The sequence below is a fragment of the Pseudoalteromonas sp. MMG013 genome (assembly GCF_018100885.1).
GTDB lineage: Bacteria > Pseudomonadota > Gammaproteobacteria > Enterobacterales > Alteromonadaceae > Pseudoalteromonas > Pseudoalteromonas aurantia.
Map to the genome: position 1 here is coordinate 230686 of NZ_JAGJEE010000003.1, position 57671 is coordinate 288356.

Annotated in this window: 46 protein-coding genes (2 of these 46 only partly in view); 25 read left to right on the plus strand and 21 right to left on the minus strand. The window is 41.0% G+C overall.

Annotation, left to right across the window (positions count from 1 at the left end; translation table 11 throughout):
* Positions 1-1154, plus strand: the 3' portion of a protein-coding gene (gene tyrR / locus J8L98_RS04530; protein ID WP_192508310.1) for a transcriptional regulator TyrR. The gene continues 403 nt to the left of window position 1, outside the view; the window shows 1154 of its 1557 coding nt (coding positions 404-1557); its start codon lies beyond the left edge, outside the window; its stop codon occupies positions 1152-1154.
* A gap of 30 nt (positions 1155-1184) precedes the next feature.
* On the opposite strand, the gene J8L98_RS04535 is transcribed toward tyrR, so the two are convergent.
* A complete protein-coding gene (locus tag J8L98_RS04535) occupies positions 1185-1673 on the minus strand; it encodes a hypothetical protein (RefSeq protein ID WP_210995487.1) in 489 nt (162 codons plus the stop codon).
* A gap of 133 nt (positions 1674-1806) precedes the next feature.
* On the opposite strand from J8L98_RS04535, the gene J8L98_RS04540 reads away from it, so the two are divergent.
* Positions 1807-2343: a thioesterase family protein gene (locus J8L98_RS04540; protein ID WP_210995488.1), complete on the plus strand. Its 537-nt coding sequence runs from the start codon at positions 1807-1809 to the stop codon at positions 2341-2343.
* Between the two features lie 53 nt (positions 2344-2396).
* On the opposite strand, the gene J8L98_RS04545 is transcribed toward J8L98_RS04540, so the two are convergent.
* Positions 2397-3047 (minus strand): OmpW family outer membrane protein, encoded by a 651-nt coding sequence (locus J8L98_RS04545; RefSeq protein WP_210995489.1) that lies wholly within the window; start codon positions 3045-3047, stop codon positions 2397-2399.
* 283 nt (positions 3048-3330) lie between these two features.
* Between J8L98_RS04545 and dapE the strand changes: the two genes are divergently transcribed.
* From dapE to J8L98_RS04575, 6 genes are all read left to right on the plus strand, one after another.
* Complete coding sequence (dapE, locus tag J8L98_RS04550) at positions 3331-4518, plus strand: succinyl-diaminopimelate desuccinylase (protein WP_210995490.1); 1188 nt, start codon at positions 3331-3333, stop codon at positions 4516-4518.
* Positions 4519-4687: 169 nt separating this feature from the next.
* Complete coding sequence (locus J8L98_RS04555; protein WP_192508305.1) at positions 4688-5134, plus strand: Hsp20 family protein; 447 nt, start codon at positions 4688-4690, stop codon at positions 5132-5134.
* A 249-nt stretch (positions 5135-5383) separates the two neighbouring features.
* Positions 5384-7918, plus strand: coding sequence for a YdbH domain-containing protein (locus J8L98_RS04560; RefSeq protein ID WP_210995491.1), 2535 nt, complete (start codon positions 5384-5386; stop codon positions 7916-7918).
* A gap of 11 nt (positions 7919-7929) precedes the next feature.
* Positions 7930-8109: a YnbE family lipoprotein gene (locus tag J8L98_RS04565; protein WP_210995492.1), complete on the plus strand. Its 180-nt coding sequence runs from the start codon at positions 7930-7932 to the stop codon at positions 8107-8109.
* Positions 8110-8120: 11 nt separating this feature from the next.
* Positions 8121-8441, plus strand: a complete 321-nt coding sequence (locus J8L98_RS04570) for a YdbL family protein (protein WP_210995493.1) — start codon at positions 8121-8123, stop codon at positions 8439-8441.
* Positions 8442-8587: 146 nt separating this feature from the next.
* A complete protein-coding gene (locus J8L98_RS04575) occupies positions 8588-10189 on the plus strand; it encodes a winged helix-turn-helix domain-containing protein (RefSeq protein ID WP_210995494.1) in 1602 nt (533 codons plus the stop codon).
* Positions 10190-10206: 17 nt separating this feature from the next.
* Here the strand turns inward: J8L98_RS04575 and J8L98_RS04580 are convergent, their stop codons facing one another.
* From J8L98_RS04580 to J8L98_RS04590, 3 genes are all read right to left on the minus strand, one after another.
* Positions 10207-11121 (minus strand): glycoside hydrolase family 16 protein, encoded by a 915-nt coding sequence (locus tag J8L98_RS04580; protein ID WP_247682431.1) that lies wholly within the window; start codon positions 11119-11121, stop codon positions 10207-10209.
* Positions 11122-11703: 582 nt separating this feature from the next.
* Positions 11704-12798 carry an efflux RND transporter periplasmic adaptor subunit gene (locus tag J8L98_RS04585; RefSeq protein ID WP_210995495.1) on the minus strand — a complete coding sequence of 365 codons (1095 nt, stop codon included), beginning with the start codon at positions 12796-12798 and terminating at the stop codon, positions 11704-11706.
* Between the two features lie 11 nt (positions 12799-12809).
* A complete protein-coding gene (locus J8L98_RS04590) occupies positions 12810-15932 on the minus strand; it encodes an efflux RND transporter permease subunit (protein WP_210995496.1) in 3123 nt (1040 codons plus the stop codon).
* Positions 15933-16295: 363 nt separating this feature from the next.
* Between J8L98_RS04590 and J8L98_RS04595 the strand changes: the two genes are divergently transcribed.
* Positions 16296-16760 (plus strand): hypothetical protein, encoded by a 465-nt coding sequence (locus tag J8L98_RS04595; RefSeq protein WP_210995497.1) that lies wholly within the window; start codon positions 16296-16298, stop codon positions 16758-16760.
* Positions 16761-16763: 3 nt separating this feature from the next.
* Here J8L98_RS04595 and J8L98_RS04600 read toward each other — a convergent pair whose 3' ends face one another.
* The 6 genes from J8L98_RS04600 to dinG all read right to left on the minus strand — a co-directional run bounded on the left by J8L98_RS04600 (position 16764) and on the right by dinG (position 21642).
* Positions 16764-17501 carry an NPP1 family protein gene (locus J8L98_RS04600; protein WP_211056973.1) on the minus strand — a complete coding sequence of 246 codons (738 nt, stop codon included), beginning with the start codon at positions 17499-17501 and terminating at the stop codon, positions 16764-16766.
* 140 nt (positions 17502-17641) lie between these two features.
* Positions 17642-17803: a DUF2496 domain-containing protein gene (locus J8L98_RS04605; RefSeq protein ID WP_210995499.1), complete on the minus strand. Its 162-nt coding sequence runs from the start codon at positions 17801-17803 to the stop codon at positions 17642-17644.
* Positions 17800-18072 carry a late competence development ComFB family protein gene (locus J8L98_RS04610; protein ID WP_210995500.1) on the minus strand — a complete coding sequence of 91 codons (273 nt, stop codon included), beginning with the start codon at positions 18070-18072 and terminating at the stop codon, positions 17800-17802. The genes J8L98_RS04605 and J8L98_RS04610 overlap by 4 nt, the downstream gene beginning before the upstream one ends.
* A 122-nt stretch (positions 18073-18194) precedes the next feature.
* Positions 18195-18797, minus strand: a complete 603-nt coding sequence (locus J8L98_RS04615) for a primosomal replication protein (RefSeq protein WP_210995587.1) — start codon at positions 18795-18797, stop codon at positions 18195-18197.
* Positions 18791-19570 carry a TSUP family transporter gene (locus J8L98_RS04620; RefSeq protein WP_192508294.1) on the minus strand — a complete coding sequence of 260 codons (780 nt, stop codon included), beginning with the start codon at positions 19568-19570 and terminating at the stop codon, positions 18791-18793. Before J8L98_RS04620 ends, J8L98_RS04615 begins: the two co-directional genes overlap by 7 nt.
* Before the next feature lie 2 nt (positions 19571-19572).
* Positions 19573-21642, minus strand: a complete 2070-nt coding sequence (dinG, locus tag J8L98_RS04625) for an ATP-dependent DNA helicase DinG (RefSeq protein WP_210995501.1) — start codon at positions 21640-21642, stop codon at positions 19573-19575.
* Between the two features lie 70 nt (positions 21643-21712).
* Here dinG and J8L98_RS04630 point away from each other — a divergent pair, with 70 nt between their 5' ends.
* The 3 genes from J8L98_RS04630 to J8L98_RS04640 all read left to right on the plus strand — a co-directional run bounded on the left by J8L98_RS04630 (position 21713) and on the right by J8L98_RS04640 (position 30464).
* Positions 21713-24040: a DNA polymerase II gene (locus J8L98_RS04630; RefSeq protein WP_210995502.1), complete on the plus strand. Its 2328-nt coding sequence runs from the start codon at positions 21713-21715 to the stop codon at positions 24038-24040.
* Between the two features lie 199 nt (positions 24041-24239).
* Positions 24240-27104 (plus strand): TonB-dependent receptor, encoded by a 2865-nt coding sequence (locus tag J8L98_RS04635; protein ID WP_210995503.1) that lies wholly within the window; start codon positions 24240-24242, stop codon positions 27102-27104.
* 495 nt (positions 27105-27599) lie between these two features.
* Positions 27600-30464 carry a TonB-dependent receptor gene (locus J8L98_RS04640; protein ID WP_210995504.1) on the plus strand — a complete coding sequence of 955 codons (2865 nt, stop codon included), beginning with the start codon at positions 27600-27602 and terminating at the stop codon, positions 30462-30464.
* Between the two features lie 117 nt (positions 30465-30581).
* Here J8L98_RS04640 and J8L98_RS04645 read toward each other — a convergent pair whose 3' ends face one another.
* The gene (locus J8L98_RS04645; protein ID WP_210995505.1) at positions 30582-32912 is read right to left on the minus strand and encodes a DEAD/DEAH box helicase; all 2331 of its coding nucleotides are present in this window, start codon (positions 32910-32912) and stop codon (positions 30582-30584) included.
* 114 nt (positions 32913-33026) lie between these two features.
* Here J8L98_RS04645 and J8L98_RS04650 point away from each other — a divergent pair, with 114 nt between their 5' ends.
* Together J8L98_RS04650 and J8L98_RS04655 are read left to right on the plus strand one after the other, a co-directional pair.
* Complete coding sequence (locus tag J8L98_RS04650) at positions 33027-33851, plus strand: M90 family metallopeptidase (RefSeq protein WP_210995588.1); 825 nt, start codon at positions 33027-33029, stop codon at positions 33849-33851.
* A gap of 95 nt (positions 33852-33946) precedes the next feature.
* Positions 33947-37117 (plus strand): amidohydrolase family protein, encoded by a 3171-nt coding sequence (locus J8L98_RS04655; RefSeq protein ID WP_210995506.1) that lies wholly within the window; start codon positions 33947-33949, stop codon positions 37115-37117.
* Positions 37118-37191: 74 nt separating this feature from the next.
* On the opposite strand, the gene J8L98_RS04660 is transcribed toward J8L98_RS04655, so the two are convergent.
* The 6 genes from J8L98_RS04660 to pspF are packed head-to-tail and all read right to left on the minus strand — an operon-like array spanning position 37192 to position 43552.
* The gene (locus tag J8L98_RS04660; protein WP_210995507.1) at positions 37192-37953 is read right to left on the minus strand and encodes an ATP-binding cassette domain-containing protein; all 762 of its coding nucleotides are present in this window, start codon (positions 37951-37953) and stop codon (positions 37192-37194) included.
* Complete coding sequence (locus tag J8L98_RS04665; RefSeq protein ID WP_210995508.1) at positions 37938-38945, minus strand: oligopeptide/dipeptide ABC transporter ATP-binding protein; 1008 nt, start codon at positions 38943-38945, stop codon at positions 37938-37940. Before J8L98_RS04665 ends, J8L98_RS04660 begins: the two co-directional genes overlap by 16 nt.
* Positions 38945-39838 (minus strand): ABC transporter permease subunit, encoded by an 894-nt coding sequence (locus tag J8L98_RS04670; protein ID WP_192508284.1) that lies wholly within the window; start codon positions 39836-39838, stop codon positions 38945-38947. The genes J8L98_RS04665 and J8L98_RS04670 overlap by 1 nt, the downstream gene beginning before the upstream one ends.
* On the minus strand, positions 39825-40859 hold the full coding sequence (locus tag J8L98_RS04675) for an ABC transporter permease (RefSeq protein ID WP_210995509.1): 1035 nt from the start codon (positions 40857-40859) through the stop codon (positions 39825-39827). Before J8L98_RS04675 ends, J8L98_RS04670 begins: the two co-directional genes overlap by 14 nt.
* Entirely contained in the window at positions 40859-42436 is a 1578-nt protein-coding gene (locus tag J8L98_RS04680; RefSeq protein WP_348771890.1) for an ABC transporter substrate-binding protein, read from the minus strand. The genes J8L98_RS04675 and J8L98_RS04680 overlap by 1 nt, the downstream gene beginning before the upstream one ends.
* A gap of 33 nt (positions 42437-42469) precedes the next feature.
* Positions 42470-43552: a phage shock protein operon transcriptional activator gene (gene pspF / locus J8L98_RS04685; protein ID WP_210995511.1), complete on the minus strand. Its 1083-nt coding sequence runs from the start codon at positions 43550-43552 to the stop codon at positions 42470-42472.
* Between the two features lie 185 nt (positions 43553-43737).
* Here pspF and pspA point away from each other — a divergent pair, with 185 nt between their 5' ends.
* The 8 genes from pspA (at position 43738) to J8L98_RS04725 (ending at position 50312) form a co-directional block, all read left to right on the plus strand.
* Entirely contained in the window at positions 43738-44397 is a 660-nt protein-coding gene (gene pspA, locus J8L98_RS04690) for a phage shock protein PspA (RefSeq protein WP_210995512.1), read from the plus strand.
* A 77-nt stretch (positions 44398-44474) separates the two neighbouring features.
* Positions 44475-44705 carry an envelope stress response membrane protein PspB gene (gene pspB, locus J8L98_RS04695; protein WP_192508279.1) on the plus strand — a complete coding sequence of 77 codons (231 nt, stop codon included), beginning with the start codon at positions 44475-44477 and terminating at the stop codon, positions 44703-44705.
* Positions 44702-45103, plus strand: coding sequence for an envelope stress response membrane protein PspC (gene pspC / locus J8L98_RS04700; RefSeq protein ID WP_210995513.1), 402 nt, complete (start codon positions 44702-44704; stop codon positions 45101-45103). The genes pspB and pspC overlap by 4 nt, the downstream gene beginning before the upstream one ends.
* 83 nt (positions 45104-45186) lie before the next feature.
* Positions 45187-46593 carry a YcjX family protein gene (locus tag J8L98_RS04705; RefSeq protein ID WP_210995514.1) on the plus strand — a complete coding sequence of 469 codons (1407 nt, stop codon included), beginning with the start codon at positions 45187-45189 and terminating at the stop codon, positions 46591-46593.
* Complete coding sequence (locus J8L98_RS04710; protein ID WP_210995515.1) at positions 46590-47624, plus strand: TIGR01620 family protein; 1035 nt, start codon at positions 46590-46592, stop codon at positions 47622-47624. The genes J8L98_RS04705 and J8L98_RS04710 overlap by 4 nt, the downstream gene beginning before the upstream one ends.
* 137 nt (positions 47625-47761) lie before the next feature.
* Positions 47762-48940 (plus strand): aminotransferase class V-fold PLP-dependent enzyme, encoded by a 1179-nt coding sequence (locus J8L98_RS04715; RefSeq protein WP_210995516.1) that lies wholly within the window; start codon positions 47762-47764, stop codon positions 48938-48940.
* A 220-nt stretch (positions 48941-49160) separates the two neighbouring features.
* Positions 49161-49958 (plus strand): phenylalanine 4-monooxygenase, encoded by a 798-nt coding sequence (gene phhA, locus J8L98_RS04720; RefSeq protein ID WP_192508274.1) that lies wholly within the window; start codon positions 49161-49163, stop codon positions 49956-49958.
* Positions 49959-49967: 9 nt separating this feature from the next.
* Positions 49968-50312: a 4a-hydroxytetrahydrobiopterin dehydratase gene (locus J8L98_RS04725; protein WP_010361619.1), complete on the plus strand. Its 345-nt coding sequence runs from the start codon at positions 49968-49970 to the stop codon at positions 50310-50312.
* 112 nt (positions 50313-50424) lie between these two features.
* Here J8L98_RS04725 and dapD read toward each other — a convergent pair whose 3' ends face one another.
* From dapD to map, 3 genes are all read right to left on the minus strand, one after another.
* The gene (gene dapD / locus J8L98_RS04730) at positions 50425-51252 is read right to left on the minus strand and encodes a 2,3,4,5-tetrahydropyridine-2,6-dicarboxylate N-succinyltransferase (RefSeq protein ID WP_210995517.1); all 828 of its coding nucleotides are present in this window, start codon (positions 51250-51252) and stop codon (positions 50425-50427) included.
* A gap of 10 nt (positions 51253-51262) precedes the next feature.
* Positions 51263-53881, minus strand: coding sequence for a [protein-PII] uridylyltransferase (glnD, locus tag J8L98_RS04735; RefSeq protein ID WP_210995518.1), 2619 nt, complete (start codon positions 53879-53881; stop codon positions 51263-51265).
* A gap of 217 nt (positions 53882-54098) precedes the next feature.
* A complete protein-coding gene (map, locus tag J8L98_RS04740; RefSeq protein ID WP_210995519.1) occupies positions 54099-54893 on the minus strand; it encodes a type I methionyl aminopeptidase in 795 nt (264 codons plus the stop codon).
* 268 nt (positions 54894-55161) lie between these two features.
* On the opposite strand from map, the gene rpsB reads away from it, so the two are divergent.
* The 3 genes from rpsB to pyrH form a co-directional block, all read left to right on the plus strand.
* Entirely contained in the window at positions 55162-55890 is a 729-nt protein-coding gene (gene rpsB / locus J8L98_RS04745) for a 30S ribosomal protein S2 (protein ID WP_010361623.1), read from the plus strand.
* Positions 55891-55992: 102 nt separating this feature from the next.
* A complete protein-coding gene (gene tsf / locus J8L98_RS04750) occupies positions 55993-56844 on the plus strand; it encodes a translation elongation factor Ts (RefSeq protein ID WP_010361624.1) in 852 nt (283 codons plus the stop codon).
* 150 nt (positions 56845-56994) lie between these two features.
* Positions 56995-57671: the 5' portion of a UMP kinase gene (pyrH, locus tag J8L98_RS04755; protein WP_119862042.1), read on the plus strand. The gene runs 61 nt beyond the window's last position; the window shows 677 of its 738 coding nt (coding positions 1-677); the start codon lies at positions 56995-56997; its stop codon lies off the right edge, out of view.

Sequence of the window (57671 nt, forward strand, 5' to 3'; positions counted from 1 at the left end):
TTACTCGATGGCTAGAAGGGAAAGAAGTATTAGGCCAAACAACGCGAGTCGAGGTTGGTGGTGAAGATTATATTGCTGACATATTACCGATCGCAGTGCCTCAAGGTCCAGAAGGGGATGTGTTAGCTGGTGCGGTAATTAATATTAAGTCACAAAGCCGATTAGGGCAGCAAGTGAGTGCGTTTAGGCGATACGGACAAGAAAGTTTTGCGACTATCCATAATCATAGTACCGCGATGCGACGGGTTGTACGCGAAGCGCGAAAAATGGCGCAGCTGGAAGCGCCAATATTAATTACGGGTGAAACAGGGACAGGTAAAGAGCTACTAGCAAGAGCATGTCACTATGCGTCAAATCGATCGCTCAAGCCGTTTATAGCACTTTCTTGTGCTTCGTTGCCTGATGATGTTGCTGAGTCTGAGCTATTCGGTTATGCCGGATATGAAGATAATGCTGCTCCGAAACGAGGTGTACTTGAACAAGCTGATGGCGGCACTGTATTTTTGGATGAGGTGGGGGAAATGTCTCGCCAATTACAGACCAAGTTACTACGCTTTTTGCAAGACGGTACATTTAGAAAAGTCGGGGATGAAAACGAAGTTAAAGTCAATGTTAGGATTGTAGCGGCTACACAAAAAGATTTGCCAGCGATGGTACAAGAGGGGAGTTTTCGAGAAGACCTGTACTATCGAATCAATGTACTGACTTTGGAGATCGCGCCGTTACGAGACAGAAAGGCAGATGTTGGCCCGCTAGCGGAGCACTTTATTCAAAAGTACGCACAGCAGAATGGCCAAGTTGCTCCTTTGCTAGACAGTGATTGCCTCGAGTTTCTAGAACAGTACCCTTGGCCTGGAAATATACGCCAACTAGAAAACTCTATCTATCGAGCTGTGTCGTTACTCGATGATAAGCAATTGCGTGTCGAGCATATGCAACTACCGACCTTCACTCATGATTTAGGGTATCTTGAATCAGACTTTGAAGGGTCGTTAGAGCAGGCAGTAAAACGCTTTGAAGCAACGTTACTACGTAAGCTTTATCCCGCATATCCGAGTTCTCGACAACTAGCGAAAAGGTTAGGCCTGAGCCATACGGCGGTTGCGAATAAACTAAGAGAATATGGCATTAACAGAAAAACAGTGAAGGTGTAGGTAACAGCCTACACACTTTCAAATCAGGTGTTATTTAGTCCCCATATTCTTAATAACACCTTCTAGCTTGATATACTTGATGCCATTATCTTCAAAAATTACATCGATACTAATGTTATTCCGCACAAAAAAGTAGTCAATACCATTGAGTGTAAGTACATAACTGCCTTTAACATCACTGCTAAAGTCTCCTTTACGCAGCGACAATTTGTTTTTACCTAATGTCCAGCTGAATTCATCGATAAAGCCTTTGTAAAATTCTTGGATCCACACATTACTTTCATCTTTACTGAGTGTAATTGCGATGGAATATGACTCTGGGATTTCAGACATATTGTAACGTTTTGGGCCAATACGAAATTTTTTAATATCGCTTTCCCAACCAAAGCCAAAATAAAATCCCTTTGATGCACCGCCAGAAAAGCGCAGTTCACCAGGTCCTTTAAAATCAAAATCTGCATAGCTGAAAGGTGAAAAAGCAAATAACGCAGCCGACAGTAAGATCTTAAATTTACGCATGTTTTCCCCTATGATCAAATCGTTATAACACTGTATTAAGCCTAGTTTAGTGTTTCATTCGGATCAAGTAATACTTGTGAGTGTAAGCGGCTATGATAGAATGAAGTGCCATGAAAACTGGTAAGACCATCTTATGAATCTGTATTTTCGACTATTATTACTTCTCTTAAAAATCAAGAATAATAAATTAACTCAGCCTTTATTAGATCCCGTTGATATTGATTTTAAAGTGATGCCAAGTGATTGTGATATCAACTTACACCTCACCAATTCACGATATCTTGCTTTTATGGATTTAGCCCGAACTTGGATGACAGAGAAAATGGGGCTATTCAGTGAAGTAATGAAACGTCGCTGGTTTCCTATTGTTAATGCTACAGCGATAACTTATATACGAGATATTAAGCCATTTCAAAAATTTACCGTCACCACAAAACTAGTAAGCTGGGACCATAAATACTTTTATATAGAACAAAAATTTCATTCGGAGCGCGGGCTACATGCAATTGCATTTGTGCGAGGCGTTTTTCGTCATAAGCATGGTATTGTTCCGATAGAAGAAATGTTAGAGGTAGCGGGCTACAAAGGAGATACACCAGAAATGCCTGTAGAAATTATGCATTGGAAAGCGATGCTAGAGGCGAAGAAAAGCAGCAATTTAGCAAAATAAAAGGCCATTAAACATGGCCTTGATGATTGAGAAAAGTACTGGTTGAAACGATTCTAGAACTTATACTTAATGCCAAGCATGGCGACAACGGGGTCAATCTCAACATCTGACGTGAGCGCTTTTTTACCATCAGCGTACACGGTAGCGTCAGTGTCGATATCCATTTTTGATAGCATTGCGTGGATGCCCCACTTATCATTGAGTAGGTAATTGAAGCCCGCTTGTACGGCAAAACCGAGAGAGTTATCTAAATCGACTTTTACATCATTTGTTCCCAATGTTGCTTTTAATGCGGCTGTTGGCTCTTCATCAAAAAAGACTGTGTAGTTAACGCCAACCCCAATGAATGGTCTAAACTTCGCACCGGCATCCAAAAAGTGGTACTGGGCTAACAAAGTCGGAGGAAGTTGCTTTACTTTCGCGATTTCGGCACCTTGTAATCCACCCGCGCCATTTACCGTATGTGAAAAGGGGGTGGCTGCAATGAGTTCAAATACGATATTGTCTGAATATTGATAGTCAAACGTAATACCCAGTTGTGTATCTGAGTCTGCAACTAAACCAAGCGCTTTGTTTTGGTCAATTGCAGAAGCTGTACTGGTAGGGTTTACATTAATAGCACCTACATTCACGCTTAGTTTAGCTTGAGCAAATGGGGTTGCAACCAAGCATGTTGATAGTAGTACTGCGCTAAATTTTTTCATTTTCATCTCCTGAACCTCTGCAAGGTAATTTGCTTTGTTGGTCCCATGTTATAGCGTTATTTTTTTATAAAATTGTTCTAGATCAAATTTTAAATTGTGTTCTTTCAGAAATTTCTGAAAGTTTGATTTGGATTAAGTTTTGCAAATAATTAAGCGTCGATGGCCTACATTGATTTTTTGCATTACCTCTGTAAGTGACCTAAAAGCGACATAATTACGCCATTAAAGTGCAATAATTAGGCGCTGTAATAGGTAGGGTCTTTTCGCTATTTTGAGTATTGTCATGGCTCAGCAAACCGTTTTAAAAAGCTCGGCACTGGATATGCTTGTTACAAGGTTGCAAACACTGATACAGGCTCCGTCAATTACACCTAACGATGCAGGCACTATTGACTGGCTTGCCAATGAGTTGCAATTGCTTGGGTTTGAAATTGATGCTTTAACATCGCAGCATGGCGTTAAAAACTTGATAGCAAAGCGATGTTTTGGGGCTGGGCCTGTTATGGCTTTTTCAGGGCATGTTGATGTGGTGCCTGCGAAGAGCGTAGGGTGGATTGTCGATCCGTTTCAAGGTGAAGTTGTGAATGACAGTGTATATGGACGCGGTGCGGCAGATATGAAAGGTGGAATTGCCGCTATGCTCTGTGCGACAGAGAGGTTATGTCAGCATCATGAACATGCTATTGGTACCTTTTATTGGCTCATAACGTCTGATGAGGAAGGGGAAGCTGAGCATGGTTCAAAATATATTGCGGCGCATTTACAACAACAGAATGTTCAATTAAATGGATGTTTGGTGGGGGAGCCGACTTCGGATAAGCACGTTGGTGATACGATTAAGAATGGGCGCAGAGGTGCATTATCAGCACGAGTGCTGGTGTCGGGGATCGCAGGCCATGTGGCTTACCCTGAAAATACGGTGAATGCAGCACATATTGCAGGTGATATTGTATCTGCATTGGCGAACTTAACATGGTGGAAAGATGCTGCCGGTTCAAAAACCCATTTGCAAGTAACAGGCATATCAGTACCAAATATTATTGATAACCTCGTGCCGAGTGAATGTGAGGTTACATTTAATATTAGATATAGCCATGCTTATGATAGTAAACAGATACAATCGCTCGTGCTATCAGCTCTTAGTAAGTGGAATGCGAATATTTCTGTGACGTGGGAACGACCATGCGAGCCTTATTACACGGGTAATAAAGGGCAAGGGTGTTTTTTATCAATGGTAGAAAGCGCGGTAGCGAGTGTGACTGCACAGTACCCGGCATTAAGCACTGCTGGTGGAACATCGGATGGGCGGTTTTTTTCCAGCGACTTTACCCAAGTCGTTGAGTGTGGGGTTCGAAATCATACAATTCATCAAACTAATGAGCATGTGCCAATTGCTGATTTGAAACAGGTAGAAAAAATTTACAGAGGAGTGCTCGCACGATTCTTCATTGGCTCAAATAGCGCAATATAAAAAATTGAAGTGGGGCCTTGAAAAAGCATTTGCCGACCATAGATAGGATTATGAAGGTGGCTCATGTAGGACCTTCATATTAATTTAATGTTTTTTATATTTTTATTACGTTATTTTTGGTTCTTTAAGAAGAAAAGTAACGTTTATCGCTTATTTAGAGGATAGCATTATGCGTACCGTAGATTTATCTCCACTATACCGTTCATTCATTGGTTTTGATCATTTAGCATCTTTAATGGATGCCGCTGCACGTACCGATAAGCAGCCGAGCTTTCCGCCTTATAATATTGAGGCGCTTGATCAAGATAAATATCAAATTACGATGGCAGTAGCAGGCTTCTCAGAGCAGGAGCTTAATATTGAGTCTGAAAACAATACCTTAAAAGTAGCTGGTGTTAAGGCTGATAAAGTGAGCCAAGCCGAGCGTAAATTTATTCATCAAGGCATTGCCGAGCGTAATTTTGAGCGGAAGTTCCAATTAGGAGATCATGTTAAAGTGATCGCAGCTCAATTAGATAACGGTTTGCTTGTAATTGATTTAGAAAGAGAGGTTCCTGAAGCGTTAAAACCTCAGAAGATAGCAATCAGAAAAAGCAAATTGATTGAAAGTAATTAGTTACTCGTCAAACGATAACTTGGTCAGGTTGGCCAAGTTTCAACTCACAATATTAAGTAATGTTATGCCAGCTTTTATACTTTGAGCTGGCATTTTTTTGTGTGGACATTGGCTTACTGATGCATTGCACAGTTCAAAACCCAATAGCTCAACAGTCTACAACTTCTTACACAATGGCGGATACTTCAGCGCTAAATTAACGTAAGATAGCCAAGGAATAGTGGTAAAACACAGGAATTTTTGGGTTATATGCAATTAAAACGCTGGCACGTATGGACTGTACCAAGTTTAATTATGCTTTTCAGTTTATTTTGGTATAAAAACTTTTTAGTACGTTATGCTGTAAACGCTTATGGGTTACCTGCATCTTTTTCGGTTACGTGTTTGTCTTGGTCAATGAATAGTTTGAGCGAGTTAAAAGTTGAAAAGTTATGTATAAAAAATGATGAGTATATAGTAACTATATTTAATGCCATCGTCTCTCGAGAGATAGCTCTGATTGGAAAGCTAGATGTTCAATACAAAAAAAGTCAGGGTGCAACATCACAAAATGTTACTGCAACCCCACTGCAGATACCACTCATTGCACAGCGGCCAAGAATAAGTATCAACGAGCTCACAATTGCGACTGAATATTTGTCAAAGCCAATATCTATGGGTCTCTATGAACATCAATTGAATGTGTTTAGGTTAGAGAGCGACCTAAAAGGGGAGGTGGCAATAAATGCAGACGCTGTAACTGTCAGATTGCACCTCGATAGCCCATTGATTTATCGAAATACACCAAAACAAATCAAACACCTAAAAGGACAGACCTCTGTTATCTATACCGGGTTATCTGTACAGGCAACAGCGGATATAAATGTAGAAAGCGCTTTTACACAGGCACAGTGCGAGGTAGGGGCTACTGTATTCGGCCAGCTTTTTCTTGATTTTGATATTGCCACAGCATCAGCCGATCTTGATTTAAGTAAATTACAGACTGAAGCGGTTGGTACAACGTGTATAGATAGTTTACCAGAAACATATGTGAACTATGTTAAGCCTCTATTAGCGCATCCATGGGACATCTCAATTCCAAAAATAGCAAGAGGAACAACAGATACGATAGTCATTTCAAAAATAACGGCCAATAATAATCTAACGGATGAGGTCGCAATGACTGATATGGAGTTTGATATTAATAAAGCGCAGCTTACTTTTGACTGGCATTGGGCACATAGTTCGAACACGTTAGGTACATTTATACATCGCGCACAAGTCGGAGTAGATGAGCATCAGTTTACTTCACAGAATAACTTGGCGTTTCAAACGCCGGAATTGGATGTTAATGGAGTAAATTTTCATGCTGGAGCAAGCGATATCGAGTTTTCAGTCAATGGAAATATTACAGCTAGTGCCAACTTTGACGTGTCGGGCAAAGGGGTTGTACAGACCCAGATGCTCAGATATGAAAGTGCACAATTCAATGACGTAAGAGCGGCTATTGAATTTGACGTGCATAGGGGAAATGTTACAGAAATAGATGCCAATATTGAACTAAACACTGACTCGGTTAATTTTGAACAGTTGGTGTTATTTGATATATCTGCCAAGGCTAATGTGGCACTTGATAAGTTGCAAAATGTGGTATTGCGTTCAGAGTCGTCCGTAGGAAAAATACAGCACGCTGATCTACAAATAAAAGGGGTCGAACAGCAGCTTTTTGTTAATGCCAAGCTTGATACTAGCGAAAGCCACGCAAAATTTCGTTTACAGACAGCCATCGATGCGATAAAAACGCCCTCGATGAAAACTGGGGGCATTGATATTGCGAGCCAAGGAGATTTTAATCGAAGCTTATCTCTAGAGCATATTATAAGCTATGCAGAGCAAGAGTTACTACTAGAGCATCAGTTAACCCCTCAAGGTCATCCTTTCACCCTGACAATAGCACCGCAGCCGGTTGTAAACTTACAGCCTCTGCTGACACAAGTTATGCCTCAATTACAGGTAACCCAAGGTACTTTGAATGGTAAAATAGACGGCGATTTAGCATTGCAAGAGGCTGATTTTCGGGGACAACTAAAAGATGTTTCGGTGCTATATGATAGTCACTTTATTGATGGTGTTGATACCACTTTTTCGGGAAGCCTGAGTTCAGGAGATATTAAGATTGAAAATTCTAAACTGAACATTGAGCAAATACGAACAGGCGCAGTGTTATCAAATATTACGGCTGATTATTGGGTTGATGGACAGCAAGCAACGATTGCAAAGCTACGCGCTAACGTCTTTAACGGACAGGTGTATTTACCCCAGTTACACGTTTTTGCTGAACAGCAAGTATTAGCGCTGTCGTTGCTTGATCTTGACTTGGGTATGCTTGCTGAAGCAGGACGTGATGCGGGAATAGCGCTATCTGGTAGAGTATCGGGCAAGCTACCGATCTTTATTAATGGTAATGCCATTAGCATTGAAAATGGCACACTCTATAATGTAGACACGGGACAATTGGTCGTTGAAGACAATGCATCGGTGAACGCCCTGAAAGCTCAACAACCAAGTTTAACCACCGTCATAGGGTTACTTGATAACTTAACGGTCAATACATTGACCAGCGACGTAAATCTCACCGCAGACGGGTGGTTGACATTAGGAGTAAAGATTGTGGGTGAAAATGAAGAGCAAGCTCAACCTGTTAATTTTAATTATACCCATACAGAGAATATTTTTACCCTGTTTAAAGCGCTACGGTTAAGTGATGAAATAACTCAACGTGTTGAACAGGCCCTCACTAAATAGGAGTAAGTTAAATGAAATGGATGATACCCATATTGAGTATTTTACTGTTGTCGGCATGCACTCATAAAGTGCAAGTTGAAACGAAAGAGCCGATAACGATCAATTTGAATGTCAAAGTTGACCATGAGATACGCGTAAAAGTAGATAAAGAGTTGGACGATTTGTTTAGTGATGACAGCGAATTATTCTAAAGGAGAATGAAATGAAAATAATTAAATTAGCATTGGTAGCTATTGCATTTAGCATGACTTTTTCTGCATTTGCACTCACGCTGACTAACGCCAAGTCGCAAGGCTTAGTCGGAGAAACGGAAAGTGGATATTTGGCGTTGGTAACAAGCAACCCACAAGCACAGGCTTTAATTAAGTCAGTTAATGCAAAAAGAAAAAGTAAATATGCACAACTGGCAAAGAAAAACAATTTAAGTTTATCGCAAGTAGAGACTTTAGCTGGCCAGAAAGCAGTTGCAAAAACAGCCTCAGGTCACTTTATTAAAGTAAATGGTCAGTGGATAAAGAAGTAACTTTGTGTGGCGACACAACCAAAAAATATTCCCATACTTTTTTGGTTGTGTGCGTTCGTAACCGCCCGTTTAAGTACGATATCAGTTCCTGTTTAAGCTCTTTTTTGTAATACTCTGCTTATGCTTTTCAATTGAAATATGGTGTCATGCAGTACAACATTAATGGCTTATACGTAGATTTAGTGAAGGGAGTTGTGATTGATGGTGTTGAGTACTCAACGATTCGTAGTAAGACATTACAAGTATTAGTGAAGTTAATTGCAAACCGAGAACGCATTGTTACCAAGCAGGAGTTGCTAGAGGATATTTGGCATGATGTCATTGTGCAAGAGCAAGTACTGGCGCAATCTATCAAAGAACTTCGAGATTTATTTGGAAGCGACACCATAAAAACCTTCCCTCGCAATGGCTATCAATGGATTGCTGATTTAGAAGTATCCTCGGTAAAGAATAAAAACAATCAAGATAAAAAAAAGATGATATGGGTAAGCGCGATATGTGTCGTTAGTTTGCTGGTATTGACGTTGGTAAATACTCTCTCTTCAAAGAGGTTGAGTATTGCATTTTTGCCTGTTGATAATGCGATGCAAGATACAGAGCATAATTGGGTGTCAGTGCAAGGTCTGGAATACTTAAGCCAGCGGTTATCTCAGTCGAGTGAACTCGATGTTATTGACAGCGGCCATATTTTATATGCTTTAGAGCGGTTAGATGTTAATCAACGGCAGCGATTCGATGGTGCGAATGTTTATCCTTTGCGTGCTAAATTAGAAGCTGACTTATTGGTGAAAACACGTTTAACAGGGTTTCCTGAAGATTATCAATTACATTACTTTATCTATTCTGAGTATAATGCTGAACGAGGTGTGGTTAACGCTAGAACGGTTAACCGAGGATTTGAACTATTAGTTGAGTTAATCGCAAAGCGCTTTGATTCCTATCAGCCGAGCAACTTTCAACTTAATAAAAATGTGTTTAGTAATGAAGCCTTCGCGAGGGGCGTAGAGTTATATTTACAAAATCAGTTTGAGCAAGCAAGTGCACTATTTGCAAGTGCATTACAAAGCAATCATGAGTTGTTAGCCGCAAGGCGATATCTTGCTGCTAGTTATGCAAATACCGCACGTCAAAGCGAAGCAATCACACTATTGGAAGAAAATATTGTACTGGCAAGTAAACAGCAAAATAGAGAATTGATCAGGGCTCACTTACTGATCGGTTATTTGAAAATTAACTGGCCGACATCAGACAGTCGAACAAATGAATTAAGAGAGGCCTCAGAGCACATTGCTCAAGCAAAGAAATTGGCAGAACAACAGCAAGATAAACTATTTATTGCCTATTCGTATGAAGAACTTGGGAAAATAAAACGCTTACAAGGCCGATATACACAGGCGATTAGACTGCTGACCTTAGCATTGGCTTATCATCGTGAATTTAATAGTAGCTATGGACAAACCGCTGCACTCATTGAGTTAGCTAAGGTAGCTTCTGAACAATTAGAAGTTGAGGAAAGTGAGCACTATTTAGAGGAAGCGCTACTTATTGCGCAGAAAAGTCATGCTCAAGCGAACTTGGTTTGGGTTTATTTAGCCAAAGCAGATATTGCGCGTAGCCAGTTAAATAAAGTAAAGGCATTGCGGTATGCAAATAAGGCCAAAGAGGTCGCGCAGCAAAGTGATAGCCCGCTGCTGATCAGCCGTGTTGAAGCATGGTTCAACCATGCTTCAGTATATAGTGTTAACTAATCAGGTGATTATACGCACTATAGGCTACAGTAGTCTTTTTGCTTAGGAGACCACTCAGGCACACTGTCATATTGTTCAATACGATTGTTTCTAAATGAAGATATTTGCTGTGTTATTTGATGTGTTGTTAGTAGGGTGTCTTTTGCAAAGTAGACCCAATCCACGTCTTGGTAGTATTGACGCATAACTGGATTTTGTACCAGTTGCTCTTGAATAAACCACAAATTGAAATTAATAGACATAGGTACCTCAGGAAATACTTCAGGTCCGTGAGTGGCGAATAACCGACCATTTATGTAGTAGCGTAATGTATTATCTGCCACATGTAGCACGAGTGTGTTCCAACCTTGCAGACTGCGTATACTTGCGTCATGCTGGTTTACTTTTGTCCATGGTGTCAGTTGAAATGTTTCCCATGACGTTGCAAATAAAGCATGGTTCCCTTCTCCCCAGCCCCCATTAGCTAAATATTCAAAGTCCATTTCACTGTAGTTTTTATCCATAGGCGCTACGAGTGGACTAATTGCATAAAAGGTCTCTACTATGCCATCTCCATCTGGCCCATATTGTGGTATGTCGTTAAAGTATACTCGGGCAGCATAGGTACCTTCTCGATATTTTCGCTTGTGACAAACCTGAGTTTGACGGGTATTTACGGATGTACCGTCTGTTTTTGAGGTTAGCCTCATTATAAAGTTAGTATGATCCAATGGGTGTGGATGGAAGGTGACACCTTCTTCCCACCATGTCGCACCTTTAACACCAGGGTGGCCTTTTTCGGTTCTAACCATCCAACCATTTTCTTTCGCTTGGGTAAAATTGGCGTAATTAAAGTCGTCGAACATTACGTGTGAATATGATTGCTCAACACCCAGTACGTGAGAGAGAGGCGCTAAGCATAGAGAGCTAATAAACATCATTTTTCTGCGCATGACTAAATACCTTGTGGTCAATATTGTTTTCGGGTTTTCAGTTGTAGTTATGTTTGTTATGGGTTGCGAATTAAATTACATTAAATTTACATTTTTTAGAGATTAAAATTTTTTAAATATATGTATATTAATGTTTTTATTTTAGATCTTTTTGATTTAGGTGTTATTTAACCTCAGGTTTGGATAAGGGTTTTGGAGTAGGAAATATTTTGAAAACAAACTTACGTCCAATCCAATGATGATATTTTGTTCAATATCAAGGCGCTTTTATGCAGTAATAGCGGGCTATTACAAATGAAAGCAACGCCGAGAGTGAGAAAAAGAGCTTTATTGGGCAAATTCGCTTATCCAGAGCTGAGGTTATTTATACATAAGGAAAGCGCACACTCAAAAGGAAAGCATTTTGATTAGGTAGGTGCATTACAAGAAAAATGACTATTGAAGTGAGTGTGGGGAAGCGCGAGAAGTTGCTCTTATAATGTTGATGGTTGATATGATGGAACTTAGAAAAAAAATGAGTAAGGTATACCTAAGTAAACCTTACTCATTGGGCTAGTAACTTTAATTGTGGAATAGTGAGTGCTATGCGCTTGGCACCATTTGTACTTCAACTTCTTGACCCGTTTTTAATCGCTCAGCACCTCGAACGGCTACATTATCACCGATGGATAATGAACCTTGGCTGATAGGCGTGATGGCTACAAGCGTGCCTTGCCCTTTACCAACAGTCACTGGAATTTTATGCGCGGTGTTTTTATCATCAATTTTAACTATGTGTACGCCTTCTTTGCGTAAAATAAGGGCATCTCTATTGATTAACCAAGTTGTACTGTTAGTTTTGAGAGGGACTGAAACGTCGACTAGCTGGCCGACAGCCCACAGTTGTGCTGTGTTTCGTGTGAGCGTTGCGCGCACTTCAAATGACTGTGAACGAGGATCGGTTGTTGGAATTATACTGGTAATGATAGCCGTACTGGCCTGTGGGTTATCTAAGTTACCTGCTGTAAAAGGCAGTGATTCGCCTTTCTTTATATAGCTAAGGTACTTAACAGGGATGTACATTCTAATTTCTAAATTGGTAATATCTGTTAGTTGAAGTAACTCATCGGCACGATTAATATCTTTTCCAGAACGCATATAGCGGGCGCTGATCACGCCAGAAAATGGCGCAACCAATGTCGCTCGATGTAATTTATCTGCAATGACTTTTAATGCAATGTTCGCAAGTGCAATATCTGACTGAGCTAAATCATGTTTATTTTGAACTAAATCAACTTGGCTTGCAGCTGCACTACTAGACTGAGCGAGCTTTTTGAGGCGGCTGAGTTCTTGTTTATGGAATCGCAAGTTGATTTTCGCTCGGGTCAACATTTCTTGCTGTCTAGCTTGTTCAAACTCCAATGGGAGCGTATCCATTCTGACGAGCACTTCGCCTTTTTGAACAGTTGCTCCTGGTTCAATTACATGTGTAAGTAGACCATCAATACCGGCCGTTAATTTAACATCTTGTTTGCCATGCAAAGTGCCATGAAGTGCAAGTTGACTGGTTAATGGCGCCTGTTTAATACTTTCGACTGCGACAGGAACGGCAGCATAAACGCCATTGCACATCATTCCTGCGGCTAAGAGGACGAACTTACTAAAACATGTCAGTTTTAACACTACTTTTTGGTACATAACGCGTCCCTTTATTGATTCGCAACGAGATTAACAATTGAAGCTTTGTCTTTAATAATGTGTGTTTCTTTTGGTTTCTTTTGCTGGCCAAGTAATAATAAACTGGGCATTAATATCAAGGTGAATAAGGCACTAATAGCCATTCCTCCGACAATAACAGTGGCGAGACCTCGATAAATTTCAGATCCGACACCAGGCACCAGCATCAAAGGCAGCATGCCAAATAAGCTGGTCAATGTACTTAAATAGACCGGTCTGGCTCTGAGTAATATAGCTTGTCGAACTGCGTCTTTACGTACTATGCCTTGCTGTTCTGCAGTACGGGTTTGGTCTACAAGCAAAATGGCGTTGTTGACGACTAACCCGAGCAAGATAATAAAGCCTATCATCGTGAGTAGGTCTAGGGACTGGAAAGTAAATAAGTTCAGTATATATAACGCAAGCACACCACCTGCAATCGCAAGAGGCATCACCAAAAGTACCAATAAGCTGTCTTTTGCAGATTTAAACAATGCAGTCATTAGTAAAAAGAGGATGAATAGTGCCAACATAAAGTTGAGAGTCATCTCTTCGATAGCTGAGTTCATCTTCTGTGCATTGCCAGCCAATATGACACTGGTATTTTTTGGAATATTTGCTCTGACTGTAGGCATAACCTTCTCAGCTAAAATACTTTGGGCTTCTTGCAAACTCATATTTTCTGGAGGAGTAACAACAACTGACACGGTACGCTTACCGTTAACTCTTCGCAGTTGACTCGGGCCGACAGTACGCTCTATAACTGCTAACTCACCTAAAGTTTGTATTCCTGAGGAAGGAGTTACGATTGGGAGTGCTTTCAGTTCCTCGGGGGTTGACCATGGATGAGCTCTCAAAATAACGTTCATACGCTCATTCCCGTTGAAGTATTCATTAATGAATAGTCCCCCCGTAAATGCCTGCACAGCTTGAGCGACATCATTTCGAGTAAGTCCAGCTTGCGTTATTCTACGATCATTGGGGTGTAGCCTAAGCTCAGGCTCTGCCATATCAAGGCTTGGTTGAGGTTGCGCTGTTGCATTTGGAAATGCCTCTTTTACGGTTTCCAAAGTGACTCTTGCACCCGCTATGAGTTCATCCATATTAGGGCCAGTCAAATCTATATTGATAGCTCGGCCATCACCGCCATTGGAGACACTGATCATTGAACCTCGAAATAGAAATACTTGGGTATCAGGCAGATCATGAAATATCTCTTTTTTGGCAACTTCCATTAACTCTTCAACACGTTTGGGGTCATCGGAATAGATGAATCCACCGGCATTGGCTCCAAAAATGTAAAAGTTGTAATCCTTTATTTTTGGGCGTTTTTCGCCATCATGGTAAGGCTTAATACGTTGCTTGACCCGTTTTGCTAACTCTTCTTCCATAAAGCCGATATTGCCACCAGGCGGTGTATTCAAAGAATAAAAGAAGCCATCGGTTGGTGCGCGTGGCATGAAATCTGTTTGTGGCAGTAAAGTGAAAGTAATGAACATTGAACCACCTAGTAATCCAGCCACCCAAGCAATTTGCTTTGTTTTAGTATTAGTTATTGTTGTAATAAAGGCGGTTAAATTGTGCCAATATTTCTTATATGGATCGGCGGTTGGCGTTTTATCTGGCCAAAAGTGATTCGCAATTGGGATCAGAGTCAATGCACAGACCAATGATGTAATGACCGCAATTGACAGTGTTAGGGCAAGATCTGAGAAAAGCTGGCCTTCGATACCAGCCATAAACATGATGGGTAAAAAAATAGCTACGCTTGTCGCTGTTGAGGCAAATAAAGCACCAGCGACTTGTGTAGCACCAATCAGAGCAGATTTCTTTTGGTGTTTACTGTCACTCGATAGACGAGAGATGTTTTCTTGGACAATAATTGCAGCGTCAAGCACTAACCCCACAGCGAAAGCTAAGCCTGCAAGTGAGATCACATTGAGGCTACGTTCGAAAAGGTGAAGGGTGAAGAAGGCAACCATTAATGACACTGGGATAGTTGCAGCGATTATAAGCGTGGTTTTTATACCCCTAAAAAAGAGCCACAATATCCCGCAAGCAAGCAAAACCCCTAACCCTAGATTGCTTTTGACCAGTGCTAAGGCGTTACGTATATGTACTGAAGAATCAAAACTAAGCTCAATAGCTAGGCCTGCTTCTTTTAATACTCCGCTGTTCAATTCACTTATTGCTTGGTTGATTTCATCAAGTACAGCCACTGTGTTTGCGTCATTATTTCTTGAAACAGTAATGTAATAAGCTGGTTTTCCATTTCTTAATGTCATTGAACGTCTGTCTGTAACGGTATCTTCAACAGTCGCAATGTCTTTTAGGTAAATTGCTCGGTCATCTGAATAGCCAACGCGCATCTGGCTAAGCGTATCGACATTGTATTTACCTGTAAACCGTACTGTATATTGCCGTCTCCCAACATCGGCGATGCCGCCTGAGGTATCTGTGGATGTTGAAATAGTGCGTCGAATAGAGGCTAAATCAATCCCTAGAGAAGCGGCTTTATATGGATCAAATGTCACTCGTAGCTCACGAGCGCGTTCACTGGCCATGTTTACATGTGATATGCCTGGAATTCGCGCTAATCTTGGCTCAATAAAATCTTCAATTTGCTTTTGGTATTGCGCCATATCGAGTGTTTCAGAGTCATAATTTAGGGGGACCACGAGTAAACTTGCTGCTGTTGGCCCTCCAGAGCCTGGTCCACCACCGCCACCAGCTGTTACAACTGGGTCAATCGCATCTAATGGGAGTGGAGGTACCTGATTGAGACTCGTTAGTACGTCTAGCATTGCTTGTTGCATATTGGCATCGACAGCAAAGGTCAGAGTAATTGTGCCATTACCTTGATTGATTTGTGTATTAACTTCTAATGCTCCCGGGGTGTTCTTCACTGCGTTTTCAATTGGCTCTATGATCATGGACTCAATCTCTTCGGGTGCTGCTTGTCGCCAGCCAGAAAAGATAGAGATTTGAGGTTGCACAATCTCAGGAGTGAGTTGTAGAGGGAGTTTAAAAATACTGATAGTACCGAATAGTATAATTAGTACCAGTATCACTAATACACTCGCTGGGTTTTTTAGCGAACTGCGTGTTAAGTTCATAGCCATTTCCATTTCTCGACGACAGGGGAAGTATTAAACAAAACAAGGCGGCTTGCTAGTGTGAAAATAAGCAAGTAGCAGAGAATACGTTATCCATCGTAATTTATAGTTGCTCTAGCCCACATACGTTACGCTTTGTAACAATTTAATCGTCTTATATGCTGTGCTTTTATTGTAATTAAAGCATTTAAAGTAACGCAGGTAATCAAATGTAATCTGATGACTATAAAATGTTTGGTAACTCGAAATCTAGTGGTCCTCTTTTTAAAACATAAAGAGGAGTAAGAGAAGGTATTTTCTAGTTCGACATTACCTTGTACCCTTAGGCTTAACTGACGTTAAAGTACTAATAAAGGAATAGTTATGTTTATTGCATTAAAGTGGGATCATCAAATAGGCGCACATTTTGTTTCATGGTTAGTTGTTGAGTGTTCATCTGTCACTGAAAAGTTTGGGTTACCTCAAGCTATGCCGCCTAGGAGAGACGTGGCTTATTTTGTTGATGACAAAACTGCTGAGCAAGATGCAAAAGCGTTTGCTACTTATAAGAACAGTGCAAAAGAGGAAGGGAAGCAGGATCATCACTATTCTGCTTATTTATCGGCGCACCATGGTTACAGTCATTATGAGTGGGATCATTCGTATTTCTCAGGGTTCATTAAGCATGCAGTACTGTATTGGGAGGATGGTACCCATATAAAACCTAGTCCCGTCAGAGATGATGTTGCTTATTTTATATGCCCAGGTAACTCAGAATTAGACAGCCGATTTTTTGCTCAATATAAAGTGAGGCAGTACTCGATAGAGGAGATGGAGCCCCCTCTTTGAAGTTTAATTTAAGTCTGATTGCGCAAAATCGGGATAGTGTGCGGGTTTAAACTTATTTAAGTTAGTTAGAAAGCGACTATCTTTAATGGGCAGCGTTGCTGAGCCATAGTCAAAACGATTTAATCTTTCCCTAAAGGCTGTATTATCGAGGCCATCGCTTTGTATTTCATACCAGCTTACAATAGGGGGTGTAACAAATCGGTTATATTCATTTTCTGCATACTCGGTGTTTTTCGCAAAACGCAATGCATGGGTGAGTATTCCGTCTTTATGATAGACGATTTTTAGGTGGCCGTTTTCAAAAGGTAATTCATTTGCTATTTTTGTAACGAGTTTGCCATGTGCACTATAGCTACCATGCGTTACAACAGAGTCATGTGTCCATATAGCCGCATATTCCCAATCATGGCGATGGCCACCACCGAAAAACGGAAAAATTTGGTCTTTTTTGAAGTACAGGGCGTAAAAGTGGCCGCAAAACTTCCCGTTGACAGTTTCATGACAAGCGTATCGATGAAAGGTATTTGACGTGTTAAGAAATGATAGCGCTCGGCAGTTTGTGCCGAGTCCTTGAGAGGTTTTTAGGCCAGTATTTTTAATCCCTTCCTGACTTATTCCAGAGCTAGGTAAGCAACCGTCAGTGTCAAAATCAAAAACGGGCTCGGTATTATTGATAACATAGTCTTCAGGAAGAGCCTCTGCTAGAGCTACGAAGTCGTTTGCAATTGAGATTGGGCTCATAAGAAAGGCTAACGGAAATAAAAAAAACGTATTCGTTAAGGTATGTGGTTTTAGTAATGTTGTCATTTTATATACTCGTAAAATGACGACTATAATCGCGCTTTATTACAACAAGATAAAATCTAAATTATTGCCAACCACTACTTTGTTGAAGTATTTTTTAGTTTGTTCTGGTAATCAGCTTTTACCAGTTCAAGTGCAGCAAGTACTTCAGTTTCAGGTAAATCATGTTGCTCTAACAACATAATTAAATCGATGGCAAGTTTTATATGTGAGGGGGCTGATTCTAGTGGGCTGCTCATTCTGGCGTTGCTCTTTTTTTGGCGACTTGGCTCATAGCAACATCGATAGCGATATTGACACGCTTTTCCATTTGAATTCGTTCATGCTGAGGTAAATAAAATGCCATGTCAACATCGTAGCGTATATAACGCGCAGGGAGTTGATTTAGAATTGTACAACAAAAGTCAGCCATCACTTCATCGCTATACTGTGTACTCAGACCTCGTTCAATCAGCAGGTCTAGCATAATTTTTTCATAATAATTATGCACGTCGTCATGTAGTTTCATTATGTTTTCCTACTGTAATTGATATAGATAAGTTTATACTAAAATAAGGTGCTTATCGACCTAGACAATAAAAACCTAGGTAACAAAGTGTAGAGCAGAGATGGGGAACTGATTTGATGAATTTAGCGGTTTTGTTGTTTTTCTGCAAACTGGATTTTTTCTTCGGTCGCTGAAATTGCTTTTCGACATCGCCCAAGCCTGCCGTGCAATGTCAAAATCTCTTGGTTCAGTGCGCTTGATTGCGCGCTTGTTGCATTATTTAACTGGACTTTACGCAATTCAATCATTTCCATAAGTCTGCGTTCGAATTCATGGTTTTGAGAGAGCTCTTGATACAAATCATGAGAGCTTTGTACTATTTTTTTTACTGCACTACGGTAAACTTTCTTTTTCTTTGGATAGGAGATTTTATTTTCTTTAGCCCATACCGATGTGGACTTTAATACCTTTAATATCGCTTCAATTTGTGTGGCTACTTTACGCAGTGCAAAAGCATAAACGTGCCTTTTTTCTGCGGGGGGAAGGTGTTCAACCACCGATTTTATTTCATTGACATAGTCGATTAGTTGTAGGCTTTTTGTGGTAAATACAGTGCGGTCAAATAAGCTTGGCTGTGATTGAATATAGCGATTCTTTGCAAACCATTTGGCATTATCGAATTGCTGAGCTTGTATCGCTAAATGCTCAATTTGGTTATGTAATTTCTGTAATGCTGTGTTCATGATAAATAGGCTTCAACAATGAGCTTAGCTGCAAGGATTATCACAATGGTATTGAAAAGTGGCTTTATCAGTTTGCTGCCAAACTTAATCGCTGAGTGCGCGCCTATCCATGCGCCAAGCATAAGAAACATTCCCATAGTGACACCGAGTATAAAGTTGACGTGTCCAAGTGCAACAAATGTAATGAGCGAAATAAAATTAGATACGAAGTTCATTGAACGGGCTAAGCCACAATTTAGCAATAAACTCATTTTATAAAGAAGGCTATTAGAAGCCGTCCAAAAAGTACCGGCTCCGGGCCCTGCCAAGCCATCGAAAAAGCCTAAAGATAAACCTTGAAGCCATTGCTTGATTTTTAACACATTACTTTTTACTGGTAGCGTGTGTGCTTCGGTTGGGCTCAATTTACCAAATAAACTATAGCAGGCAACTATGATGATGATAATGGGTAATAACTTATTTAAAAAGTCAGTACTTAATTTATCAACTAGCAGGGTACCAAGTATTGACCCAATGGCAGTTGCAAGCACAGAGGCAGCCCAAAATCGAGGGTTAAATAATTGTTTTTTATAATAGGTTACGCTTGCAGTAATGGAGCCAAAACTGGCAGCTAGTTTATTAGTTCCTAGCGTTAAGTGAGGCGGCAGCCCAGCAGTAAGTAATGCCGGAACGGTCAGCATTCCACCGCCACCAGCAACAGCATCAATAAACCCAGCGGCAAGGGCAACCAGGCATAATAACCCCCATGTCATTGGGTCAAGGGCAAGTTCAAACATGATTAATCAATTTGTCTCTTAAATGGTGGGAGAGTATCTAACATGGCTTTACCATATCGCTTAGAGACTAAACGCCTATCGAGCACTGTGATACGGCCAAAGTCCGATTCTTTTCGAAGCAGTCTACCACAGCTTTGCACTAATTTCTTGGCTGCATCGGGAACCGTAATTGTTAGGAATGGATTCCCGCCATTGCTTTGGACAAATTCGGCTTGAGCCTCCTCAATTGGGGAGGTCGGTACTGCGAATGGGATCTTAGTTATAACTAAATTTTCTAAATACTTACCAGGAAGGTCGAGTCCTTCGGATAAACTTTGGGTGCCAAATAAAATGCTGCCTTTGCCCGTATCAATTCTTTGTCGGTGCGTTTTCAACAAACTGTCTCTTGACTGCTCCCCTTGAACAAGGACTTGCCAATTATTAGCCCGCATAAGTTTCACGACATGCTCCATCTGCCAGTAAGACGCAAACAATACAAGGTTGGCTTTTGTGTTATCTAGGTAAGTAGGGAGTATATCAGCCAAGTAGTCACTAAATGCCTTGTCAGTAGGTTCTTTGGTTGTTGCCGGTAAATGAAGGGTTGCCTGTTTGGGATAATCAAACGGAGATGTAGCACGAATATATTTTACGCCAGGCTCGTTACGCAACCCACTTTCTTTTGCGAAGTGATCAAATGTACCAAGTGCACTGAGTGTTGCGGAGCAAAGTATGGCACCGGCACATTCTTGCCAAAGTTTATCTTTTAAGTAGTATCCAACTTCAATAGGGCAATCACACAGTAAATGGTCATGGTGATGTTTGTATTCTAGCCGTTTAATCCAGCGTGCATGCGGGACACTCTCTCCTTTACTTGCATAACTAAACCAAAGTTTATTTAACTGCTCTAAACGATTTATATAAAGACCGCTCTCAGCGAGTAAAGGGTCAGCTAAGTAAGGTTTAACATCTCCATCACTGACATCTACAGTCAATGCATCGTGCATTTTAGATAGCGAACGAAGCGCATCTAACGTGGCATCACTAATATCTTTGGCTTTACTGGTTAACGACTCGGGGACGACGCCATGCTCAAATCGAAAAGTATCATCGTCATTATAGGTAAAGTCTGCATTATCTAAGATATCTCGGACTGAACGTAAATCTTTATTGGCATCATTTGCGGCATCATTGAGTTTAAAATTTTGTCCTATTGCTTTTTGGGACACGATAACATTGGCCATTTTACCACTGAATTTAAGCAGTTTATCTAGCCAGTCAATTGTGCCTTTAATTGTTGCAGCAGCGGAAGAGAAGTCTCGGGTAATGTGTGGTAAGTGGTGGGCTTCATCAATAACGTAAAATGACTCAGCAGGTTCAGGTAAGATCTTTCCACCTCCGAGTTCCAAATCGGCAAGTAATAATGCATGATTAACTATTAACACATTCATTTGCGCCATTTTTTGCCGAGCAAGATGAAATGGACACAGATGGTGAGATTTCATCTGTCGCTGGCAGGCGTGTTTATCGCACGCAATCAAGTTCCACACTTTATCCGGTATGGTGTCAGCCCAACTATCTCTATCTCCTTGCCACTGTTTATTTTGATATGCCTTTTGAAGATCATGCAAACATCGCTGTTCCATGTCTGAAAGTGGGGAAGAGAGCGTCGGCATTATAGACATTTGCACTGTATCTTCACTGAGTGCTGCATTGAGTTTTTGAACACATACATATCGTTGTCGACCTTTTACAAGATCAAACTTAAACTCGAGGCCCGAGTGTTCTTTGAAAAAAGGCAACTCTTTGTCGATTAATTGTTCTTGCAACGCGACTGTAGCCGTAGAAATGATCAAAGTCTTTTTCTTGGCAAGCGCAAGTGGCAATGCACCTAAGCAATAAGCGAGTGATTTTCCCGTCCCTGTACCAGCTTCAATGACGCAGATTCTTTGCGTTTTATGATATTCACCAGCGAGTGTTTTAGCAACTTCAGCAACTAGGTAGTTTTGACTCGAACGAGGTCGATAACCGTCTAAGTTGTCGGCTATGTGTTTGTGGGTTTGCCGAATCGTTTTTTTCAAAGCGTCTGAAAGCATGTTAATCGCCTAAATTCATATATATGTATATAATTACAGTATCGAGAGCTATTTTAGATGGGGAACTGGTTTGACACAAGCGGTCTACCCGGGATTTATATTATCACGCCAACAGGTTAATCATAAAGGTCAACTTAATCTGTGCTTTTGGCTGAAAACTGAACAAGGAGTGTTTAGAGCCATAGTTGAAGCACAAACTCCGGTGTTTTTTATTCGCCAAAGTGAAGTTGAAAAAGTCACACACATTTTACAAGCTCGAAAAATACATACAGATATCCGAGATGTGAAGTTAAAGCATTTTGATGGCGAAGTGGTCTGTGCGTGTTATTTCACGACGGCCAAGAGGCTGTTTGATGCGAAACGCGTGTTAAAAGGCCAGTGTGCATTATATGAGGATGATATCCGGCATCACGACCGCTATTTAATGGAACGATTTATTAAAGGTGGTGTGTGGGTTACTGGCAATTATGTTCAAAAGCTAGGATATGTGCAAATAAATGACGCTCGGTTAAAAGCGTACCCAGACTACACACCTCAATTGTCAGTGCTGTCGTTGGATATTGAATGTAGCGGTGAAGGAATATTGTTTTCTGTAGGGCTAGCAAGCAGTGAAACTCAGTGCGTTATTATGGTCGGAGCGCCTCAAGAGGGTGATGAATACATCATTTGGGTCGCTGATGAGATTGAGCTGCTATACACCTTAATGTCAAAAATAAAAGAGCTAGACCCAGATGTATTGATTGGCTGGAATGTCATTGAGTTTGATTTCGTGGTGCTTGCAGAAAGAGCACTAGCGCTGGGTATTGATTTGATATTAGGAAGGGATGATGAAGCTATTTATGTGTATCGAGGTAATTATGTTCGAATACTCATCAGCGGAAGAGTGGTCATTGATGGTATTGATACTTTAAAAAATGCAACGTATCACTTTGAAAGCTTCAGCCTCGCTAATGTCTCTAAGCATGTACTCGGAAAAAGTAAGCTATTAGAGCAAGATAATCGACTAGAAGAGATTATTCGTCAATTCAATGAAGATAAGCTGAGCTTAGCTGCCTATAACCTGCAAGATTGCCAATTAGTACTGGCCATTTTTAGTAAATTGAAGTTGTTAGATTTTGCAATTGCTCGTACGAGATTAACCGGGTTGGAATTAGAACGTATGGGGGGATCTGTTGCGGCATTTACCAATTTGTACTTACCGCTGCTACATCGCAGTGGTTATATCGCGCCAAATTTAGGGGAGCACGGACTGAGTTTTGACAGCCCTGGTGGGTATGTTATGGAATCTAGCCCTGGCTTATATCGTAATGTTATTGTACTTGATTATAAGAGCTTATACCCATCTATCATTCGCACATTTTTCATTGACCCTTTAGCACTTATTACTGGGCTAAGAGCGCCTGCTGATGCTATTACAGGTTTTAATGGCGGTGTCTTTTCACGAGTTCATCATCATCTCCCCGAGCTCGTCGCTCGGCTTCTACATGCTCGCCAGGAAGCTAAGTTAACCTCAGACCCCATGTTGTCGCAAGCGATAAAAATAATTATGAATAGTTTATATGGCGTATTGGGCTCGACAGGCTGTCGGTTTTATGACCCGAGGCTTTCAAGCTCAATTACTTTGCGAGGACATGAAATTATGATGCAAACAAAGGCTTGGATAGAAGCTGAGGGTTATGAAGTTATTTATGGAGATACAGATTCTACATTTGTCTGTCTTCCAGAAAGTTGGGATGTCAAAAAGTGCAATGATACTGGCTTAATACTGATGAATTTAATTAATGAGCGCTGGAGAGAATATTGTGATGTGACGTTGCAGCTTAGGAGTTATTTAGAAATTGAATTTGAGACGCATTATAGTCCGTTTTTCTTACCCACAATACGTGGAGATAAAAAGGGGTCAAAAAAGCGCTACGTGGGACAAGTATTGGATAAAGGACATCATAAATTGGTGTTTAAGGGCATGGAGTCAGTGAGAAGCGATTGGACTAAAATTGCGAGAAACTATCAGGAAGAATTATTTGAGGCGTTATTTAGAGAACAAGATTTGTTTGGAATAACGGAACAATACATAAATAACATCCGTCAGGGTAAAGTAGACCATTTGTTGTTATATTCGAAACGATTGGGGCGGGAGGTTGAAATGTACACAAAAAATGTTCCTCCACACGTAAAGGCTGCCCGAAATCATATGATGAAAAACCCTTCAATAAAGTATCGAAAAGGCCAAGTAGTGACCTATATCATTACATTTGATGGGCCTCGTGTAGATGCGGTTCGAAGTGAGATTGATTACGAACATTATATAGAAAAGCAGATTTTTCCAATTTTGACGATGTTACCTAACTATGAAAATGTTTTTTTTAAGTTAACTGGTCAGAAGGGTTTTTCTTTTTAATATCATTGGTTTGTTACGTGAAAGTTTATTTATTGTTTGTTTTTATTTTGGGTAATTGATATTAATTCAATAATTAGTGTTGACGCTTACGTCACTGCTTGTTTAATATTCATGGTGAATGTTGCTTTTGTGCAATTAAATATAGAGGCTTAAGCCCGAAAAATTACAAGCTACTAACAAGTGGTCCTGGGAGATACAAATGTTAAATCAAAAAGTTTCAAAAGCGGTGCGTTTAGCTATCGCATTTGGCGCTGCGTCAACAGCAGCTTTTTCAGCAAATACGTTTGCTGCGGAAGGTGATGAACAAGTTGAACGTATTGAAGTTACCGGTTCAGCAATCAAACGTACAGATTTAGAAGGTGCGTTACCAATTGATGTTATCAGCGCAGCTGATATTGCAAAAACAGGTGTTACAAGTGTACCTGACCTTATCGCAACGTTACCTTCAATGCAGGGTTTCACTACCGCTGGTGAATCTGTAGGTGGTGGTGGTGGTGGTATTCAAACTGCTTCACTAAGAAACATTGGTGCAGAGTATACGCTAGTACTTTTAAATGGCCGTCGTATGCCTTCTGCTGACTCAGGTGGTACTATCAACCTGAATAACATCCCTTTAGCAGCAGTAAAGCGTGTTGAAATTCTTAAAGATGGTGCATCAGCACTATATGGTTCAGATGCAATCGCGGGTGTTGTTAACTTTATTCTTAAAGATGACGTACAAGACACGACTGTAAGTGCACGTTTTGATAAGCCAAAAGACACGTCAAGCTCAAGCATTTCTTTAACAACGGGCTTTGGTGATCTAAGCTCAGATGGTTTCAATATCTTGGCGTCAGTCAGCTATGAAGAGCAAGATAACCTTCAATCAATTGACCGTGATTTCGCTAAAACAGGTTTCATCAACTTTGAACATGGTGGCCAGAATTATCTAGCAGCCGCAGGTTCTGTAAATGCAATCCCTGGTAATGCTTATGTAACTTATAACACGCGTGATGCGGATGGTAACTTTGTTTATCAAAAGGATGCTGATACGGGTGAGTTCCTTCTTGATGCAGACGGCAACAAGAAAAACGTAACAGCGACGCATTCTTTCAACCCGTATGCAACTAAAAATGGTGGCACATGTCATGAAACAAGTGCGCCATCTGGTACTGCTTGTCAGTTTGACTACACAAGTACGCTACAAATTCAGCCAGAGACTGAGCGTACTAGCTTCTTCTTAAGTGGTGTTGCAGAAATTAACGACACAACGGAAGCTTACTCTTCATTGTCATACACTGATTTCTCATTGACATCGCGTATTGCACCTTACCCTACAGGTACATTTACACTACCGACAGATTCAAGTGTTGTACAAGCTAATGTAATTCCTCACCTTCCAGCTAATGTATTAGCTGATATGACACGTGTTGCAGCGCGCTGGCGTACACTGCCAGGTGGCAACCGTACAGATGAAAGAAATACGAAAACAAGTCATTTTGTTGCAGGTTTACGTGGTGAGATCAACGAATGGTCATACGATGTCGCTGTAACTGCAGGTGATTCTAAGCAAGAAAACACACGTATTACAGGTTACCCGTTAACTGAACCTTTCATGGCGCTTGTGACTTCAGGTGCAGTTGATATCTTTGATGCGCCAGAGAACCTATCTGATGAACAGCGTAAAATGGTAGCAGATACAATGTTCAGTGGCCTTTGGGAGACAACTGATACATCAATGCTAGCGGTTGAAGGTAAACTATCAGGTGCAATTGCAGACCTAGATGCAGGTACTGTTTATTTGGGTGTTGGTTTTGATTACCGTCAATCAGAGTACTCTCTAACGAATGGTAAAGGACAAAACGACGAGATCGTATTGTTTGAGTCAGCGGGTACTGAATTTGATTTAGACCGTGATGGTTACGGTGCATTTGCTGAGATTATTGTTCCTGTACTTGAGAACTTAGAAGTAACAGGTTCACTCCGTTACGACAACATTGGTGGTGTAACTGACTCACTACGTACTGGTAACACCAACGTAAGTGATGACGTAAATGATACGACGTATAAGATCAGTGCATCTTACCGCCCTACAGATGAGTTACTACTTCGAGCATCATACGGTACAGGCTTCAAAGCGCCAACAATGCGTCAAATTGGTGCACCTCGTCTAGAGTTTGGTGTAACAGCAACAGCGTATGACTGTAATGCACTTCTAGGTGCTACAAATCACCCACTTAAGCAGTTCTGTAACCCTGAGAAAATTCAGTATGACGTATACCGTGAAGGTAATGCGAACCTTTCTCCGGAAGAGTCAGAGCAATACTCAGTAGGTTTTGTATGGGCTGGTGATTCAGGCACAAGTTTCGGTGTTGATTACTGGAATATTGAAATGACAAACCAAGTTCGTCGTTTAGAACCAAACCAAATCTGGTTTGATTCTGCAACGTACGCAGATAAGTTTGTAACTAAGATTGATAATGGTACCGGTGATACTGTACTTGCCATCATTCGTTCAGCACAAAACGTTGGTAAATCAAACACATCAGGTATTGACTGGCATTTCGATCTAACAAATGAGTTATCATTTGGTACATTGAAAACGTCTATCCAAGGTACTTACCTAATTGAAGATGAGAGCCTAAAAGTTGGTACAACTGATGAATGGGATACTAGCCTTGGCCAAGTAGGTCCTGATGAGCAAGTTGCTTTCCGTAATATCATCAGTGTTAACAATACATTGACGCATGGCGATTTTACACACAGCTTGAACATTCGTTCACGCAGTGGTTATAGAGATGCGGCTGTAGGTGTTGCATTCCGAGTTTCAGAAGCAGATGACGTAACAAAAACTGTTGATGGCAACCTTATCCAGAAGCAAGTACCAGTATATACATTGTTTGACTACCGTTTAGGCTATGCTTATGGTGACAATGCAAACTTTACATTTGGTATTAAGAACTTATTTGATAAAGAGCCACCTTTAACATTCAATGGTTCAGCTGGTCACCAAGTAGGTTACGATCCACGTTATGCTGATGCATACGGACGTACTTTCTATGTTCAAGCTGATTACACGTTCTAATCATTCGTTAATTATTTAATTAGCTATTTGTATAAAAGCCTCACGAAAGTGAGGCTTTTTTTATGCCTGTTTACTGAAATTCAATTTTACAACTTATTTTTTTACATGTTTTTTGTCGATAATTTAAATTATTGAAATTTATTTCAAATCCTGAATTTTGCATTTTTAAATTTTTAATTAACTACTTGTTATCTTTTATTTATCTATGTGATTTTGTTTAAGTTCCTGTTTTTAGTACCCACGTCCCTTTTTTAATCTGTTTACTGTTGTTTTTTAATTTACGTTATTATCCTGAAATTTGGGATTGTTGGCTTGTGCGTGGAGTAACTCAAAGCTAATTAAGTGTTGACCTACGCTTTTTTCAAGGATTAGTATGTCACGCAGTTGTGAAATCGGTACTTTTGAATTGAAATTGAATCGAAATTTTCAACATACAAATAAAAATTATATAGATCAGTAGCTTACATATTTGCTGATCCCAGGGAGAAATCACACATGTTAAACAACAAAGTTTCAAAAGCCGTTCGCTTAGCGTTCGCATTTGGTGCAGCTTCAACTGCTGCTTTTTCAGCAAATACCTTTGCTGCAGAAGGTGATGAGCAAGTTGAGCGTATCGAAGTTACTGGTTCATCAATCAAGCGTACCGACCTAGAAGGCGCATTACCAATTGATGTTATTAGTGCAGCTGATATTGCAAAAACAGGTGTTACAAGTGTACCAGATCTTATTGCAACTTTACCTTCAATGCAGGGTTTCACGACTGCAGGTGAATCTGTAGGCGGTGGCGGTGGCGGTATTCAATCAGCTTCTTTAAGAAACTTAGGTGCTGAATATACACTTGTTCTTCTTAATGGCCGTCGTATGCCTTCTTCTGATTCAGGTGGTACTATAAACCTGAATAACATCCCTTTAGCTGCAATTAAGCGTGTTGAAATCTTAAAAGATGGCGCGTCAGCACTATATGGCTCTGACGCAATCGCGGGTGTTATAAACTTCATTCTTAAAGATGATGTACAAGAGACAACTATCAGTGCGCGTTACGACAAACCTCAAGATACGTCAAGCTCAAGCTTTTCAATCACAACGGGTTTTGGTGATTTAAGCTCAGACGGTTTTAATGTTTTAGCATCACTAAGTTACGAAGAGCAAGATAGCCTTCGTTCTGTTGATCGTGACTACGCTAAGACGGGTTTCATTAATTTCGAGCATGGCGGAGAGCAATACTTAGCAGCCGCTGGTTCTGTAAATGCGATACCTGCTAATGCGTATGCTGTTTATAATACACGTGATGATGCTGGTAACTTTATTTATCAAAAAGATGAAGATACTAATGAGTATATTCTTGATGCTGATGGTAATAAAAAGCATGTTACGGCTACGCATTCTTTCAACCCATATGCAAAAAATAATAATGGCACGTGTCATGAAACAAGTGCACCATCAGGTACAGCGTGTCAGTTTGACTACACGAGTACACTACAAATTCAGCCAGAGTCAGAGCGTACCGCCTTTTTCCTAAGTGGTATTGCAGAAATCAATGATACAACTGAAGCGTATTCTTCATTTTCATACACTGACTTTGCAATGATCTCTCGTGTTGCACCATACCCAACTGGTCCATTTACGCTACCAACAGAGTCAGATGTTGTACAAAAAAATGTTATTCCACACCTTCCAGAGAATGTACTAACGGATTTGACTCGTGTTGATGCACGCTGGCGTACACTGCCAGGCGGCAACCGTACCACTGAATATAATACCGTATCAAATCACTTTGTTGCTGGATTACGTGGTGAAATCAACGAATGGGCGTACGATGTTGCAGTCACGGCTGGCGATACGAAAAACGAAGAAACACGTATTACTGGTTTCCCATTAGAAAAAGAATTCCTAGCGTTAGCAAGTTCAGGTAAGGTTGATATCTTTGATGCACCAGAAAACTTGTCTGACGAACAGCGTCAAATGGTTGCTGACACTATGTTCAGTGGTCTTTGGCAAACAACAGATACATCAATGCTAGCATTTGAAAGTAAGTTATCAGGTGCACTTGCAGATATTGACGCAGGTACAGTCTATCTTGGTGTTGGTTTTGATTACCGTCAATCTGAATACTCTCTTACAAATGGCGCAGGACAAAACGCAGAAATAGTCTTGTTTGAAGCTGCTGGTACTGAGTTTGATTTGGAGCGTGATGGCTACGGTGCATTTGCTGAAATCATTGTTCCAGTACTTGAAAACTTAGAAGTAACAGGTTCACTACGTTACGATAACATCGGCGGTATTACTGATTCACAACGTACTGGTAACCAAAATGTGAGTGATGATGTAGATGATACAACGTATAAAATTAGCGCATCTTACCGTCCAACAGATGAGCTATTAGTTCGTGCATCATATGGTACTGGCTTTAAAGCACCAACAATGCGTCAAATTGGTGCGCCTCGTTTAGAGTTTGGTGTATCATCAGCGGCATATGATTGTAATGCACTTCTTGGTGCAACGAATCACCCACTTAAGCAATACTGTAACCCTGAAAAAATTCAGTACGATATGTACCGTGAAGGTAACGTAGAGCTTTCTCCTGAAGAATCAGAGCAGTACTCAGTTGGTTTTGTATGGGCTGGCGACTCAGGTACAAGCTTCGGTATCGATTACTGGAACATTGAGATGACAAATGAAGTACGTCGTTTAGAGCCAAACCAAATTTGGTTTGATTCAGCAACGTATGCAGATAAGTTTGTATCTAAGATCGATAGAGGAACGGGTGATACAACAGTTGCAATCGTTCGTTCAGCTCAAAACGTTGGTAAATCAAATACATCAGGTATTGATTGGCACTTCGATTTAACAAACGAGTTATCTTTCGGTACATTAAAAACGTCTTTCCAAGGTACTTATTTAATTGAGAACCGTAGTTTGAAAGTAGGTACAACTGATGAGTGGGATACTAGCCTTGGTCAAGTAGGTCCAGATGAGCAAGTTGCTTTCCGTAACATTATCACAGTGACTAACACTCTGACACATGGCGATTTTACGCATAGCTTAAACATCCGTGCACGCAGTGGTTATAGAGATGCAGCTGCTGGTGTTGCTTTCCGAGTGTCTAAAGCTGATGATGTATCAGAGGTTGTTGATGGTAATTTAATCCAAAGACAAGTACCTGTTTACACACTGTTTGACTACCGTTTAGGTTATGCGTATGGCGACAATGCAAATCTAACATTCGGTGTTAAGAACTTACTTGATAGAAACCCTCCTGTTTCATTCAACGGCGATGCTGGTCACCAAGTCGGTTATGACCCGCGTTATTCTGATGCATACGGACGTACTTTCTATGTTCAAGCTGATTATACATTCTAATAATTAGTAACTAAGTTAATTCTAATTTAGAATAAAAAAACCTCACTTATGTGAGGTTTTTTATTTTATTACAAAGCTATTTTTTATTTTAAATGACGTAATTAAATAGCTAAAAAATTAAATAACATTAACAGTTTTACTGGCCTTCTTATATTTAATGCTAAACCCAGACCATGCCGGTAGCTCCCACCGTTTAGGTAAATCTTTTCTTTTACCATTAAGATAATGCAGCGTTATCCGCTTGGCGTTGAAATGATATTCAACACTCATTGCTAAATCATTCAATTGAATTTCAAGTGGATGCTTCTCTACGAAAGATGACATTTCCCAAGTCTCGATACCTTGATAAGTTATATCGGTAGGATCAATTAATTCTAAATCTTGTTGTTCATCGACTCCAAGACTCTTTAATTTATTATAAATGTACGAATCTGAATGAGGTGTGTCGTCGATTATATTATTGGCCTGATTATATAGTGAGTGGTATTTTATTGCTTTACTAATTTGTTTTCCAATAGGTGAGAATAAAGTGTCATTTAATATAAGTTGACAACATGCATCAAGCAGAGTGGGTCCTTGCGGTATTAACTTCTTCTCGCTAATTTTCACACCAGAATAAGAGTATATTGAATTAACCATGATAATATCGTCGATTAACTCAGCATGACTTACAGTATGTTCCCCTAAATTTAATTTATTGATTAATGAAGTTGAAAAGGGCGCATTGAGTGTGGCGAGAGTCATAGCTTGCTTAGTACCTTTTCCTGCTAATGCGTAAGTATTGAGCACGAGCATTGCGTGACATTGCGCACTGATACGAGAATCTTTTGCTGGTATAACTTCAATTGTACCATTGCCAAATGCACCCCGTCGGTTTTGGCGCTTTATGTAAACTGAGGTCGGTTTAGCATAAGCGATAGCTTCAACTAAATCACTGTGATTGAAACTTGCTGCATATTTTAGTTCAGGTAAGTCAAATGCACTACGAAGCAACTCACTAAATTGGATGGCTTCACGCAGTGCATCACACTCAATAATAAGGTCGGTTACTTGGCCTCTTACTACCCCAATCGCCAGTTCTAAGTCACACGCATTTGGGAGCTGCAGATTCAATGATTCAATTAACGTTTGTTGCTTTGGAAGTTGGTAAACTTTAGCTGGAACAGTGAGCAGTGCTGCAATATCAATCATGGCTTGTTTAAGTGAGTTATTTGGCATTGAATTGATAAGGTATGCCAGCTCTATATCGATAGGTAGAGGGTATAACCTCTTACCTAAGTCAGTTGCCTTGCCTTGCATATCAATGGCACCTATCGAGGTTAATATTGCTACCGATGCCTGTTTTGATTTAAGTGGCAGTGCTTCGATAAACTCTAATGAATCAATACCATGACTAGAACAAGATGCCGCTAATACGAGTTCAGTTAGGTTTTCTCGCAGTATTTCAGGCGGAGTGGATGAAATCAAAGGTGCGTACTTCCCGTATAATCGTATACACAGGCCTTGCTGCGTGCGTCCCGCACGCCCTAAACGTTGTTTGGCAGAGTCTTTGCTAATTGTATCTAAGGCCAGTACTGTTTTTTCTGCTCGAAGATGAGTACGTCGTTCTAGGCCAGAATCAATAACACAGCTTATATTGGGTATGGTCAACGATGTTTCAGCAACATTTGTGGAAAAAATAATCCGTTGCTCGGTTTGCGCTTTTAACGCAAGTTCTTGTTGTTGCTTAGCGCACCCCCCATACAAGCTGACGACGAGCTTATTCAATTTTTTTGCAGCGGCAGCGGCAGCCTGTATTTCGGCTTTACCAGGTAGAAACACTAGGATATCGCCTTGCGTTTGCTTTAATGCATAGCTACATGCATCAACTGTACGTTCGCTAAGTTGGTCTTTTGAGGGCATTTCGTTGCTATTTGAAGTAAAGAAAACTTCTTCTACCGGATACATGATACCGTCACTGTGTAGCAGTTTTGCATCAAGATAGTCTGTTAATTTTTTGGTGTTGAGTGTAGCTGAAGTGATTATCAGGCGATGTTTTTTATGTTGCTTGAGTAAAGCAAGCATCAAATCTATATCCCAACGACGTTCATGGAATTCGTCTAACATAACGACACTAAATTGACTCAGTTTGTCCTCAAAAAACCACCTGAGAGCAACCCCTGGCGTAACAAATACCACGTCTGATTGTTCATTGAAATGTGTTTCAAATCGAATAGCATAGCCTATTTTAGAGCCAAGTGGTTGGCCACTTTTTAGAGCTAAGTACTCAGCTAGCGAGGTGCAAGCAATTCTCCTCGGTTCAATGACAAGGACCTTACCGATGTTGCTTGCCCAAATCGGTAGACAAGTTGATTTACCAGATCCAGTTGCGGCACTGACAATCACATCACTGTGTGTAATTGTAGAAAGAAAATCGGTTTTTATCTTATCAATTGGGAGAGTGTGCATCGAGTTCCTGGAGACGTGTCGTCATTTAGAGTGACGCAATTTTATCAAATTCATATTGAAAACACTGCATGTCGTACCAATTTAGTTTTAAAAGGTGAATAAGTAATCAATATGATAATCAATAGTGTGTTATTACTGGCATTGGTGGCGTTTGTTCTGGTTTATTGGCGCTGGGGTGAAGTACAAGGCTATGTTTGGAAAAGAAAATATCAACAGCAAAGTTTGTCTGAACAAGATAAAGCAACCTTACTAAAGTATATGTCAATTTATCGCAATATGACCGATAAGGAGCGACATGCTTTGGAGTGTCATATTGTGTGGTTTTTAGGTGAAAAGCGTATCCTTGGTCGCGATGGGCTTAAAATTAATCGCGCAATGGAAGTAATTGTGGCAGCAGATGCATGCTTGTTAGTGCTTAATAAACCATGGCCATTATATCCCAACGTGAAAGAGGTACTTTTATATCCAAGCAGTTATTATGTGCCACAAACCAGTAAAGATGGCGCAGGGCTAGTAAATTATCATACATCTGTGAGGCAAGGCGAATCTTGGCCTGGCGGTACACTTGTTTTAAGTTGGCATGATGTACTTGAAGGCAATAGATTACCGGGAGATGGACATAATTTGGTTTTCCATGAGTTTGCACATCAGCTCGATCAGCAAACGGGACATACCAATGGCACACCTGAGTTGTCCAAGGGTCAAGATTACAAAGAGTGGGGAAAGGTGTTTCAACGTGCTTATAGTAATTTAAAAAGCCATGTGGCGTATCAGATGCCTCATGTCATACATAGCTATGGTGCCACTAATGAAGCAGAGTTCTTTGCGGTGCTAACCGAAACATTTATCGAAAAGCCCCATGAATTGAGAAATTATGATCCAGAGCTTTATGGGTTACTGCATCAGTATTATCAATTTAACCCAAGCAACTGGGTTTAGTGAGCGTTAATTTCAGTCATTGATGGCATTTTTCTGGAAATTTGCAGGTTATTTTGTTGGTATAGTCACAACAACATAACCAGAGTAAAAAAGTAATGAAGAAGTACTTACTAAGTGCCCTCGCATTGGGTGTATCTATAGCAACAACAGCACAAGAACAAGAAAAACCTGAAAAGTGGCAAGTCGATACACCGCCAGGGCAGTTTATTGATGCCAACATATCGGTTGATCAAGGTACTTGGATGAATATCGATGTGAGCCCGGATGGCAAATCCTTGGTATTTGATTTACTTGGTGATATTTATATTATGCCGATGTCTGGGGGCCAAGCTAAACAATTAACCAGTGATATTGGGTGGCAGATGCAACCACGCTTTAGCCCAGATGGACAGTCTATTGCCTTTACCTCAGACCAAGGAGGGGGAGACAATATTTGGGTGATGAATATCGATGGCTCAGAACAAACTGCGGTAACAAATGAAACTTTTCGGTTGTTAAATAGCCCTACTTGGAGTCCTGATGGGGATTTTATTGCAGCTCGTAAACACTTTACAGGGACTCGCTCCTTAGGTGCAGGAGAAGTGTGGCTGTATCACAAAGCTGGTGGCCAAGGTGTGCCGTTAACGACACGTGAAAATGACCAAAAGGATTTGGGGGAGCCTGCGTTTTCACCTGACGGAAGATATGTGTATTTTTCACAAGATGCGACTCCAGGTAAAACGTTTCATTACTCAAAAGATTCAGTTGCTGGTATATATAAAATCAAACGCTTAGATCGAGAAAGTGGAGAGATAGAAGTTATTTTATCCGGTATGGGCGGCGCGATTAGGCCTACGCCATCACCAGATGGAAAACATTTGGCGTATGTTAAACGAGATGACTTTCAATCTAGCTTATATCTCTATAATTTAGAATCTGGGAAAGAAACTAAGCTCTATGGCAATTTAGAGCGAGATATGCAAGAAACTTGGGCTATTCATGGTGTTTACCCAACCATAGCGTGGACTCCTGATAATGAGAGGTTAGTTTTTTGGGCTGGTGGCAAACTTCATGAATTGGATGTTGAGAGTAAAAAGTCTCATGAAATTGCTTTCTCTGTAACCACAACCAAAAAAATTCAAAAAGCATTACGCTTTGCACAGAACATCGATCAAACCGAGTTTGACATTAAAATGCTCCGTAACGTGCAGGTTTCACCAAATGGAGAAACGGCTATTTTCGAAGCGCTAGGACATATTTATAAGCGTGATTTATCTTCAGGGAAAGTGAAACGACTTACTCGTCAAAATGATCATTTTGAATTGTTTCCACAATTCTCTAGAGATGGTAAAAAAATTGTTTATGTGACTTGGGATGACCAAAAGCAAGGTAGTATTCGAGTCGTATCTGCAAGAAATGGCAAAGGGAAAGCTATCACGTCACAAAAAGGGAAATACGTCGAGCCAACGTTTAGCCCTGATGGTAGAACAATCGTCTACCGAAAAGTTTCTGGAAGCAGCTTATTGGCCCGTGAGTGGTCATTAAAAGCGGGTATTTATCGGGTGTCGAGTAAAGGTGGAGATGCTGAGCTTATTTCAGAAGAAGGTTTTCAACCACAGTTTGGAGCGAATAATAATCGTATTTTCTTAATGAATGAAGCGCCCAAACCACAGTTACTGGCAGTAGACCTTGATTCGAAAAAAACCAAAGTACTGTATAATTCCAATCATGCGACTGAGTTTAGAGTATCGCCAAATGGGAAGTATTTGGCATTTGCAGAACGGTTCAAAGTGTTTGTTACACCATTTGTAGAAAGTGGTAAGCCAATTACTATTTCACCATCAGATAAACAGTTTCCAGTTGAGCAGCTGTCACAACGTGCCGGTGAAAACATCAGTTGGAGCACCGCGAGTGACACATTATATTGGAGTTTAGGGCCTGAGCTGTACCACGCAAGCTTGGATGGCATGTTTGACATTAATAAAGCTAAAGATGCCGATTTCAAAGTTAAAAGTGGTGAGTCGATAGGATTTAAGCATGACATGGCTGAACCGAGTGGGTTCACTGCATTAGTCGGGGCTACGATTGTTACCATGGAAGGTGATAAAGTGATCCATAATGGCGTAATACTGACAGACGGTAAGCATATCAAAGCCGTGGGGAGCACTGAACAGGTCAAGATCCCTAGAGAAGCAAACATTGTAGATGTATCAGGTCAAACTATTATACCGGGGATTGTTGATGCGCACGCCCATACATCACAAGGCAGTAGTGAAATTATCCCAGAGCAAAACTGGCGCAATTTAGCGGGGTTGTCTTTGGGTGTTACAACAATTCATGATCCTTCGAATGATACAACGGAAGTTTTTGCCGCCAGTGAATTACAAAAAGCGGGTAAAATAATTGGGCCTCGGATTTTTTCAACCGGGACGATATTATATGGCGCGAATGTGGCGGGCTATACTTCACATATTGATTCATATGAAGATGCGAAGTTTCATCTAGAACGCTTGCAAAAGGTCGGCGCGTTTTCTGTGAAATCATACAATCAACCGCGTCGCGAGCAACGTCAACAAGTTGTCGAAGCGGGTCGAGAATTAGGTATGATGGTGGTGCCTGAAGGCGGCTCGTTACTGCAACATAACTTAACCATGGTTGTAGATGGCCATACTGGTGTTGAGCATTCAATTCCTGTGGCGAATATTTATGATGATATTGAGCAGTTATGGGCACAAAGTGATGTGGGTTATACGCCGACGTTAGGTGTCGCATATGGGGGTATTTGGGGGGAAAACTACTGGTATGATAAAACGGACGTATGGAATCACCCTAGATTAAGTAAATTCGTACCTAAGAATCAACTGTTGCCACGCTCTATGCGCCGTATGAAGTCACCAGATCATCATTATAATCACTTTAATAATGCGCGTGTCGCGAAAGAACTGCAAGATCTTGGCATTTTAGTTAATCTTGGCGCACATGGTCAACGAGAAGGGTTAGCTGCTCATTGGGAGATTTGGATGTTTGCACAAGGTGGAATGTCGTCTTTAGAAGCACTACGAGCAGCCACGCTTGACCCAGCTAAATATGTGGGGTTAGATAAACATATCGGCTCGATAGAAGTCGGAAAACTGGCTGATTTAGTGGTGATCAATGGTGATCCTTTAAACAACATACGAGATACAGACAAAGTGTCTTATACTATGATCAATGGCCGTTTATTCGATGCTGCAACAATGCAAGAAGTTGGAAAAAAGCCCAGAGCGAAGCTATATTTTGAGGAATAATTAAGCCGTTTATTTTGGGCCCTGCATTAATGCGGGGCTTTTTGATACAACGGTTTTAAGACTATTTGTTGAATTTATACATTCAGTAAACGTTGTGTAACCTTAGATTTAGGTTGGGCAAATATACTGGCTGTGTTTCCATACTCTACAACCTTACCGCGGCTTAGTACCAGTAATTGGTCGCTCATATGTTTCACTAGACTCAAGTGATGTGTAATTAAGATGAAGCTGAGCCCGGACTCTTTTTGTAACTGTAATAACAAATTGACCGTTTGTGCTCTTACTGATGGATCTAATGATGACAAGGCTTCATCTAGTACAACGACTTTTGGGTCTAAAATTAATGCACGGGCAAGTGCGACACGCTGTAATTGTCCGCCACTGAACATGTGAGGGTAGTATTCACAATGTTCGCTCAGTAGACCGACGCGACTTAAAGTAATTTTGATCTTTTTGTTGCGTTGTAAAGATGTTAAGCCAGTGTTGTATTTCAAGCAATCATCTAACATATCACCGATGGTAATACCGGGGTTCAATGAACGAGTCGGATCCTGAAAGATCATCCTAATATGGCGACACTGGTTTTGTCTTACACCGTCATCTTCAATGGTTTTACCATCGAGTAATATTTGCCCGCAATCAGCATGATCTGCGCCAGCTAATAATTTCGCTAAGGTACTTTTTCCAGAGCCCGTCTCGCCAATGATTGCCAAAGTTTCACCTGGCCCAACCGCAAATGAGATTTCTCTTAAAACCTGAATATGTTTGCGCTTGAAAATACCCGCGCGGCTTCTAAATGACTTACTGAGCGCTTGTACTTTTAAGACTGGTTGCATTTTTGCTTGTCCTTAAAAAGTGGAAAATGGCAAGCGTATGCATGACCGTGGCTTTTATTTTGTAAAGGTGTCACAACACACTGCTTTTGCGCTTGAGGACAACGCGGTCCCAATCGGCAACCAATAGGCAAATGTTGCAACGGTGGGATTGTGCCTTTGAGTGCATAGAAAGGTTCTTTATGCGCTAATCCTTGGGCATAATCGGGTAGGCTCTTAACCAAAGCTTGTGTGTAAGGGTGCAGCGGTTCATAAAAAACTTTTTGCGTTGGTCCAGCTTCGACCATTTGTCCGCAATACAGCACATGCATGGCATGAGACCAATGGGTGATCTCTTCTAATTCATGAGAGATCATTAATATCGACATATTCTTTAACTGATTCAGGCTTTTTAATAACCGAAATATTTGCGCGCGCGTGGTGCTTTCTAATGCCGTGGTTGGCTCATCAGCAATCAGTAGCTTAGGGTTTCTAGCAATAGCCATGGCTATCATTACTTTTTGGCATACACCTTCTGAAAGCTCGTGGGGGTAGCTGCTAGCGACTTTGACGTGTTCGCGGATCCCGACTTTATGCAGCAGCGCTTTCACTTTTTCTTTGCGCTCTGAATTACGGCCGAAAAATCCTTTTTTAAATGTTTTTTCAGGCAAAGACTCGGCAACTTGTTCAAATATTTTAGCTGTAGGGTCTAAGCTGCGGCTTGGTTCTTGGTAAATCATCGCCATATCTTTGCTGACAATTTTCCGGCGTTTTTCTGCACTTAAGCGCATTAAGTCAACACCCTGCCAATGCATGCGATCTGCGGTGACGGTCCAACGAGAATTGAGTACACCAACAATCGCTTTGGCAATGAGGCTTTTCCCTGACCCAGACTCGCCCACTAATGCATGTACTTCACCTTCTTTTAGGCTTAAGTTTACTTTATCAACGGCGCGAATAACGCCATCTTCAGTACGAAGCTCTATGGTTAAGTTTCTTATATCCAGTAGTTGCATTAGTCAGCCTTACGCTCTTTTAATACCTGTCTTAATCCATCACCAACTAAGTTTGTGGATAGTACGGCAATGAATAACAGTACACCAGGTAAACCCACAGTCCATGGTGCCAAATAAATTAGGCCTAAATTTTCAGCCAAAATTGCGCCCCATTCAGTGGTTGGAGGCTGAGCGCCTAACTTTAAAAACCCCAAGGCTGCAATATCTAAAATAGCAGTGGATAGTGCCATAGTAAAAATTACGACAATATGTTCGTAAATATTTGGCAGCACGCCACGGACTAATAGTTGCCACCGAGACGCACCATCTAGTCGAAATGCACTGATGTAATCTTTATTTAATTCATCGACGACGAGGTTTCGAATGGAGTGAACATATTGTGGGAGCAGTGCAAAAATAATTGCCCAAACAGTATTAAGCAAGCCTGGGCCCAAAATAGCGATAATAATTATCGCCAGCAACAGTGATGGAATAGATAATGTAATATCTAATAAATGGTTTAACACGCTCGAGCGAAATCCGTGGCTTATTCCCGCTAAAGTCCCGAGTAATACTCCAACCAATGTGGTGATGAGGGCTGCGATTATAGACAAACCAAAAGTAAATGTAGCCCCATTCATTAAACGAGATAACACATCTCGGCCTAAATCATCTGTGCCTAAAATAAATCTGACATCCCCTAAGTCATGCCAAGAAGGGGGCAGAAGTAGTGCATCGCTATGTTGTTGATTAATGCCATAAGGCGCGATAAATGGTGCTGTCAACGCAAGTAAGGTCAGAGCAATAAACACCCATAGAGCGACCAATGCAGGGTGGTTGCTTTTAAATTTTCGCCATAATCTGGACAGCGGTGAACGGTTTGATTCTTCGCTAAAAAGGCTAAACTTTGCCATATGCTTGATTCCGTGACAAAGGGTCAAAAAGAGTATGACTAAATTCAGCGAGCATATTTGCTAAAATAACGAACATAGACACAGCTAAAAGGCCGCCTTGAATAGCTGGGTAGTCGCGTTGGTATATACTATCAATCAGCCAACGTCCGATCCCAGGCCAAGAAAAAATGACTTCGGTGACCATGGCTAAGGTGATCAATGTACTAAATTGCAGTCCGATTTGTTTGATAACGGGAAGTAGTGCGTTTCTAAGCGCATGATGTAAAATGAGTTGACGTCGATTGAGCCCTTTTGCACGGGCTGTTTTTATATAGTTTTGTTCTAATACTTGCAACATTGAATCGCGCGTAAAGCGCACGAGTACGGTGGTAGGGTACATTGCTAACACAATGGTGGGCAGAGCGAGGTGCCTTAATGCATCAAAAAAGGCGAGTCCATGATAGGGGAAGCCTTGAATGATAATATCCACCAAGATGAAGTTGCTAACGGGCTGTATTTCATATAATAAGCCGATTCTGCCTGACATGGGAAATAGCCCTAATCCAAGACAAAAAACCATGATCAACAATAACGCAAGCCAGAATATGGGAATGGAAAAGCCCATCAAAGTGAGAGAGTTTATAACGCGGTCAGGCCATCTTCGATGGTATGCTGAAGCGATTATTCCAGCGGGAATACCGAGTAATACTGCGACACATAAAGCGTAGACACACAGCTCTAACGTTGCTGGAAAAAGTCGCGTAACATGCTCAAATACATTTAACCCTGATGACAGCGATATACCCCAATCTCCCGTTGCAATGCGTGCTAAAAATGCCCCATATTGCACCAACAGGCTTTCATCAATGCGATACTTTTCGACCAGAGCCTGTGCCTGAGTGTAATTGGTATTTACTTGACCACTAAAGTTAGTCAGTACATCGCCTGGAAACAAATAATTAAGAGAAAAGGTAAAAATTGTCAAAGTGACAACCATAAACAGCAGCAAGCTTAGTCTTCGTAATAGATATTCAATTAACATTATTTACGCCTTACTCGACCAAGTGAAATACCACCAAAGGGCCTAAGAGTAACGCCCGTTATGTCATTGCTAGTGGCTTGAAATCGAACGCCATGTGCAATGGGGATCAATGGAAGTTGTTCTATCAGCATTTTTTGCGCTTTATGGTAGAAAGTTTTGCGTAAATTAATATCAGTCGTATCTAAAGCTTGTGTTAGGAGTAAATCAAACTCCGGATGACACCAATTAGCAGGGTTTTTTCCACTAAAAGTAGCGGTGCAACTTAACAGTGGACTAAAGAAGTTATCGGGGTCGGGTGTGTCAGCTGCCCAGCCGAGCAGGACACTGTCATGCTCATGATTGCCAATACGTTCAATAAAGGTATTCCATTCATATTCAACGATCTTTGCCGAAATACCAATATTCTTTAGGTCACTCTGTATTAGCTCGGCCATTTTTCGCGCGTTCGGATTGTAAATTCGTGAGACTGGCATGGCCCACAGCGTCATATCGAAGCCATTTTCATAACCTGCTTCTTTGAGGTACTTTCTTGCCAATGTGGGATTGTACTGGGGCATATTTTCTTGTGCTTTAAAAGCCCATGAAGAGGGCGGCAAGTGGGAGCGAGCTAAAATACCGTTGCCATAAAAAACTGCTTGCATTATTTTATCGAAATCAACTGAGTGCGCGAGTGCTTTACGCACGAGTAAATTATCAAACGGAGGTCGCTCAGTATTAAATGCCCAATAGCCAATATTAAGATTGGCCGCTTTATCAACTCGGATGTCTTCTCTGGCATTGAGCACACTTAATTGTGTTGCACTTGGGTGGGCGGTAATATCACACTCTTTGGTCAACATTTTTGCAATGCGGCTGGTACCATTGGTAGTGATGTCAAACACAAGTTGTTGCATGGGTACACTGTGTTTCCAATATTTTTCATTACGGTGATAACGCACCAGATTATCGCGCAAAAAGTTTTTATATTTATATGGACCTGTCCCGATGGGAAAATGGTCGAAAGCGGGTTTATTTTCTTGAGCGATAAGCTGCTGAGCATACTCTTGCGATAAAATAACGGCAAAATCGGTAGCAATATTAGATAGAAAGCTACTTTCCGCGTTAAATAACTCAAATCTTACAGTATGCTCGTCTACTTTGATGACTTGGCGTATTAGTTGATCGGTTCCTACGCTTTGAAAGTAAGGGTATTCAGCGTCTCCGACGAAATGGTACGGGTTATACACATCAAATAGACGGCTAAAAGAAAATACCACGTCATCTGCGGTTAAAGGCCTAGAAGGTTGGAAGTAATCAGTACTATGAAATTCAACGCCTTGGCGTAATTTAAAGGTAATGGCTTTACCTTCATCACTGACTACCCAACTGGTGGCTAATTCAGGTTGAAATTCGGCAGTTTCAGGATCAATACTGATCAGGGTGTCGTACAACTGGCTTGCAATCAGGTCAATAGTCGAGCCTGTTGTTGTGACCTGAGGATTAAAAGACACAGGGTTGGCTTCAGCGCAATAAACTAGGCCCTGAGATTTTTCGTTTGTTAACTGTGGGCTCGCATCAACACAGCCAAGTAAATAGATACATATCGCACCTAGTACTATATTCCGCACGCCTTACGCCTCTTGTTTTTGACCTGACTCTAACAGGTTGTATTTTTTCAAATAACCACGTAGTTGATGATACGTTAATCCGAGCATTTGTGCAGTTTTCTTTTGATTAAATTGGCTATGTTCTAGCGCTTGTTGTAATAATTCAATTTCAAACTCATTCGACAGCTCTTTTAGATCACATGGGAATGCTACATTTTGCTTGGGTGCGATATTTGTAAGGGGAGACGTAGCCGGTTCTTTTATTGCAGCGTGCTCGGCAATAGGCGCACTAATAGTAGGGGCTTTCACACGTTGTGTTGGTCTAAAAGGGCTTTCAAACGGGTTGAGGATAATTTCGTGTACTGGCAGTTGTTCGCTGCCATGCCTATATAGGCTACGTTCAACCGTATTTTTGAGCTCTCGGATATTGCCGGGCCAGTCATAGCTCATTAGCGCATCAGTTGCTTTGCGAGTAAAGCCACTAAATAAAGACCAGTTTAAGTCTCTAGCCATATTGATGGCAAACTGCTCGGCCAAGAGCATGATATCTTCTTGGCGTGCGCGTAACGGAGGTAAAGTGATCACGTCAAATGCTAAGCGGTCGAGTAGATCATGCCTAAATTCGCCATTGTCAGCGAGTGAAGGTAAGTCTTCATTGGTTGCACAGACCAAGCGTGTATCGACTTTGACTGTACTTTTGCCGCCGACACGCTCAAATTCGCCGTATTCAATGACACGTAGGAGTTTCTCTTGCACCATTGCGGATGTATTGGCGAGTTCATCAAGAAAAAGAGTGCCACCGTTTGCTCGTTCAAACCGCCCTTCATGACGCTTGCTTGCGCCAGTAAACGCGCCACTTTCGTGGCCGAATAGTTCACTCTCTAATAAATTTTCATTTAACGCCGCGCAATTTAGTTTAACGTAATTTTGCTCCCACCTTTCAGAAAGGAAGTGTAGCCGAGCGGCGATGAGCTCTTTACCTGTGCCTCGCTCACCAATAATTAACACCGGCTTCTCTAGAGGGGCCAGTTGTGACACCTTATCTAACACAGTTAAAAAGCTGTCTGATTGACCGAGTAAATTGTCTTGTTGGCGAAATTGGCTCATATTGGCTAACTCTTAGTTATTTTTGCTAAGTGTTAGTGTATTTGATAATTACTGCGAACTAAAGTTTTTTCTGATATGATTTAATTTATTGATATTTATAAGCTTTTATTTTTAAAAAAGTTGGCAAGTTAATTGATACTAGTAATGTAAGCAACTTAAATTTAGAAACTAAAGAGGTAAAGATTATGGGAATTTTCTCACGTTTTGCAGATATCGTTAACTCTAATATCAATGCTATTTTAGATAAAGCTGAAGACCCTGAAAAAATGGTTCGTCTTATTATCCAAGAAATGGAAGATACGTTGGTTGAAGTGCGTTCAACTTCAGCTAAAACGTTAGCAGAGAAGAAAGAGTTAACACGTCGTGTTGGGCAGTTAAATGAAGAAGTTGAACAGTGGCAAAGTAAAGCTGAATTGGCGCTCACTAAGGGTAGAGAAGATTTAGCTCGCTCAGCTTTACTGGAAAAGCAGAAGTCTGCTGATGCGGCTGCAAGTGTTCAAAATGAGTTAGAGCACGTTGAGTCACATATAGAGAAACTGCAACAAGAAGTGGCGACGCTACAAGATAAACTGGCTGATGCTAAAGCACGTCAAAAAGCCATTGTACTTCGTCAACGCTCAGCAGAGTCTCGTTTAGAAGTGAAAAAAGCGCTAGATAGTTCGAAAGTAGAAGATGCTTTAAATCGTTTCGAGCGTTACGAGTCTAAAATTGATGGTCTAGAGTCACAAGTAGAGTCGTATGACTTAGGTAAAAAGAACCTGGCTGACGAGATTGCTGATTTGCAAAAAAACGAACAAGTTGATGATGAGTTAGCTGAACTTAAGAAAAAACTTGCTGGTAAATAATTGAGATAAAACGCATCGACTGACCAAGCTGTCGGTGCGAATAACATAGAACAAATAAGTCGCAGGAGTATCGAGTTATGGATCTTGAAGTATTAGTAGCACCAATTATTATTTTTATGCTGGTAGTGGCGCCATTATGGCTTGTACTTCACTATCGCAGTAAGAAACAGGTGAGTCAGGGGTTAAGCGAACATGAACATCGCCAGTTGCTTGAACTTGCAAGTAAAGCTGAAAAGATGGCAGAGCGTGTGGAAACACTAGAAGCAATCCTTGATCAAGAGGCGCCCGAGTGGAGACGTAAAATATGAGCAACATAAAGCGAGAACTTTATAGAGATCCAAAACGAGGAAAGCTGGCAGGCGTTTGTGCGGGGCTCAGTGATTACTTTAACATGGAGTTATGGTTAGTACGCATCTTGTTCATTACTGCAGTGTTGCTATCTGGTGGCCCATTATTTGTTGTTGTATACATTGCTTGTTGGTTCATTTTAGATAAAAAAAGTGATTATGTGACGAGCCCTTCAACACATAAAGATGCAGATCCAATTGCAGTCAAATTTAAAGTTTGGCAAAAAGGAGAGCCACCAAGGCAGGCATTATTTGATCTAAAAGAGCGATTAAATCGTTTAGACGATCGAGTTCAATGCATGGAAACATACGTTACCTCTAGCGAATTTACGGTCAGTCGAGAAATTAATAAGTTATAGTTTATCGCACGTGATGTGGCGTTTAATACGCCACGGCTTACTTTGGTTCTGTAACTACGTTGTTCAGGAGTAACACTTAATTTATGAACACCAGACGCTTCAGTAAAGATACTTTTGAGAAACTTAAAAATAAAGCACAAAAAACCCTGCACAGAAGTTTAGATCAACACATTAAGTTAGCTGTCACTGGATTTAGTGGAAGTGGAAAAACGGCATTTATCACGGCATTGATAAAACATTTAACAACCCAAGCAGACAAGCAAAACCTGCCTTTTTTCGATGTTGCTAGAGAGCAAAGACTGATTGCCGTTAAGGCGATTCCGCAACGCGCGTTAGATATTCCCACATTTGATTATAACTGTGCAGTGAACTCTTTATTGGCAAACCCACCTAGCTGGCCTTCCTCTACTCAGCGTATTAACACATTGACACTTGCATTGAAGTTTGAAACACGTAACGCGCTTAAGCAGCACCTTTCACCTATAAGTACGGTTTATCTTGAATTAATTGATTACCCTGGAGAATGGTTGGTTGATTTACCGATGTTAAATCAAAATTATCAAACTTGGAGTAAGGAGGTGCTGACATTATTAAAGCAACCTCAATATATTGATTATGCAAAAGAGTTTTTAACGGCTGTGGGCACTTTCGATAGTGATGCGGTTGTTGATGAAACGATATTGAAAAAATTGTCTGAGCAATATCAAAGGCTACTTTTAAGTTTGAAACAGCACACAAAGGTTGCTCAGTTACAACCAGGAAGAATGCTCATTCCCGGCGATTTAGCGGGCGCGCCGATACTGTTGTTTTTTCCATGTGATGGGGTAATGACAGTGAGTGATGAGACTCAGTATATGCATTTGGAAGCGCGTTTTAATGCATACAAGCAGCAGGTTATTGGCCCTTTTTATAAGCAGCACTTTTGCCAATTCGATAGGCAAATAGTGTTAGTTGATATATTAAGTGCTTTAGCTGATGGTCCAGATACTTTGCGAGAGCAAGAGCAGGCATTACGTAACATTGTGGATGTTTTTGATTATGGAAAATCAAATATGTTGAAACGACTGTTCTACCCAAAAATTGACAAAGTTTTATTTGCGGCGAATAAGTGTGACCATGTCAGCTATGAGCAGCAACCACAGCTTGCGAAATTGTTGCATAGTATGGTCCATGAGAAAAGTAATGACTTACGCTTTGCGGGTGTAGAAATAGACACAATGGCTGTTTCTGCAGTACAAAGTACGCAGCAAACTCAAGTTGTTGAATCAGGAAAAACCCTTAATTGTATTGTGGGAAAGCCAATTGATGAGCCCCACCAAATTACATTTTTGCCACCTCAACCTCCCACTCATTGTTTGAGCAAAGAGCAGTGGCCTGAGCAGGGTTTTGATTTTCTTTCTTTTGCCCCTTTGCCTGCAAAGTGTGGAAACTTAAGCCATGTTCGTTTAGATCATGTACTGCAATTTTTACTCGGAGATAAGTTACGATGACGGAGCAAAACGAGTTGCGTGCAGGGCGGCGCATTAAAATAGACAAGGTTCAGCAGTCAGAGCAATTGAATGATGACTCACTGCTCGCGGGTAAGCGTATTGTACAAGCCACATCAGTAGAGATCACACAAGTTGATGAAGCCGAATCAGCGTTAGATCAAACACTCAAGCCTAAATCGTCAGGAGTGAGTATTAAGCGATTGCTGTTTATCGGTTTAATGATTTTGATTGTTATTGAAAGTGTTTACAGCATTGTGGACGCAATTCAACGTTCATGGTTTTTGGGCGGTGTGTACATAGTAGTTTTGCTGCTAGCTTTAATCGTTGTGTTGCGCTTTACAATTGGAGAGTATCGCGCACTGCGATTACTCTCCAATCGCACCAGTACACAAAGTGATGCTTTACGGCTTTTAAATAGCACTCAAATTGGAGAAGCGCAACAATGGTTGGCGCCGCTGCTGACTTTACATACACCCGATGAAGTCCTTGAGTTTAAAGCAAGTATTAAGTCACACCATACTGATAAAGAGGTGTTACAGCTTTATCAAAATACATTACTGAAAAGCCAAGATGAACAAGCTAAAGCGTTAATTAATACACATGCGACGACAAGTGCAATGCTGGTAGCGTTAAGTCCAATGGCATTGTTAGATATGTTGGCGGTATTGTGGCGCGGAGTTCATTTAGTTGAAAAGCTGAGTCAGCATTACGGTATTCCGTTAGGTTATAGAAGTCGGATCACTTTGTATAGATTGTTACTTAAGCAAATGGTTTTTGCTGGCGCTGCGGAGCTTGTATCGGATTTAGCGTCGACAAGCCTTGGAGCTGAGTTATTGACGAAATTGTCAGCTCGCGCAGCACAAGGCTTAAGTGCAGGGGTATTTACAGCTCGGTTAGGGTACAAGGCTATGGAAATATGCCGGCCACTGCCACAACTAGAGCAGAAACCAAGGCTATTAAAGTCGACAATAGAAACAGTATTTACAACGCTGTTAAGTAAGGGAGACAATAAGCCTGCCAGCAAAGAGTGACAACAATTGTATACAAACTGTTGAAGTTAATCTTGCTCAGCTAGCCATCTTACCATCTGGCGTGCTTGTGAATTTTTATTCACTGATTTATTTATTAGGTAAATAAATTCAAGAATAACAACTTAACAGGCAATTTTATGAAGAAGTATCATGACAACACGCAATGTATTCATGGACCAACCCACTTTGACGACCCACATGGTGCATTGACGGCACCTTTGTATCAAACATCAACCTTCAAATTCAAAGATGCAGCACAGGGAGCTGCTCGTTTTGCTGGGGAAGAGGCCGGTTACATTTACACGCGTTTAGGTAACCCAACTACGACAGAGCTAGAGCAAAAAGTAGCAGCACTAGAAAGTATGGAAAGTGCCGCAGCAACGGCGACCGGAATGGGCGCGGTATCGGCATCAGTTTTGAGCTTTTTAGAGCATGGCGATCATCTCATTGCGTCAAATGCGTTATACGGTTGTAGTTTTGCTCTTTTTTCGCATATGTTACCTAAGTTTGGTATTGACGTTACGTTCGTCGACATGACAGATGAAGCGCAGTTACAGGCCGCGATTCAGCCAAATAGTAAGATGTTGTTTGCAGAAACGCCAATTAATCCAAATATGACAGTACTAGATTTAGCGATGATAGGGCAATTTGCTAAGCAGCATAATTTAATCAGCGTTATTGATAATACATTCTTGACCCCATTGTTACAAAAGCCTAAAGACTTCGGTATTGATATTGTCATTCACAGTGCAACAAAATATTTGAATGGGCATGGAGATGTTGTCGCTGGTGTGGTGTGTGGTTCGCAAGAACATATAGAAGTGATTAAGTTGACGGTACTCAAAGATATTGGCGCAACAATCAGTCCACATGACGCATGGCTGATTAACCGTGGTCTGAAAACACTGGCTGTCCGTATGGCACGCCACTGTGAAAGCGCGCAAAAAGTGGCTGAATTTCTTGAGAAGCATAATAAAGTGAGCCAAGTATTTTATCCTGGATTGCCTTCTCATCCTGGGTATAAGTATTTAGGCGAACAAATGAAAGGGGCTGGTGGCGTTATTGCTTTTGAAATAGTAGGTTCTTTAGCGGATGGAGAATCATTTATCAATGCCACAGAGCTTTGCACGTTAGCTGTAAGTTTAGGTGACCCTGAAACATTAATTCAGCACCCAGCATCTATGACGCATTCACCTTACACCCCAGAAGAACGACAAGCAGCGGGTATTTCGGATGGTTTGATCCGTATATCGATTGGTTTGGAGGATGTAGAAGATATTATTGCTGATCTCGAACTCGCTTTTAACGCTTTTTAGCGTAAATGTAAGTTTACTCTAGGTGTTTGTTTATAGCTTTAGATTGAGCGCTGTATTTATTTGTGTACACCTGTGTAATTAATTCATTACAAAATACGCATATCTAGCAATGGCGTTATACGCCGTTGCTATTAAACTTTTGCTTACTTTTACATAGTATCGTTGTCACAAGTTAAAGCGCGGCCTTAGATGGCCGTGATAGGTAACAATGAAGGTTTCTATGGCTAAATCGAGCAAATATACTTCTAAGCAACCCGATGAAAATGGTGTGATTGCATGGAGTGACGAAGAGAATAAAATTTGGTCTGAACTAGTAGCACGTCAGCTGCAATGCATCGAAGGCAAAGCCTGTGATGAATACATGGACGGACTAAAAAAAATAAACCTACCACATGATCGTATTCCACAATTGTCAGAACTTAACGAAGTGTTAGGTCAAGAGACTGGCTGGCAAGTTGCGCCAGTACCTGCGCTCATTGATTTTGATGAATTCTTCCGTTTGCTTGCAAATAAGCAGTTTCCAGTTGCAACGTTTATACGTTCACGAGAAGAGTTTGATTATTTACAAGAACCAGATGTGTTCCATGAAATTTTTGGTCATTGTGCAATGTTAACTAACCCTGCATTTGCCGAGTTTACACATAAATATGGTCAGTTGGGTTACGCAGCAGAAAAGAAAGATCGTGGGTATTTAGCGCGGTTATATTGGTTTACTGTTGAGTTTGGGCTAATGCAAACGAAAGATGGCCTACGTATATATGGTGGTGGGGTGCTATCAAGCCCAGGTGAAACACAATATGTTTACTCTGGTACGCCAGAAATTCAACCTCTGGATGTGAGTGATGTGTTACGTACGCCGTATCGCATTGATATAATGCAGCCAATTTATTACACGATTAATTCTATCAATGATCTGTTTGATATTTCACAGATGGATATTATGTCATTGGTTGCCAAGGCAAAAGAGTTAGGCTTATTTGAGCCAAAATTTCCACCGAAACAAAAACTAGCAAGTTAAGGATTTTAAATGTCTGATTTAAGTGCACAAAAATGTGAAGCGTGTCGTGCTGATGCGCCTAAAGTGTCAGATGAAGAGTTAGCAGTATTAATAAAACAGATCCCTGATTGGGTACCTGAAGTACGTGATGGGATCATGCAGTTAGAGAGAGTTTTTAAATTTAAAAACTTCAAACTCGCATTAGAATTTACGAATAAGGTTGGCGCAATGGCCGAAGATGAAGGTCATCACCCTGGCTTATTGACTGAGTGGGGCAAAGTGACCGTCACTTGGTGGAGCCATTCTATAAAAGGGTTACACAAAAATGATTTTGTGTGTGCTGCGAAAACAGATGATGTATTTGCCGCATTATAATTTTTGAATAATCCATCTCTTAGGTTATTTTAAAAAGCGCTATGTGAAGTATTCAAATAAAGAAATACTTCATCAAGCGCTTTTTTTTGGCTTATGCCAGACGAGCTGTTGATCAGTCGTCTATTGAGCGTAATAGTGCATTAATCCCGACTTTTTCACGCGTTTGTTGGTCTACTTTCTTAACGATGATTGCTGCATATAAGCTATGGGAACCATCTTTACTCGGTAGAGAGCCTGGAACTACAACGGCGCCCGCTGGTACGCGTCCGTAATGCACTTCGCCTGTTTCACGGTCATAAATGCGGGTACTTTGAGAAATGTATACACCCATTGAAATGACCGCACCTTCTTCAACAATCACACCTTCAACGATTTCTGAACGTGCACCAATGAAGCAGTTGTCTTCAATGATCGTTGGATTCGCTTGTAAAGGCTCTAATACCCCGCCGATGCCAACGCCGCCGGATAGATGTACATTTTTACCTATTTGCGCACATGAGCCAACAGTAGCCCATGTATCGACCATAGTGCCTTCATCGACATACGCGCCAATGTTGACATATGAAGGCATGAGTACCACATTTTTGCCAACAAAGCTGCCTTGACGAGCTACTGCGTTTGGTACAACACGCATGCCACCTTGGCGAAATTGCTCGGGGGTATAATCGCTGAACTTTAACGGTACTTTGTCGTAGAATTGATTCACACCGTCATTCATAGGCTGGTTGTCACGAATTCTAAATGACAACAATACGGCTTTTTTTAACCACTGGTGAACAACCCATTCACCACTTATTTTTTCAGCAACTCTTGCTGCGCCTGAATCCAATAAGCCCAAAGATTGGATTATTGCGTTGTACACTTCTTCTGAAACTTGGCTTGGTGAGATCCCGTCTCTTTGTTCCCAAGCTTGCTCAATAATACTTTTTAAATCAGACATAGTTTCCTCTTTACTCTGTTTCTGCATTTAATTTTTTCATCAAGTCACGATGTAATGCTGCTTTGTGCTCTTCTGCAAGAGCTTGATAGTCTGCGTTTGATATTACAAAGAAATCTTCGGCTCGTTCCCCTACCGTTGTAATTCTTGCCGCGTGAATATGTAATGAATTAGCTTGAAAAACCTCAGCTATTTTTGTCAGTAGGCCAGGTATATCTATGGCCTGAATTTCAATGAGATTACGGTTTACTCGGGCGTGGGGGCGTACAATGACTTTTGGTTTAATATTAAAGTCTTTGAATCGATGAGAACGGTTCTTTTTAGTCCGAATTTTTTTCTTTGGATCTTTTAATATTGCTTCTAAGCCACGGCGTATAGAGTTCGCACGGCTCCCGCTCATAGGGTCACCACTGACTTCTAATATAACAAAATTGTACACGACAGAATTATCTTTGGTCGTCATGACCTGAGCGTGTTGTATTTGTGCTTTCTTAGAGCCAATAACGGTAAGTAATTTTGCAAATAAATTGGCATTGTATGGACTGTAAACAAAAACCTGTGTACCACCATGCATCGCTTTTTCACCTACCACAACACAAGATGCATTTAGATCGTTGGTTTTTAGTAAATGCTCACTGTGCCAAGAGATTTGTTGTTCACTGAAGGCGGTAAAATAGTTTGCTTTAAATCGAGACCAAATAAGGTCTATTTTTTCTTCCTCATATTCTAAATTAATGAGTCTTTGTTTTGCTTGTTTCTTTTTATCTCGAATTTGATCCCGCATATCCATTGGGTTTTCAAGACCTAGCCTTAGAGCGTGCTGAGAGTGTAAATAAAGCTCACGGAGTAAGGTGTTTTTCCAATCATTCCAGAGGTTATCATTGGTTGCGCGAATATCAGCAACCGTTAAGCAATATAAGTAATCGAGCTGGCGCTCATTCTTTACAATTGAAGCGAACTCAGCAATCACATCAGGGTCATTGATATCTTTGCGTTGTGCCGTTACAGACATTAATAGATGATTGGCAACTAACCAAGATACTAATCGCGCATCTGAGTTGGTGAAACCGTGCACTTTACAAAAAGCGAGTGCATCAACAGCGCCAAGTTCAGAGTGGTCTCCACCACGTCCTTTAGCAATGTCATGAAAAATTGCTGCCAAGTAGAGCAATTCAGGTTTGTCCATCCGCGTGATAATTTCGCTGCAAATAGGGAATTCTTTTTTACGGTCTTTTTCAGTGTAAAGGTAGATATTATTGATGAGTTTATGGGTATGTTCATCAACGGTATAGGCATGGAATAAGTCAAACTGCATTTGGCCAAAAATATTACGCCATTGTGGTAAATAGGCTGCAATTAGACCATGCTTATGCATCAAGGTGAATGCTCTTCCCATGCCGTTAGGGTGTTTAATTAAACGTAAGAAAGCATCTCGGCACCCCGCATAGTCTTGTAGGTCGCCCAGCAATCTGCGGCGTACTTGACGCATTGTTCTAATGGTACTTGGTTCGACACTTGTGATTTCAGGGTGTTCTGCAATATGTTCAAATAATACAAAGAGTTGTTCCCTGCGGAAAAAAACAGAAGGATTTTTTACCCCTATTTTATTTCCGATTCGTTCGAAATTTTCATCAAGGGAGACAGCTGTACGCTCCAATTGATCCGGTAAAATACTCTGTTCAAAATACGATAATAGCATTTGGTTCATTTCACGAACGCGGCTCATGATCCTGAATAACCGCTTCATCATACGCTCAACCGATGCTTTCCCTTCGGAGCCAAAACCAAGAATTTCAGCAGCATGGGGTTGATAATCAAAAAGCAGCCTATTTTCACTTCGACCTGCTGCTAAATGCAGCGCAAAACGAATGTTCCATAAATTTTCTAAGCACTCAAGAAGCTCTTGATATTCTTCGTGTGTTAAATAACCATGATTGATTAACTCTTCAAGAGTTTCGGCGTGAAAGTGCTTTTTAGCAACCCAGAAAATGGTTTGTACATCTCTCAATCCACCAGGATTTTCTTTAATATTTGGCTCTAGGTTGTAAGCCGTACCGTGGCACTTTCTGTGTCGAACTTTTTGCTCATCAACTTTTGCGAGAAAGAAATCAGCAGATTGCCAAATAGGGGTCTCCACAATGTGGCTTCTGAGTCTTTCAAATTCAACATGATTACCACAGATCAGACGGCTTTCGAGTAAACTCGTAGTGAAGTGTACATCTTGTTTTTTTTGGTCAAGCACTTGTTCGTGCGTGCGTACACTGTGACCAATTTCTAGATTTAGATCCCAAAGTAGGGTGACAAACTGTTCAAGTGCAGAGGTCATAGTTGCATTTGGAGTGTCATTTACAAGCAATAAAAAATCAATATCAGAGTAAGGGTGTAATTCCCCTCGACCATAGCCGCCGACGGCAATGAGGGCTAACTCAGGATAACGAGCTAAGCCAGTATCATTGAATAACTTTATCAGCAGTCTATCAATAAATTCTGCGCGAGAGTTGATCAGGTTACGAACGGGTTGTTTCGAAAACTCATTGCTAAGCCACTTATAAAAGTAAGCAGCACAATCTTTTAAGTCACACAGTTGCTCTGCATTATCGAGCAGTGTTTTTACTTTATTAGGCAATGCCACAACAGGCTCCCTGCATCTTATTCTTGGTGGGTGCTAAGGGTTAAATTGATCTGAATAGTCTATTCAAGCTCAATACCATCGCAAAGGTATTGAGCTTAGCTTACTGACTTGAGCACAAAGGGCAACGCTTGATTGCCATTTTTTGCTTTGTTTTTAGCTTCGTGAGCAAAGCACCGACAGAGCTTTACTCAGCGAAGGTTTTACAGCGAAGCATTTATTATTGTGCTGGATGTTCAATAATTTTGTCGATCGTATCATCGTTGCGGTGAGTTAAGATCTCAACACCATTGTCAGTGACAAGTAGTGTGTGTTCCCACTGGGCTGAAAGGCTTCGGTCTTTCGTTAAAACCGTCCAATTGTCTTTTAGCACTTTACATTGACGCTTACCCGCATTAACCATAGGCTCAATGGTTAAACACATCCCTGCTTTTAATGTTTCACCAGTGCCCGCTTTACCGTAATGCATGACTTGCGGTTCTTCGTGGAACTCGGCGCCAATACCATGACCGCAATATTCGCGAACGATTGAGTAATTAAAGCCTTCCGCGTATTTTTGAATTGCAGCACCTAGGTCACCCAAACGCACGCCAGGTTTTACCATTTTGATCGCGAGATACAAACTCTCTTGTGTGATTTCAGCAAGGCGTTTACCTTGAATGTTTGGGGTTCCTACATGAAACATTTTCGATGTGTCGCCATGGTAACCATCTTTGATAACGGTAATATCGATATTGACACTGTCACCGTCTTTCAGCGCTTTGTCATTTGGGATACCATGACAAATTACGTGATTAACAGACGTACAAATTGATTTTGGGAAACCATGATAATTAAGTGGAGCAGGAATGCCTTGTTGCTCGTTAATGATGTAATCATGACAAATTGTATTTAGCTCGTCTGTTGTGACCCCTGGCTTCACAAAAGGCTCTATCATTTCTAGTACTTCTGCTGCTAAACGCCCAGCAATACGCATCTTTTCGATCTCATCAGGGGTTTTAATCACTGCACTCATTCAGACTCCAAGTCGGTTATTTTAAGTTTATTTCAACGCACAATTTTTATACTGATTGTTGAGTTCTGTTATTTTATATGGTATAAAGCGCGCCGTCTTTTTACAAATTTATCTTAGAGATGTTTGTATTTAAGGCAACCACAATTTTATTTTAACACACACACATATCGACACATACACTTGGGTGCATGTCTTAGTAAAATACTGAACATGTTGGTGCTATGGGATATGTGGAGGCTTAACCCTAACTAACTTAGAGGAAATTAAAATGGCAAACGTTTCAATGCGCGATATGCTTCAAGCTGGTGTTCACTTCGGTCACCAAGCACGTTACTGGAACCCAAAGATGAAGCCTTTCATCTTCGGCGCTCGTAACCGTGTACATATCATCAACCTTGAAAAAACTGTACCAATGTTCAACGATGCACTTAAGTTCTTACAGAACGCTGCTTCTAACAAAGGTAAAATTCTTTTCGTAGGTACTAAGCGCGCTGCAAGCGAAGCAGTTAAAGAGTCAGCTCTTCAAAGTGAGCAGTTCTACGTAAATCACCGTTGGTTAGGTGGTATGTTGACTAACTGGAAAACAGTTCGTCAATCAATCAAGCGTCTTAAAGACCTTGAAACTCAAAGCCAAGACGGTACTTTCGAGAAGCTAACTAAAAAAGAAGCGTTAATGCTTACTCGTGAAATGGAAAAGCTTGAAAAGAGCCTTGGCGGTATCAAAGATATGGGCGGTCTTCCAGACGCTATCTTCGTTATCGATGCAGATCACGAGCACATTGCAATTCGCGAAGCTAACAACCTAGGTATTCCAGTAGTATCAGTAGTTGATACTAACTCGAACCCAGATGGTGTTGATTTCATCATCCCAGGTAACGACGATGCAATCCGTGCTATCCAGCTTTACACTGGCGCTGTTGCAACTGCTATCACTGAAGGCCGTGAAAGCAATATCGTTGCTCAAGCAGAGAACGACGATTTCGTTGAAGCTGAGTAATTAGCTGTCATCAAGTCTTCATCAATTCGTGATGAAGACTTGATATTCTTGAAGAGCGGTCATCCCGCTTCCCTAAACATATTCAGATCTGAGGATATACTAATGGCTGTAACTGCTGCCCTAGTTAAAGAATTACGCGAGCGTACTGGCGCTGGCATGATGGATTGTAAAAAAGCGCTAACTGAAACTGCTGGTGACATTGAACTAGCAATTGAAAACATGCGTAAGAGCGGTGCTGCAAAGGCTGCTAAAAAAGCAGGTAACATTGCTGCTGAAGGCACAATCCTTATCAAAGAAGGCGCAGGCTTTGCTGCACTTCTAGAAGTTAACTGTCAAACAGACTTCGTTGCTAAAGATGAGAGCTTCCTTGCGTTCGCTAACTCTGTACTAGACGTTGCTGCAACTTCTAAAGTTGCTGTTGCTGAGCTTCAAGCACAGTTTGAAGAAGCACGTGTTGCACTAGTTGCTAAAATCGGTGAAAACATCAACGTTCGTCGCGTTGAGTACATTGACGGTGCAAGCCTTTCTACATACCGTCACGGTGAGCGTATCGGTGTTGTTGTTGCTGGTGAAGCTGATGCAGAAACGCTTAAGCACGTAGCGATGCACGTTGCTGCATCTAAGCCTGAGTACGTAAACCCTGAAGACGTACCTGCAGACGTAGTTGAAAAAGAAAAAGCGGTTCAAATTGACATCGCAATGAACGAAGGCAAGCCTGCTGAAATCGCTGAGAAAATGGTTGTTGGTCGTATGAAGAAGTTCACTGGTGAGATCTCTCTTACTGGTCAAGCGTTCATCATGGAACCTAAAAAATCTGTTGGCGATATCCTTAAAGAAAAAGGCGCAACAGTATCTAACTTCGTACGTTTAGAAGTTGGCGAAGGTATCGAGAAGAAAGAAGAAGATTTCGCTGCTGAAGTTGCTGCTCAAATCGCAGCTGCAAAAGGCGAGTAATCTCTCTTTTCTCAGCAAAAAAAGCAATGAGGCTATAATGGCGGATTTGCTTTTGCTTCAACGCTGAAAATTCTTTAAAATAACCGCGCATTTATGACTTTCATAAGCGCGGTTATTTTTTATCTCACTTTTACAAATGGCCCGGAAACTATGACTATCAATCGAAAACCTGTTTTTAGACGCGTTCTTCTCAAACTAAGCGGTGAAGCTTTAATGGGAGATGAAGGCTTTGGCATTGATCCAAAAGTATTGGATCGTATGGCACAAGAAATAAAAGAATTAGTAGAGCTCGACGTAGAAGTGGGTTTGGTTATCGGGGGCGGTAACTTCTTACGAGGTGGTTCATTAGCTGAAGCGGGTATGAACCGCGTAGTAGGCGACCACATGGGTATGCTTGCAACCGTGATGAACGGTTTGGCTATGCGTGATGCACTGCACCGTGCGTTTGTAAACTGTCGTTTAATGTCGGCAATTCCACTGAACGGCGTATGTGACGCGTACAACTGGGCTGAAGCAATTAGCTTGTTAAAGTCTGGCCGAGTTGTTATTTTCTCAGCGGGTACGGGTAATCCATTTTTCACAACTGATTCAGCTGCATGTCTACGTGGTATTGAAATTGAAGCCGATACTGTGATTAAAGCGACAAAAGTTGATGGCGTATTTAGCGATGACCCAGTTAAGAACCCAGATGCAACCTTGTATCGTCATTTGACGTACAATGAGATCATTGATCAAGAATTAAAGGTGATGGACTTAGCGGCATTTACGCTAGCACGTGACCATAATATGCCTTTAAGCGTATTTAACATGAATAAACCTGGCGCGTT

Bases quoted from the DNA above. Each gene is read 5' to 3' on its own strand.
- J8L98_RS04535 (WP_210995487.1), bottom strand. From the start codon at position 1,673: ATGCGTAAATTTAAGATCTTACTGTCGGCTGCGTTATTTGCTTTTTCA.
- J8L98_RS04540 (WP_210995488.1), top strand. From the start codon at position 1,807: ATGAATCTGTATTTTCGACTATTATTACTTCTCTTAAAAATCAAGAAT.
- J8L98_RS04545 (WP_210995489.1), bottom strand. From the start codon at position 3,047: ATGAAAAAATTTAGCGCAGTACTACTATCAACATGCTTGGTTGCAACC.
- dapE (WP_210995490.1), top strand. From the start codon at position 3,331: ATGGCTCAGCAAACCGTTTTAAAAAGCTCGGCACTGGATATGCTTGTT.
- J8L98_RS04555 (WP_192508305.1), top strand. From the start codon at position 4,688: ATGCGTACCGTAGATTTATCTCCACTATACCGTTCATTCATTGGTTTT.
- J8L98_RS04560 (WP_210995491.1), top strand. From the start codon at position 5,384: ATGCAATTAAAACGCTGGCACGTATGGACTGTACCAAGTTTAATTATG.
- J8L98_RS04565 (WP_210995492.1), top strand. From the start codon at position 7,930: ATGAAATGGATGATACCCATATTGAGTATTTTACTGTTGTCGGCATGC.
- J8L98_RS04570 (WP_210995493.1), top strand. From the start codon at position 8,121: ATGAAAATAATTAAATTAGCATTGGTAGCTATTGCATTTAGCATGACT.
- J8L98_RS04575 (WP_210995494.1), top strand. From the start codon at position 8,588: ATGCAGTACAACATTAATGGCTTATACGTAGATTTAGTGAAGGGAGTT.
- J8L98_RS04580 (WP_247682431.1), bottom strand. From the start codon at position 11,121: ATGCGCAGAAAAATGATGTTTATTAGCTCTCTATGCTTAGCGCCTCTC.
- J8L98_RS04585 (WP_210995495.1), bottom strand. From the start codon at position 12,798: ATGTACCAAAAAGTAGTGTTAAAACTGACATGTTTTAGTAAGTTCGTC.
- J8L98_RS04590 (WP_210995496.1), bottom strand. From the start codon at position 15,932: ATGAACTTAACACGCAGTTCGCTAAAAAACCCAGCGAGTGTATTAGTG.
- J8L98_RS04595 (WP_210995497.1), top strand. From the start codon at position 16,296: ATGTTTATTGCATTAAAGTGGGATCATCAAATAGGCGCACATTTTGTT.
- J8L98_RS04600 (WP_211056973.1), bottom strand. From the start codon at position 17,501: ATGAGCCCAATCTCAATTGCAAACGACTTCGTAGCTCTAGCAGAGGCT.
- J8L98_RS04605 (WP_210995499.1), bottom strand. From the start codon at position 17,803: ATGAGCAGCCCACTAGAATCAGCCCCCTCACATATAAAACTTGCCATC.
- J8L98_RS04610 (WP_210995500.1), bottom strand. From the start codon at position 18,072: ATGAAACTACATGACGACGTGCATAATTATTATGAAAAAATTATGCTA.
- J8L98_RS04620 (WP_192508294.1), bottom strand. From the start codon at position 19,570: ATGTTTGAACTTGCCCTTGACCCAATGACATGGGGGTTATTATGCCTG.
- dinG (WP_210995501.1), bottom strand. From the start codon at position 21,642: ATGCTTTCAGACGCTTTGAAAAAAACGATTCGGCAAACCCACAAACAC.
- J8L98_RS04635 (WP_210995503.1), top strand. From the start codon at position 24,240: ATGTTAAATCAAAAAGTTTCAAAAGCGGTGCGTTTAGCTATCGCATTT.
- J8L98_RS04640 (WP_210995504.1), top strand. From the start codon at position 27,600: ATGTTAAACAACAAAGTTTCAAAAGCCGTTCGCTTAGCGTTCGCATTT.
- J8L98_RS04645 (WP_210995505.1), bottom strand. From the start codon at position 32,912: ATGCACACTCTCCCAATTGATAAGATAAAAACCGATTTTCTTTCTACA.
- J8L98_RS04655 (WP_210995506.1), top strand. From the start codon at position 33,947: ATGAAGAAGTACTTACTAAGTGCCCTCGCATTGGGTGTATCTATAGCA.
- J8L98_RS04660 (WP_210995507.1), bottom strand. From the start codon at position 37,953: ATGCAACCAGTCTTAAAAGTACAAGCGCTCAGTAAGTCATTTAGAAGC.
- J8L98_RS04665 (WP_210995508.1), bottom strand. From the start codon at position 38,945: ATGCAACTACTGGATATAAGAAACTTAACCATAGAGCTTCGTACTGAA.
- J8L98_RS04670 (WP_192508284.1), bottom strand. From the start codon at position 39,838: ATGGCAAAGTTTAGCCTTTTTAGCGAAGAATCAAACCGTTCACCGCTG.
- J8L98_RS04675 (WP_210995509.1), bottom strand. From the start codon at position 40,859: ATGTTAATTGAATATCTATTACGAAGACTAAGCTTGCTGCTGTTTATG.
- pspF (WP_210995511.1), bottom strand. From the start codon at position 43,552: ATGAGCCAATTTCGCCAACAAGACAATTTACTCGGTCAATCAGACAGC.
- pspA (WP_210995512.1), top strand. From the start codon at position 43,738: ATGGGAATTTTCTCACGTTTTGCAGATATCGTTAACTCTAATATCAAT.
- pspB (WP_192508279.1), top strand. From the start codon at position 44,475: ATGGATCTTGAAGTATTAGTAGCACCAATTATTATTTTTATGCTGGTA.
- pspC (WP_210995513.1), top strand. From the start codon at position 44,702: ATGAGCAACATAAAGCGAGAACTTTATAGAGATCCAAAACGAGGAAAG.
- J8L98_RS04705 (WP_210995514.1), top strand. From the start codon at position 45,187: ATGAACACCAGACGCTTCAGTAAAGATACTTTTGAGAAACTTAAAAAT.
- J8L98_RS04710 (WP_210995515.1), top strand. From the start codon at position 46,590: ATGACGGAGCAAAACGAGTTGCGTGCAGGGCGGCGCATTAAAATAGAC.
- J8L98_RS04715 (WP_210995516.1), top strand. From the start codon at position 47,762: ATGAAGAAGTATCATGACAACACGCAATGTATTCATGGACCAACCCAC.
- phhA (WP_192508274.1), top strand. From the start codon at position 49,161: ATGGCTAAATCGAGCAAATATACTTCTAAGCAACCCGATGAAAATGGT.
- J8L98_RS04725 (WP_010361619.1), top strand. From the start codon at position 49,968: ATGTCTGATTTAAGTGCACAAAAATGTGAAGCGTGTCGTGCTGATGCG.
- dapD (WP_210995517.1), bottom strand. From the start codon at position 51,252: ATGTCTGATTTAAAAAGTATTATTGAGCAAGCTTGGGAACAAAGAGAC.
- map (WP_210995519.1), bottom strand. From the start codon at position 54,893: ATGAGTGCAGTGATTAAAACCCCTGATGAGATCGAAAAGATGCGTATT.
- rpsB (WP_010361623.1), top strand. From the start codon at position 55,162: ATGGCAAACGTTTCAATGCGCGATATGCTTCAAGCTGGTGTTCACTTC.
- tsf (WP_010361624.1), top strand. From the start codon at position 55,993: ATGGCTGTAACTGCTGCCCTAGTTAAAGAATTACGCGAGCGTACTGGC.